At 60.7% G+C, this 52,966-nt stretch carries 65 protein-coding genes and 1 tRNA gene (2 of these 66 running past the window's edge); 36 read left to right on the top strand and 30 right to left on the bottom strand.

The annotated features are described in order from the left end of the window. The 5 genes from NKJ00_RS18135 to NKJ00_RS18155 all read left to right on the top strand — a co-directional run. Positions 1 to 236 carry the final stretch of an anti-sigma factor family protein gene (locus NKJ00_RS18135; protein WP_127294473.1) on the top strand. 556 nt of this gene lie to the left of the window's left edge, so 236 of the gene's 792 nt are visible here — the last part of the coding sequence; the start codon falls outside the window, past its left edge; its stop codon occupies positions 234 to 236. Between the two features lie 23 nt (positions 237 to 259). Continuing rightward, positions 260 to 976, top strand: a complete 717-nt coding sequence (locus tag NKJ00_RS18140) for a Bax inhibitor-1/YccA family protein (protein WP_023812012.1) — start codon at positions 260 to 262, stop codon at positions 974 to 976. A gap of 175 nt (positions 977 to 1,151) precedes the next feature. Beyond that, positions 1,152 to 2,024: an aldose 1-epimerase family protein gene (locus NKJ00_RS18145; protein WP_352630639.1), complete on the top strand. Its 873-nt coding sequence runs from the start codon at positions 1,152 to 1,154 to the stop codon at positions 2,022 to 2,024. 40 nt (positions 2,025 to 2,064) lie between these two features. Continuing rightward, a complete protein-coding gene (locus NKJ00_RS18150; protein ID WP_352630641.1) occupies positions 2,065 to 2,727 on the top strand; it encodes a glutathione S-transferase family protein in 663 nt (220 codons plus the stop codon). A gap of 64 nt (positions 2,728 to 2,791) precedes the next feature. After that, entirely contained in the window at positions 2,792 to 3,448 is a 657-nt protein-coding gene (locus NKJ00_RS18155) for an imm11 family protein (protein WP_352630643.1), read from the top strand. A gap of 2 nt (positions 3,449 to 3,450) precedes the next feature. On the opposite strand, the gene NKJ00_RS18160 is transcribed toward NKJ00_RS18155, so the two are convergent. Continuing rightward, positions 3,451 to 4,362 (bottom strand): agmatinase, encoded by a 912-nt coding sequence (locus NKJ00_RS18160; RefSeq protein WP_352630645.1) that lies wholly within the window; start codon positions 4,360 to 4,362, stop codon positions 3,451 to 3,453. 367 nt (positions 4,363 to 4,729) lie between these two features. Between NKJ00_RS18160 and NKJ00_RS18165 the strand changes: the two genes are divergently transcribed. Then, positions 4,730 to 5,539, top strand: a complete 810-nt coding sequence (locus NKJ00_RS18165) for a nucleotidyltransferase family protein (protein WP_023812007.1) — start codon at positions 4,730 to 4,732, stop codon at positions 5,537 to 5,539. Continuing rightward, positions 5,532 to 6,281: a metallophosphoesterase family protein gene (locus NKJ00_RS18170; protein WP_023812006.1), complete on the top strand. Its 750-nt coding sequence runs from the start codon at positions 5,532 to 5,534 to the stop codon at positions 6,279 to 6,281. The genes NKJ00_RS18165 and NKJ00_RS18170 overlap by 8 nt, the downstream gene beginning before the upstream one ends. 38 nt (positions 6,282 to 6,319) lie before the next feature. Here NKJ00_RS18170 and NKJ00_RS18175 read toward each other — a convergent pair whose 3' ends face one another. Continuing rightward, positions 6,320 to 6,505, bottom strand: coding sequence for a hypothetical protein (locus NKJ00_RS18175; RefSeq protein ID WP_023812005.1), 186 nt, complete (start codon positions 6,503 to 6,505; stop codon positions 6,320 to 6,322). A gap of 453 nt (positions 6,506 to 6,958) precedes the next feature. Further along, a complete protein-coding gene (locus tag NKJ00_RS18180; RefSeq protein ID WP_023812004.1) occupies positions 6,959 to 7,354 on the bottom strand; it encodes a hypothetical protein in 396 nt (131 codons plus the stop codon). Positions 7,355 to 7,605: 251 nt separating this feature from the next. Here NKJ00_RS18180 and NKJ00_RS18185 point away from each other — a divergent pair, with 251 nt between their 5' ends. Next, the gene (locus NKJ00_RS18185; protein WP_023812003.1) at positions 7,606 to 7,833 is read left to right on the top strand and encodes a hypothetical protein; all 228 of its coding nucleotides are present in this window, start codon (positions 7,606 to 7,608) and stop codon (positions 7,831 to 7,833) included. Positions 7,834 to 7,983: 150 nt separating this feature from the next. After that, positions 7,984 to 8,142, top strand: coding sequence for a hypothetical protein (locus NKJ00_RS18190; protein ID WP_023812002.1), 159 nt, complete (start codon positions 7,984 to 7,986; stop codon positions 8,140 to 8,142). A 55-nt stretch (positions 8,143 to 8,197) separates the two neighbouring features. On the opposite strand, the gene NKJ00_RS18195 is transcribed toward NKJ00_RS18190, so the two are convergent. Next, positions 8,198 to 10,099, bottom strand: a complete 1,902-nt coding sequence (locus NKJ00_RS18195; protein ID WP_023812001.1) for a multicopper oxidase domain-containing protein — start codon at positions 10,097 to 10,099, stop codon at positions 8,198 to 8,200. Between the two features lie 191 nt (positions 10,100 to 10,290). On the opposite strand from NKJ00_RS18195, the gene NKJ00_RS18200 reads away from it, so the two are divergent. After that, positions 10,291 to 10,719: a hypothetical protein gene (locus tag NKJ00_RS18200; RefSeq protein WP_023812000.1), complete on the top strand. Its 429-nt coding sequence runs from the start codon at positions 10,291 to 10,293 to the stop codon at positions 10,717 to 10,719. Between the two features lie 110 nt (positions 10,720 to 10,829). Here the strand turns inward: NKJ00_RS18200 and NKJ00_RS18205 are convergent, their stop codons facing one another. The 4 genes from NKJ00_RS18205 to NKJ00_RS18220 form a co-directional block, all read right to left on the bottom strand. Beyond that, positions 10,830 to 10,988 (bottom strand): hypothetical protein, encoded by a 159-nt coding sequence (locus NKJ00_RS18205; protein WP_128304463.1) that lies wholly within the window; start codon positions 10,986 to 10,988, stop codon positions 10,830 to 10,832. Between the two features lie 84 nt (positions 10,989 to 11,072). Next, positions 11,073 to 11,543, bottom strand: coding sequence for a YbhB/YbcL family Raf kinase inhibitor-like protein (locus NKJ00_RS18210; protein ID WP_127268875.1), 471 nt, complete (start codon positions 11,541 to 11,543; stop codon positions 11,073 to 11,075). Positions 11,544 to 11,588: 45 nt separating this feature from the next. After that, complete coding sequence (locus NKJ00_RS18215) at positions 11,589 to 11,795, bottom strand: hypothetical protein (protein ID WP_013531530.1); 207 nt, start codon at positions 11,793 to 11,795, stop codon at positions 11,589 to 11,591. Between the two features lie 101 nt (positions 11,796 to 11,896). Next, the gene (locus tag NKJ00_RS18220; RefSeq protein ID WP_352630648.1) at positions 11,897 to 13,888 is read right to left on the bottom strand and encodes a protein-L-isoaspartate(D-aspartate) O-methyltransferase; all 1,992 of its coding nucleotides are present in this window, start codon (positions 13,886 to 13,888) and stop codon (positions 11,897 to 11,899) included. Positions 13,889 to 14,150: 262 nt separating this feature from the next. Here NKJ00_RS18220 and NKJ00_RS18225 point away from each other — a divergent pair, with 262 nt between their 5' ends. The 4 genes from NKJ00_RS18225 to NKJ00_RS18240 are packed head-to-tail and all read left to right on the top strand — an operon-like array spanning position 14,151 to position 18,486. After that, positions 14,151 to 16,562 carry a phosphoketolase family protein gene (locus tag NKJ00_RS18225; protein ID WP_352630649.1) on the top strand — a complete coding sequence of 804 codons (2,412 nt, stop codon included), beginning with the start codon at positions 14,151 to 14,153 and terminating at the stop codon, positions 16,560 to 16,562. Further along, complete coding sequence (locus NKJ00_RS18230; RefSeq protein ID WP_352630651.1) at positions 16,559 to 17,737, top strand: acetate/propionate family kinase; 1,179 nt, start codon at positions 16,559 to 16,561, stop codon at positions 17,735 to 17,737. Before NKJ00_RS18225 ends, NKJ00_RS18230 begins: the two co-directional genes overlap by 4 nt. 10 nt (positions 17,738 to 17,747) lie before the next feature. Further along, positions 17,748 to 18,185 (top strand): hypothetical protein, encoded by a 438-nt coding sequence (locus NKJ00_RS18235; RefSeq protein ID WP_352630653.1) that lies wholly within the window; start codon positions 17,748 to 17,750, stop codon positions 18,183 to 18,185. A 46-nt stretch (positions 18,186 to 18,231) separates the two neighbouring features. Then, positions 18,232 to 18,486 (top strand): DUF6894 family protein, encoded by a 255-nt coding sequence (locus NKJ00_RS18240; RefSeq protein WP_502895869.1) that lies wholly within the window; start codon positions 18,232 to 18,234, stop codon positions 18,484 to 18,486. A gap of 61 nt (positions 18,487 to 18,547) precedes the next feature. Here the strand turns inward: NKJ00_RS18240 and NKJ00_RS18245 are convergent, their stop codons facing one another. From NKJ00_RS18245 to NKJ00_RS18260, 4 genes are all read right to left on the bottom strand, one after another. Beyond that, positions 18,548 to 18,712, bottom strand: a complete 165-nt coding sequence (locus NKJ00_RS18245) for a hypothetical protein (protein WP_081738679.1) — start codon at positions 18,710 to 18,712, stop codon at positions 18,548 to 18,550. 152 nt (positions 18,713 to 18,864) lie between these two features. Then, positions 18,865 to 19,065, bottom strand: a complete 201-nt coding sequence (locus tag NKJ00_RS18250) for a KTSC domain-containing protein (protein ID WP_352630657.1) — start codon at positions 19,063 to 19,065, stop codon at positions 18,865 to 18,867. 80 nt (positions 19,066 to 19,145) lie between these two features. Further along, complete coding sequence (locus tag NKJ00_RS18255; RefSeq protein ID WP_352630659.1) at positions 19,146 to 19,580, bottom strand: GFA family protein; 435 nt, start codon at positions 19,578 to 19,580, stop codon at positions 19,146 to 19,148. A gap of 80 nt (positions 19,581 to 19,660) precedes the next feature. After that, the gene (locus NKJ00_RS18260; RefSeq protein ID WP_013531539.1) at positions 19,661 to 19,960 is read right to left on the bottom strand and encodes a PRC-barrel domain-containing protein; all 300 of its coding nucleotides are present in this window, start codon (positions 19,958 to 19,960) and stop codon (positions 19,661 to 19,663) included. Between the two features lie 571 nt (positions 19,961 to 20,531). Here NKJ00_RS18260 and NKJ00_RS18265 point away from each other — a divergent pair. From NKJ00_RS18265 to NKJ00_RS18280, 4 genes are all read left to right on the top strand, one after another. Further along, complete coding sequence (locus NKJ00_RS18265; RefSeq protein ID WP_352630661.1) at positions 20,532 to 21,281, top strand: Crp/Fnr family transcriptional regulator; 750 nt, start codon at positions 20,532 to 20,534, stop codon at positions 21,279 to 21,281. Between the two features lie 387 nt (positions 21,282 to 21,668). Then, positions 21,669 to 22,280, top strand: a complete 612-nt coding sequence (locus NKJ00_RS18270) for an alpha-ketoglutarate-dependent dioxygenase AlkB (RefSeq protein WP_352630663.1) — start codon at positions 21,669 to 21,671, stop codon at positions 22,278 to 22,280. A gap of 548 nt (positions 22,281 to 22,828) precedes the next feature. Beyond that, on the top strand, positions 22,829 to 23,446 hold the full coding sequence (locus tag NKJ00_RS18275) for a flavodoxin family protein (RefSeq protein WP_128304473.1): 618 nt from the start codon (positions 22,829 to 22,831) through the stop codon (positions 23,444 to 23,446). Between the two features lie 144 nt (positions 23,447 to 23,590). Next, entirely contained in the window at positions 23,591 to 23,755 is a 165-nt protein-coding gene (locus NKJ00_RS18280) for a DUF3309 family protein (RefSeq protein WP_023811982.1), read from the top strand. 127 nt (positions 23,756 to 23,882) lie between these two features. Here NKJ00_RS18280 and NKJ00_RS18285 read toward each other — a convergent pair whose 3' ends face one another. After that, positions 23,883 to 24,764, bottom strand: coding sequence for a DUF1236 domain-containing protein (locus NKJ00_RS18285; RefSeq protein WP_352630665.1), 882 nt, complete (start codon positions 24,762 to 24,764; stop codon positions 23,883 to 23,885). A 196-nt stretch (positions 24,765 to 24,960) separates the two neighbouring features. On the opposite strand from NKJ00_RS18285, the gene NKJ00_RS18290 reads away from it, so the two are divergent. Next, positions 24,961 to 25,413 carry a hypothetical protein gene (locus NKJ00_RS18290; protein WP_352630667.1) on the top strand — a complete coding sequence of 151 codons (453 nt, stop codon included), beginning with the start codon at positions 24,961 to 24,963 and terminating at the stop codon, positions 25,411 to 25,413. 95 nt (positions 25,414 to 25,508) lie between these two features. Further along, entirely contained in the window at positions 25,509 to 25,745 is a 237-nt protein-coding gene (locus NKJ00_RS18295; RefSeq protein WP_023811979.1) for a DUF6894 family protein, read from the top strand. Between the two features lie 10 nt (positions 25,746 to 25,755). On the opposite strand, the gene NKJ00_RS18300 is transcribed toward NKJ00_RS18295, so the two are convergent. Further along, on the bottom strand, positions 25,756 to 26,013 hold the full coding sequence (locus tag NKJ00_RS18300; protein ID WP_023811978.1) for a hypothetical protein: 258 nt from the start codon (positions 26,011 to 26,013) through the stop codon (positions 25,756 to 25,758). A 320-nt stretch (positions 26,014 to 26,333) separates the two neighbouring features. Here NKJ00_RS18300 and NKJ00_RS18305 point away from each other — a divergent pair, with 320 nt between their 5' ends. From NKJ00_RS18305 to NKJ00_RS18320, 4 genes are all read left to right on the top strand, one after another. Further along, complete coding sequence (locus tag NKJ00_RS18305) at positions 26,334 to 26,528, top strand: DUF2934 domain-containing protein (RefSeq protein ID WP_352441512.1); 195 nt, start codon at positions 26,334 to 26,336, stop codon at positions 26,526 to 26,528. Positions 26,529 to 26,616: 88 nt separating this feature from the next. Continuing rightward, on the top strand, positions 26,617 to 26,802 hold the full coding sequence (locus NKJ00_RS18310; RefSeq protein WP_023811976.1) for a hypothetical protein: 186 nt from the start codon (positions 26,617 to 26,619) through the stop codon (positions 26,800 to 26,802). Next, positions 26,799 to 27,695 (top strand): alpha/beta fold hydrolase, encoded by an 897-nt coding sequence (locus NKJ00_RS18315; RefSeq protein ID WP_352630669.1) that lies wholly within the window; start codon positions 26,799 to 26,801, stop codon positions 27,693 to 27,695. The genes NKJ00_RS18310 and NKJ00_RS18315 overlap by 4 nt, the downstream gene beginning before the upstream one ends. Before the next feature lie 124 nt (positions 27,696 to 27,819). Continuing rightward, a complete protein-coding gene (locus tag NKJ00_RS18320; protein WP_023811973.1) occupies positions 27,820 to 28,230 on the top strand; it encodes a DUF427 domain-containing protein in 411 nt (136 codons plus the stop codon). Positions 28,231 to 28,260: 30 nt separating this feature from the next. Here the strand turns inward: NKJ00_RS18320 and NKJ00_RS18325 are convergent, their stop codons facing one another. Continuing rightward, the gene (locus NKJ00_RS18325; RefSeq protein ID WP_023811972.1) at positions 28,261 to 28,692 is read right to left on the bottom strand and encodes an HD domain-containing protein; all 432 of its coding nucleotides are present in this window, start codon (positions 28,690 to 28,692) and stop codon (positions 28,261 to 28,263) included. A 24-nt stretch (positions 28,693 to 28,716) separates the two neighbouring features. Further along, on the bottom strand, positions 28,717 to 29,112 hold the full coding sequence (locus NKJ00_RS18330) for a GFA family protein (RefSeq protein WP_352630753.1): 396 nt from the start codon (positions 29,110 to 29,112) through the stop codon (positions 28,717 to 28,719). A 202-nt stretch (positions 29,113 to 29,314) separates the two neighbouring features. Between NKJ00_RS18330 and NKJ00_RS18335 the strand changes: the two genes are divergently transcribed. Further along, on the top strand, positions 29,315 to 29,923 hold the full coding sequence (locus tag NKJ00_RS18335; protein ID WP_127294539.1) for a cysteine hydrolase family protein: 609 nt from the start codon (positions 29,315 to 29,317) through the stop codon (positions 29,921 to 29,923). 101 nt (positions 29,924 to 30,024) lie between these two features. Further along, positions 30,025 to 31,299, top strand: a complete 1,275-nt coding sequence (locus NKJ00_RS18340) for a DUF763 domain-containing protein (protein ID WP_352630671.1) — start codon at positions 30,025 to 30,027, stop codon at positions 31,297 to 31,299. A 22-nt stretch (positions 31,300 to 31,321) separates the two neighbouring features. Here NKJ00_RS18340 and NKJ00_RS18345 read toward each other — a convergent pair whose 3' ends face one another. The 3 genes from NKJ00_RS18345 to NKJ00_RS18355 form a co-directional block, all read right to left on the bottom strand. After that, entirely contained in the window at positions 31,322 to 31,765 is a 444-nt protein-coding gene (locus NKJ00_RS18345) for a PPC domain-containing DNA-binding protein (protein WP_023811968.1), read from the bottom strand. A 40-nt stretch (positions 31,766 to 31,805) separates the two neighbouring features. Beyond that, positions 31,806 to 32,123 carry a hypothetical protein gene (locus NKJ00_RS18350; protein WP_013531559.1) on the bottom strand — a complete coding sequence of 106 codons (318 nt, stop codon included), beginning with the start codon at positions 32,121 to 32,123 and terminating at the stop codon, positions 31,806 to 31,808. A gap of 163 nt (positions 32,124 to 32,286) precedes the next feature. Next, complete coding sequence (locus tag NKJ00_RS18355) at positions 32,287 to 32,463, bottom strand: hypothetical protein (RefSeq protein ID WP_352630673.1); 177 nt, start codon at positions 32,461 to 32,463, stop codon at positions 32,287 to 32,289. A gap of 164 nt (positions 32,464 to 32,627) precedes the next feature. On the opposite strand from NKJ00_RS18355, the gene NKJ00_RS18360 reads away from it, so the two are divergent. From NKJ00_RS18360 to NKJ00_RS18375, 4 genes are read left to right on the top strand one after another with little or no spacing between them, the layout of a single operon-like run. Then, on the top strand, positions 32,628 to 33,245 hold the full coding sequence (locus NKJ00_RS18360; RefSeq protein WP_352552104.1) for a (2Fe-2S)-binding protein: 618 nt from the start codon (positions 32,628 to 32,630) through the stop codon (positions 33,243 to 33,245). A 1-nt stretch (position 33,246) separates the two neighbouring features. Then, on the top strand, positions 33,247 to 34,269 hold the full coding sequence (locus NKJ00_RS18365) for an FAD binding domain-containing protein (RefSeq protein WP_352630675.1): 1,023 nt from the start codon (positions 33,247 to 33,249) through the stop codon (positions 34,267 to 34,269). A 3-nt stretch (positions 34,270 to 34,272) separates the two neighbouring features. Further along, positions 34,273 to 36,552, top strand: a complete 2,280-nt coding sequence (locus NKJ00_RS18370) for a xanthine dehydrogenase family protein molybdopterin-binding subunit (protein ID WP_352630677.1) — start codon at positions 34,273 to 34,275, stop codon at positions 36,550 to 36,552. A 23-nt stretch (positions 36,553 to 36,575) separates the two neighbouring features. Next, a complete protein-coding gene (locus NKJ00_RS18375; protein ID WP_352630679.1) occupies positions 36,576 to 37,037 on the top strand; it encodes a RidA family protein in 462 nt (153 codons plus the stop codon). Positions 37,038 to 37,085: 48 nt separating this feature from the next. Here NKJ00_RS18375 and NKJ00_RS18380 read toward each other — a convergent pair whose 3' ends face one another. After that, the gene (locus NKJ00_RS18380; RefSeq protein ID WP_023811962.1) at positions 37,086 to 38,795 is read right to left on the bottom strand and encodes an HAD family hydrolase; all 1,710 of its coding nucleotides are present in this window, start codon (positions 38,793 to 38,795) and stop codon (positions 37,086 to 37,088) included. A gap of 230 nt (positions 38,796 to 39,025) precedes the next feature. On the opposite strand from NKJ00_RS18380, the gene NKJ00_RS18385 reads away from it, so the two are divergent. Next, entirely contained in the window at positions 39,026 to 39,532 is a 507-nt protein-coding gene (locus tag NKJ00_RS18385) for a YciE/YciF ferroxidase family protein (RefSeq protein ID WP_023811961.1), read from the top strand. A gap of 60 nt (positions 39,533 to 39,592) precedes the next feature. Here the strand turns inward: NKJ00_RS18385 and NKJ00_RS18390 are convergent, their stop codons facing one another. The 3 genes from NKJ00_RS18390 to NKJ00_RS18400 form a co-directional block, all read right to left on the bottom strand. After that, positions 39,593 to 39,742, bottom strand: coding sequence for a hypothetical protein (locus NKJ00_RS18390; RefSeq protein WP_023811960.1), 150 nt, complete (start codon positions 39,740 to 39,742; stop codon positions 39,593 to 39,595). A gap of 39 nt (positions 39,743 to 39,781) precedes the next feature. Next, the gene (locus NKJ00_RS18395) at positions 39,782 to 40,753 is read right to left on the bottom strand and encodes an SDR family oxidoreductase (RefSeq protein WP_352630681.1); all 972 of its coding nucleotides are present in this window, start codon (positions 40,751 to 40,753) and stop codon (positions 39,782 to 39,784) included. Between the two features lie 307 nt (positions 40,754 to 41,060). Then, positions 41,061 to 41,747 (bottom strand): TetR/AcrR family transcriptional regulator C-terminal domain-containing protein, encoded by a 687-nt coding sequence (locus NKJ00_RS18400; protein ID WP_352630683.1) that lies wholly within the window; start codon positions 41,745 to 41,747, stop codon positions 41,061 to 41,063. A 189-nt stretch (positions 41,748 to 41,936) separates the two neighbouring features. On the opposite strand from NKJ00_RS18400, the gene NKJ00_RS18405 reads away from it, so the two are divergent. Both NKJ00_RS18405 and NKJ00_RS18410 read left to right on the top strand, forming a co-directional pair. Continuing rightward, positions 41,937 to 42,419, top strand: coding sequence for a RidA family protein (locus NKJ00_RS18405; RefSeq protein WP_023811957.1), 483 nt, complete (start codon positions 41,937 to 41,939; stop codon positions 42,417 to 42,419). A 381-nt stretch (positions 42,420 to 42,800) separates the two neighbouring features. Then, positions 42,801 to 43,454: a GNAT family N-acetyltransferase gene (locus tag NKJ00_RS18410; RefSeq protein WP_352630685.1), complete on the top strand. Its 654-nt coding sequence runs from the start codon at positions 42,801 to 42,803 to the stop codon at positions 43,452 to 43,454. 13 nt (positions 43,455 to 43,467) lie between these two features. Here NKJ00_RS18410 and NKJ00_RS18415 read toward each other — a convergent pair whose 3' ends face one another. The 7 genes from NKJ00_RS18415 to NKJ00_RS18445 form a co-directional block, all read right to left on the bottom strand. Then, entirely contained in the window at positions 43,468 to 44,286 is an 819-nt protein-coding gene (locus tag NKJ00_RS18415; protein WP_023811955.1) for an MBL fold metallo-hydrolase, read from the bottom strand. A 3-nt stretch (positions 44,287 to 44,289) separates the two neighbouring features. Further along, positions 44,290 to 45,084, bottom strand: a complete 795-nt coding sequence (locus tag NKJ00_RS18420; protein WP_352630687.1) for a TatD family hydrolase — start codon at positions 45,082 to 45,084, stop codon at positions 44,290 to 44,292. After that, on the bottom strand, positions 45,084 to 46,634 hold the full coding sequence (metG, locus tag NKJ00_RS18425; RefSeq protein ID WP_352611757.1) for a methionine--tRNA ligase: 1,551 nt from the start codon (positions 46,632 to 46,634) through the stop codon (positions 45,084 to 45,086). The genes NKJ00_RS18420 and metG overlap by 1 nt, the downstream gene beginning before the upstream one ends. Positions 46,635 to 46,724: 90 nt before the next feature. Further along, positions 46,725 to 47,780 carry a DNA polymerase III subunit delta' gene (locus NKJ00_RS18430; RefSeq protein ID WP_023811952.1) on the bottom strand — a complete coding sequence of 352 codons (1,056 nt, stop codon included), beginning with the start codon at positions 47,778 to 47,780 and terminating at the stop codon, positions 46,725 to 46,727. Next, a complete protein-coding gene (gene tmk / locus NKJ00_RS18435) occupies positions 47,777 to 48,451 on the bottom strand; it encodes a dTMP kinase (protein ID WP_023811951.1) in 675 nt (224 codons plus the stop codon). The genes NKJ00_RS18430 and tmk overlap by 4 nt, the downstream gene beginning before the upstream one ends. A 137-nt stretch (positions 48,452 to 48,588) precedes the next feature. Further along, entirely contained in the window at positions 48,589 to 49,752 is a 1,164-nt protein-coding gene (locus NKJ00_RS18440; RefSeq protein WP_164892962.1) for a D-alanyl-D-alanine carboxypeptidase family protein, read from the bottom strand. A gap of 103 nt (positions 49,753 to 49,855) precedes the next feature. Further along, positions 49,856 to 51,088, bottom strand: coding sequence for a septal ring lytic transglycosylase RlpA family protein (locus NKJ00_RS18445; RefSeq protein ID WP_128304491.1), 1,233 nt, complete (start codon positions 51,086 to 51,088; stop codon positions 49,856 to 49,858). A gap of 376 nt (positions 51,089 to 51,464) precedes the next feature. On the opposite strand from NKJ00_RS18445, the gene NKJ00_RS18450 reads away from it, so the two are divergent. The 3 genes from NKJ00_RS18450 to NKJ00_RS18460 all read left to right on the top strand — a co-directional run. Further along, positions 51,465 to 51,800: a hypothetical protein gene (locus NKJ00_RS18450; protein WP_128304492.1), complete on the top strand. Its 336-nt coding sequence runs from the start codon at positions 51,465 to 51,467 to the stop codon at positions 51,798 to 51,800. Positions 51,801 to 52,268: 468 nt separating this feature from the next. Beyond that, positions 52,269 to 52,358 (top strand) — tRNA-Ser (locus tag NKJ00_RS18455). After that, positions 52,318 to 52,966, top strand: partial view of an integrase gene (locus NKJ00_RS18460; RefSeq protein ID WP_352630689.1) — the start only. Its footprint extends 719 nt past the window's final position; 649 of the gene's 1,368 nt are visible here — the first part of the coding sequence; the start codon lies at positions 52,318 to 52,320; the stop codon falls past the right edge of the window. Before NKJ00_RS18455 ends, NKJ00_RS18460 begins: the two co-directional genes overlap by 41 nt.

Genomic DNA, 52,966 nt, shown 5'->3' on the forward strand with positions numbered 1-52,966 from the left:
CGTCGCGCTTTGGGCCGAGCGTCGAGATGGCGGTCGAGACGAAAGACATGGGGCTGGTGTCGCTGTTTGCGATCCGGCCCGGAACCTTCGACGTCGTCAAGCCGACGATAGCGCCCTCGGGCGACATTTCGTCGGCCTATTTCCAGATCGGCGATGTCGCCTATGCGGTGGTCGGACGAAGCGAGGTCCACGACCTCGACCGCGCCGCCGAGACGCTTGCCAAGACGCTTTACTGATCGATCCACAAAGGAGAACGCAAATGAACACCCCCAATCTGGGATATCGCGTCGGCGCCGGCGCCCAAACCGGAGCCATCTTCGACGAGGGCCTGCGCCAGCATATGCTGCGCGTCTACAACTACATGGGGGTCGGCCTTGTGGTCACCGGTCTCGTCGCCTTCATGATCTCATCGACGCCGGCGCTCTACGTGCCGATCTTCTCCAGCCCGCTGAAATGGGTGGTGATGCTGGCACCGCTCGCCTTCGTCATGTTGTTCTCGTTCAAAATGCAGACCATGTCGGCGGCGAGTGCCCAGGCGATGTTCTGGGCCTTCTGCGCGGTCATGGGCCTGTCGCTCGCCTCCGTGTTCCTGGTCTTCACCGGAACCAGCATCGCGCGCACCTTCTTCATCGCCGCCACCATGTTCGGCGCCACCAGTCTCTACGGCTACACGACAAAGCGCGACCTGACCCAGTTCTCGTCGTTCCTGATCATGGGCCTGATCGGCGTGGTGATCGCCAGCATCGTCAACATCTTCCTCGGCTCGACCGCGCTGCAGTTCGCCATCTCGGTGATAGGCATCGCCGTGTTCATCGGCCTGACCGCCTGGGATACGCAGACGATCAAAGAACAGTATGCCGAGAATTTCGACGCGGAATCGCGCCAGAAACTTGCCGTCTTCGGCGCCTTCTCGCTCTATCTGAATTTCATCAACATCTTCCAGCTGCTGCTGAATTTTACCGGCGAACGCGAATAACAACTATCCGCTGTGGGCAACAGCGAGGGTTATTGCTCTTGATGCGGAGAGGTGGCCGGAGGGAGATCCTCCGGCCACAATTCGTTCCTGCAGAACCAGGCTACACCTTGAGTCCCCAAGAGCTTTTGCTAGTCTGCCCACCGCGCCGGCCTTCAACAACGACCCGCGAGGAAATGTGGCACAGGACAGCCAAAGGCTTCATGGCGACGGCATCTCGGCGACCATTGTCGCGCAGGGTGCCGAACTGATTTCGCTGCAAGACGCGCACGGATCTGAATTCCTGTGGCAGGCGGGGCCAGAATGGCGGCGGCACTCGCCGGTGCTGTTCCCGATCGTGGGGCGGCTGGCGGGCGATCATCTGCGCCATCGCGGCCGGACCTATCCAATGACGCAGCACGGGTTTGCGCGCGACAAGCCGTTTGCCTGGACGCAGAAGGGGGCGCGATCCTGCACGCTGGTGCTCACTGACGACGCCGACACCTGGGCGCGCTATCCATTCGCCTTTCGGCTTGAAGTGACCTATACGCTGGTCCGCCAGCAGCTTGATGTGACTTTCGACATCACCAACACCGGTGATGAGTTCCTGCCGGCATCGATCGGGGCGCACCCGGCGTTCAATTGGCCCTTGCAGCCGGATTTGGCCAAGACGGATTACCGGCTGATCTTTGCCGATGATGAGCCGGCGCCGATCCGCCGCCTTAAGGACGGACTGCTGCTGAAAACGCCACAGCCGACGCCTGTCGAAGGCAACATACTCCCGCTCTCTGAGCGGTTGTTCGACGAGGACGCCGTGATTATGGACCAGATCGCCAGCTCCAGCGTGCGTTATGCCGCCGAGCGTGGCCTGGCTCTGGAGATGTCCTGGCAAGGGGTTCGGGAGTTGGGCGTCTGGTCAAAGCCGGGCGGCGCGCCATTCCTTTGCATCGAACCCTGGCACGGCATTGCAAGCCCGGTCGACTTCGATGGTGATTTTGTCGACAAACCAGGCCTGATGGTGATCGCGCCGGGGGCAAAGCGCGTGATGAGCTATCAGATACGGCTGCTATGACGTTCCTGATCGGCAGATCCAGTCACGCCGGGAGTGCCCTATGAAGCTGCATTTCAGCCGCAATCCCAATCCTCGATTGGCGGTCGCGGCGGCACTCCATCTCGACGCGAAAGTCGAATTTGAATTCGCCTCGCCCTTCGCTCCGGGGCAGGCGGAGAAATATCGGCCGTTAAATCCCAATCTCTCACTGCCCATCCTTGTGGATGATGAGGGAAAGAGCCTCTGGGAGGCAGACGCCATAGCCTGCAGGCTCTCGCGCGACGCGCATTCGGATTTCTGGCGCACCGGCGATGACGAACCCGAGATGATCCGCTGGCTGAGCTGGGGCAAGGAGCACTTCGCACTCGCGTGCGACACGGTGCATTTCGAACGTGGGACCAAACAGCGGTACGGCATCGGCCCGATCGATCAGAAGCGGGTGGAGGAGGGCCTAAACCAATTCCATACGGCCGCGGCAATACTCGACGCCGTGCTTGCCGAGCGGCAGTGGCTGGTCGGGAATTCGGTTTCCTATGCCGATTTTCGAATGGCGACCTTTCTGCCGTTCAACGATGCCGCCAGATTGCCGCTCGACGATTATTCCTCTGTCAGCCGCTGGTACCGTCGGCTTGAAGACATCGGCGCCTGGCGTGACCCTTTCAAGGGGATGGATGCACCCGAATTGCCGCCGGTGCCGCAAACGGCTGTCGCGGACCAGCGGTGAGAACGCGCGCGAAGAGCCGCGCAGCAGGCCGAGTCTACCAAGGCAATGATGTGCGGGGGATCGGATGAATATCTATGTCCTGAGTGTGGTCGAAGGACAGGAATGGGTCCTTCCTCGACAGGCGGACGACTACCAGCTGTTTTCGACGCTCTGCGGCCGGAAGCAGACACAATGGCATCCGCCCGGGATGGAGATCCTGCGCGAACACGACGACGGTACGTTCCGGCAATATTCAGATTTTCCATGGCTTGGCGAGCATGTGCTCATCCTGCGGGCGAGGGCGTTGAAGTTGCTTCGGCCAACCCTCGAACCGTACGGTGAATTCCTGCCGCTTCGTGCTGACGAGCCAATATCGCTCTGCAATGTCACCACCGTGATCGATGCGCTGGACGAGGAACGTTCAAAGATCGTTCGCTTTGACGATGGCGGCGTAATGGTGATCGAAAGCCTCGTCCTTCGAGCGGACGCAATCGGCGGTACCGAGATATTCAAGCTGCCCGAGCGTGCGGACGGGGTGCGAATATCCGATATCTATCTGCAGGAGACGATCGTACGCCGGATCGGGGAGCTTGGGCTCAAGGGCATTGCTTTCAACTTGGTCTGGAGCGACGGGCCGGTCGGACAAGGCAGGATCGAATACCCAGGTGTGGAAAAGGGCAGTTCAACCGCAAGCTCGCTCACGCGCTTTTGGGCAGGTCTGCGGCGGAGAGCAGGATTTTGACGTCAAACCTGCCGGACGACGGTGCCGACCACATTGACGAGAAGGCGCGCGGCGGTCAGCGCTGACAGGTCGTCAATGTCAGCCGGAGGATAGAACTCGACAAGGTCGAACCCTGCGATCCGGGCCCGTCTGCCGAGGCCGGCGATCAGGTCGATCACCTCCATGTAGGTGAGGCCGCCGGGTGTACGCGCCGCCACGCCCGGCATGATGCTTGGATCAAGGCTGTCGCAGTCGAGGGTGACGACAACCCGCGCGCCTTCCGGAATATGCCGGAGCGCGGCTTCGACGCCCTGAGCGTGAACCTCGCGGGCGGTCACGAAGCGGCTGCCATAGCGCCGTGCCGCTTCGATCTCGGTGATGCGTGCGCTGCCGACGCTGCGCAGGCCGACTTGCACCATGCCTGCGACATGCGGCATCTCGCTCGCCCTGCGCATCGGGCTCGAATAGCCGTAGCGTTCGCCCTGAACCTCGTCGCGCCAGTCGATATGGGCGTCGATCTGCAGGACCCAGACCGGCCCGTGCTCCGCAAAGCCGGAGAGGAAGGGAATGGTCATGGAACAGTCGCCGCCGATCAGGATCGGCACGGCCGGCAATACCAGGATTTCGCGCGTTTTTGCCTCGATCCTGACCCTGTTGCCGGCATTGTCATGCATGGTGGTCAAGATATCGCCGGCGTCGATGCAAGAGGCCGGCTTGCCGTCGAACAGCGGGCCGCCGAGATCGAAATCCCAGTGCTCGACGAGCGCGGCATCGTCCTGGCTCGCAGTTCGGATGGCATCCGCCGCCAAGGCATGGCCGCGGCTGTCCTTGCCGGGATAAGTGCTGCCGTGACCGGCTCCGAAGATCACTGCGCGGGGCATGTGGCCATCTGTCAGGCGATCGGGAAAGCCGAGAAAGGGAGGCGAGGGTGTCATGGCTTGATGGATCCTGATGATGGCTTAGCGCACGCCGATCGGGTGCGTTTAAGTCAAGCGCCTCGGCTTCAGCTTTGTGTGCCGATTGGGTAAGCCCAATAAACTCTAAAAACAATCGAGATCGATCACCCCACCTGGTGTTTCAAATTTGGGCCAATGGGACATTGGCGGTGGCATGGGCCGATCTCGAGGCGACATTGCGCTGCCGACGAGGACGTTGGCGTTTGGATCGGCAGGCGCGATCCCGAAATTTCCAGTGCGTGACGAGAATGAACCTTGGCTGGTCGCCTGATAGCGGAACCAGGCGAGGTTCACGTTGTTACCACAGCGGGCGACTACCGGTTGCCGGATTCGGAGTCATCGTTTCATGACCAATGGTCCATTGCCTGAAAACGTTCTGGTCTCGCTTCCCAAGATCGATGCAAAAGCGGCGCCGACGCTCAAAAATGCCGAGGCGGAGGTATTTTACACGGAAGCAATCCGCGAGCTTACCGCCACCGACATACCCTTTCTGGTCGCCGGGACTTACGCGGTAAGCGCTTATACGGGTGTCACCCGCCAGACCAAGGACCTCGATATTTTCTGCAAGGCAGGCGATTACGCGCGGATCCTCGCCCATTTCAAGCAGCTTGGATATGCCGTCGAAATCGAGGATGACCGGTGGCTCGGCAAGGTGTTCAAGGGCACGCATTTCTTCGACGTCATATTCGGCTCGGCCAACGGCACGGTGCCTGTTGGCGACCTGTGGCTGGAACACGCCCGCCAAACAGAGCTGTTGGGTAGCAGGGTGCGGATCATCGGCCCGACCGAACTCATCTGGTCCAAATGCTTTATCCAGGACAGAGGGCGACACGATGGCGCCGATATCGCTCATACGATTCTCAAGGCGGGCGATCAGATCGATTGGCACCGGCTGCTTTCTTATCTGGAGGTTCATTGGGAGGTTCTGTTGATGCAGCTTATCAATTTCAGATGGATCTATCCGAGCGAGCGCGATCATATCCCGGCGTGGCTGCTCGATGAATTGCTCGACCGCCTCGCCAAGCAACGGCAGTTGCCGTCTCCAAGGATGAAGATCTGCCGTGGGCGGCTGCTTTCGCAAACCGATTACGAAATCGACGTCAAGGAATGGGGCTTCGCCGGCGTCGGTGGTGTGGGAGAATTCCGTGATGGCTGATCCCGTCAAGAGCAGCGGGCCCAAGGACGGCGCACGCGCGCTCAAAGTTGCCGCGGTCGGGGATCTCCATGTGCGGGAAGATGCGCAAACCTCGTATCGAAACCTCTTCGGCGAAATTTCGAGCGAAGCGGACATTCTCGTTCTCACGGGAGATCTGACCAATCTCGGCAAGCCTCGTGAAGCGGAGATGCTGGCCGAGGATCTGCGCAACTGTTCGATCCCGGTCGTGGCGGTGCTCGGCAATCATGACTACGAGTCTGGTGCGGTGGAAGACGTCACGAACATCCTGCGCCAGGCGCATGTTCATCTCCTCGACGGGCAGGCAGTCGAAATCGAAGAGGTGGGTTTTGTCGGCGTGAAGGGATTCATAGGCGGCTTCGGGTCACGCATGCTCGGCTCATTCGGTGAACCGGCCATCAAGACGATGGTCGCCGAAAGCGTGAACGAGGCAATGCGACTTGAAAACGCGATGCGCCAAGTGCGGGCGAAGCGCACGCTGGTGATCCTCCACTATGCGCCGATTGCCGACACAGTCGCGGGAGAACCGCCGGAGATATTTCCATTTTTGGGCTCTTCACGCCTGGCGGAGACGATCGATCGATTCCAGGTTAGTGCTGTCGTGCACGGTCATGCACATCGCGGTTCTTACGAAGGTCAAACGCCTGGCGGAGCCAAGGTCTACAACGTCGCCATGCATGTGACCAAGCCAAGCGGCCGCCCCTACGCCTTGCTCGAAATCTGACGCCAGCGGCATGCGCCGTGGTGCCCATTGGCCTGAACTCAATTGGTGGCGTTGATCGACTTCGCCAACTCTTCCAGCTTCCGGGGATCGTTGCCGTGACGGCGCACCAGTTCGCGAGCCTGCCTGGACGGCAAATCGGTCGTGGCCGCCAGTTGTCGCACCTGCTGATCGTCGATGGCGACCTGCGGCAATGTATGGTCGATATTTCCTTGCTTGTCCTTCATCGCGCTTCTCCTTGATCCCTGTCGATGACAACGGCTCGAAAATCCGACCGGTTCCGAACGATCTGCAAACTTTTGGGCCGGCACCTGGGCGGACCAACATGCGCGTGCCCTGAGGGCGTAACGATCTCGATGGCTGGATTCTGCCAGGAACCATGCCACGGCGCACGAGTTGTTCCGACTGAACGGAGATAGTTAGATGCCACAGCCAAGACAGCCAGACCCAAATCGCGATGTGCCCGTGCCGCCTCCAACATGGAAGCCCCAGCCGATCGAGGAACCCGAACCGGAAAGGCTCCCGGACGAGACGCCGCTGCCCAATCCCGACGAGAATGAAGAGCCTCCCGTCCACGCATAGACGAAGGGGAGCTTCTTTATCGCGGGGCAAGTGCGCAACCTCGAGACAGAAAGCCCATCGCCTGCAGATCGGCAAAGTTGAATGGTTGCTTCGGCGCCTCAAGTCGTCGTCTGGATGATCAGGGTCAGCGTGCCATCGCCATCTATGTTTGCAGCGACAACCTGCGAGGAATTGAGCCCATTTGCCCTCAAAGCCGATGTCGCCTGAGGCGAAGCATCGACTGAGTTTTGCAGGCGAAGCAAATCTTCGGCGCTGGTTTGATTGATCACGGCATCCGCCTGCGCCTTGATTTCGTCAGGCAAATCCTCGACGGCGATAATGGCAACGCCGGTGAAATTCAAATCAGCAGAGCCTGGATCTGGCAGCGCCAGCTCCGGTTGCACTTCGCCCTGCGGTGGCGTCACCTGGGGAGGCTGCGGTCCAACAGTTTGGGCGTAGACGGGCTGAATGATGACCGCCCCGGAAAGTGCGAGAGCTATCGTCAACATGCGCATGGTCGCTCCTTGCATCCTCGAGGAGATTTTGAAGAAACCCCCATGCTGAGCGATGGTTCCCGCGGGGCTGGTCCCGCCGGGCGATTTCGTCCCAACTCACCCCAGAGAGACGCCGAAAACCTTGGCCAGGGCGTCCGTCACACGGCTGTCTCCCAACCGGTTGGGCGGTTTCGTACGGAATCGTACCATCGATTGATCTGCACCTTGGACAGGATCAAAATCAAGCAGAGGTGACCATGGGAGGGAGCCGCATGAGCATCGCCAGATGGGCAATAAGACCTGTCGGTACCGCCAAGGCGTTTCTGGCAGAGGAGCTTCGAAGTGCGCGATACGGCGACATTGTTTCGGTCAAAGCGGCGATAGAGGCCGCTCGCAGGGACGCGCCTTATTTGCAGGACACAGACGATGAGTTGATGGAGACGATCGTCGAGCTGGCACGGGAACTGGGGCTGGCCGTCCTTTTTGACTCTCGCGATTGACCGATGAGCCATGGCTGGAGGACTCACCGGCGGTTGAAGCGATTTGGTACGAAATCGACAATTGGCTCATGGCCGAAAATGCGCAATCATTGGGAAATGGGACGACGGTTGGACGACAAACTCGATTGCAAGGCTTGTGGGACTATCCAAATGGACATTCCCGACAACGCGGAGGAATCGACGCCAATTCATTGCAGCAATTGCGGCGCCTTTCTCGGCGAGTGGGGCGAATTGCAGGACGATTTCTACCGTCAGGCTCGCGGTACCGAAGCATTCGACTTGCGCAACGGAACCATTATCAAGAAGTAGCGCGCAACGACGCGGCCTCCGAATAACATCGGTAAATCCACAGGGGTTGGCAGATCTAGCCGACGTCGATGACGACCATCAACCCGCCGCCGCCCTTCTCCTCGACATTGTTGTTCGTCGTGTGATGCGGGATGTGGCAGTGAATGAGCCACTTGCCGGGACGCAGCGCCTTCCACACGACGTCATAGCGCTGTCCCGGTCCGACATTGATGGTATCGGCCAGGAAGCGTGCCGAGGGAGAAAGCGTCTCACCGTCACGGGCGACGACCTCGAAGGGTCCGCCATGGATATGCATTGGATGGACGAAGCCGTTGTTGGTGCCGATGAAACGCACCTTCAGCGTCTCGCCCACCTTCATAGGAATGGTGTCGGTTGCGGGATAGGCCTTACCGTTGATGGTGAAGAAGTTCGGCATGCCGCCTTCCATTGGCATTGAGGGGTAGGTCAGCCCATCACGCACCAGCCATTCCTGAAGTTCGATGACATAGTCGTGGTCAGCCGGAACCTCGTCGGCAGGATTGGCGGGATCGATGATCAGCGCCCCATAAAGCCCCAGCGCCTGGGTGCGGTCCGGCTTGGCATGCGGATGATAGAAATAGGTCCCGTGCTGGGTCGCGGTGAATGCATAGGAATAGGATTGTCCAGGTTCGATCGGCGGCTGGGTGATCTCGGCAGGCCCATCCATCTGGTTCGGCAGAATCATGCCGTGCCAATGCACCGTGGTTTCTTCGGGCAGGTCGTTGGTGACGTCGATGCGAACCTTATCGCCCTGGCGAATGTGGATGCGCGGACCGGGAATCTGGCCATTGTAGGCATAGGCGTCGACCGCGACGTTGGGCAGGATCTGCCAGCGGACCACCGATGGTCTGAGCTCGAACACCTTGACGCCGTTCTCCAGGCGGAATGGCAGTTCCTGGTCGCCCTTGGCGGCAAGAGCATAGGACGAGGTAACGCGACGCGGATCGGTTGCAGCCATGTCACGCATGGCCTCCGCCGGCGTGTCGCGACCCATGATCATGCCTTGCGGCATGATCGCGCCGCCGACGTCACGCGCCGAAAGCGTCAGGTTCAGCCAGTTGGCCGGCGCGGCCATGCCGATCGCCAGCGCCAACACCGACACAATACCGAGGGCCGCAATCTGCGGCGTGGTAGCGTCCGTCTCCATCTGGTGGCCGCTGCGTTTGGACTTATGGGAGGTGTTGCGGCTTCGTCGGCCGTCGCCGGCGTTGGGGTGATGCATAGCATGCTGTTGGTGGGCGGTCGGCTCTCCACTGCTCGTTTCGTTCGCCTGCGGGCGCTGCGTCATCAATCCGTGCTTCAGCCCGCGCGCGACCAGCCAGACATTGGCCGGATAGGCGAGCGTGAAGCCAGCGATGACGCCGATCGACATCACGCCCCAGAACAAAAGCTCGTTCGGCTCCATGGCGCGCATGTCGCGCCCCATCATCAGAAAGCTCATGACGGGTGCCATGCCGGCCATCATGAAATTCATCGAGATGAACTCGGGCAGGAAGCTCTTGCGCACGTTCTCCCAGTAGGTGCCGCCCATCATCGATTTCATGAACAGCGATTGGAAGATGAACAGGCCGAAGGCAAAGCCCGCCAGATATTCGACGATGAGGTCGAGCCACATCGGCAAGCCAAGCGTTGCCGTGATGACTGCGGCGAGAATGATGCCGGTCGCATCGCCGGCAACGCAGTGGATGGTCGAACCGACCCCCTGTTTCCACAGCGGCCTGGTAAAGTCTTCATGCTCGCCCGGCCGTGGCTCCTTGTCTGCAAGCACATAAAGCAGCAGCCCCAATGGACCCATATAGAGGGTCACCAGGATGAAACCCCATTTCATCACCACCGGTTCGGGATTGTTGCGGTATTGATCGAAGCCGACATAAAGCGTCGAGGCGGCGGCAAGAGCGAACCAGACGGCAAGGAAATAGTCGATTGGCTGGATGAACATGGATGCATCCCGTCGCGGATCAGTGGCTTGTCACAAGCAGCCCCGTCGATGAACGCAGCCGGCGTGTTTATGATCCCGCCGGCCCAATCCGGTTGTGTCGAATTCTCCAGCCTGGCGCTCTTGTCGAAGCATTAACGCGCGGTAATTCCCTTGAAGGCGTGGGCGCTTCGCTGCCTCAACAGGAGCTGGCCATGAAACATCAAACACTCGACCAACTGCATGCCGTCGCCAAGATTGAATCGTCGGCTGCCTATTCCGCAATGACACGAAATCAGCGCGTAGAGCGCTGGGCTGAACTGCTGGAGCGTAATCCCGAGCGATGCCTTGGGGCCTTTGCAGGCACTGAACATTTGCACCCTGAAGCACGTGCGATGATGCGGGGCGAGGGTACGGCAATTTCGGTTGCCTTCGAAGATCCAGTGCTGCGCGCATCGGGTTTGAAAGACGACACATATGGTGAGGCAAAGCGCTTTTTCGAGTTGAACGACTGGCAGTTGCACGACATCGTCTGCGATTGCCACGTCGGCTCAACCATGAAAGCGCGCTGGGCTGCGACGCGGGTCCGCTCAGCCATCAGCGGCAGGTTCTTTGCGTGGTTGCGGCAAAGGATAATGCGCTGACCGTAGTTGGGGATCGTCGTCGCTTCGGTGCGGCATACGATCCCCTGTCTTGCCGATTGGATGTCTTGCCGATTGGATGTCTTGCCAATCGGAGGTCTCGCCGATGCGGATCAACGCTTGTCCTGGTATAGCCGGTCGGTCGCTCGGTCGCTCTCCCTTCGTTCGGCGGGTCCACGCCGACGGCGTGCGATAACGGCATAGGCCATCAGCACGATCAGCAGCAATGGGCCGCCGGCAACGACGACCAACCACATGATATCTCCAAACATGGCGGCATCTCCTTTCCCAGACAACCGGCGAGGAGGAGAACCGTTCCGCGCAGCAGGCCACCTCGGTCGCCCCTGGTCATTAACTTACGAATTGCGCTCGTAGGTTCCGATGAGTTCAGCCTGCTCAAGCGAATGTTTCTGCGCCTCCCGCCAGATGCGCTCGATGCCCACGCTGGCTGGAATGGCAAGGCTCGGGGTGTCGAGCGCGGCCAGCCGGAAATGGTAATGGTGAACGCCATGTCCGACCGGCGGCTCAGGGCCGTCGTAATAGGCGTTGCCAAAATCATTCGTTGCTTGCCTGAGGGCGCCCGGACCCGGCTTGCCGCTTTCGGCCTCGGGAAGTTCCCTTGTGTCCGGGGAGATGTTGAACACCGCCCAATGACCAAACGTTCCGCTCGGCGCGTCAGGATCCTGAACGACGAGAACGAGGCTCTTTGCTTCATCTGGCACTCCAGACCATTTCAGCGGCGGCGATACGTTTTTGCCGTCTCGTGTGTATCTTTCGGGAATTTGTCCGCCTTCGGCAAAGGCGGCACTGCTAAGGGCAAGTGGCATGGTTCACTCCTCCGGCGAAGTTGATCCCAGCGACGCGCAGGGCAGCTATTTGTTGGTCCGCATCTTTTGTCTTGGATCGATCCCGCCAGCGGCGGTCGTGTCGTTTTCGACGTCACCTTCGACCGTGTTCTCGCCCTCAAGCTCGAACTCTTCGCCTTCCTTGATCGTTCCCTTGGAAGTCCCGATACCAGGATTGTTCGCCAAGTCGGCATCGCTCGGTTTCTTCCATTTCGGATGTTTGGTTCCGGTCATGAGAAAACTCCTTCGACGGGGATTGCAGTTTTGAAATCGCAGACCGGATAGTTCGTTCCGGTTCCACGCCTCAGCTTCTTCATTGGTTCGCCGCGCGCCGGCTAAAGCCCGAACGGGTAGGTGTCGGGAACGCCGGTTCTTGCATGCTCCGGGCCAAGCGGCGTCACTGCCGCGGTTTTGTCGAACCATAGGAACGCGTCGAACTGCCGGGGCAGGGAAGCGTCCGCATAGTGGCTGCCCAACTCGGTTTCCGGCCGGTAGATCACCCCGATGAATCGCTCCAGCCTGCGTTCCATCAGCCGGTCACGCAGCGTTGTGTCGCGCCCGAGGTCGAGCAGGAACCGCGACACAAGGGAATCGTGGCAAAGCCGTTCGTAGCTGTCGGCGTGCGACGCGCGGATTTGCTTCACCTCCATTTTGCCGTCCCAGTCGCTGGCGGCCGCTACTGTCCCGGAATGCGTGCCCATACCGATCAGCGCTGCCTCATCCCCGAAACGCTGCCGGCAGAGCTGGCCGATGTTCAGTTCGTCCCTAACGACGCCCATCTCGGTAAAGCGGGCATCGCCGATATGGGAATTGTGCGCCCACACCACGGCCTTGGCGTTGGGGCCGCCGGCATGCAGCAAATGTTCCAACGTTTCGAACATGTGCGTGTCGCGCAGGTTCCAGGACTCCGCGCCGCCATAGTACATGATCCGGTAATAGTGTTCGGCGGACGCGATCAGCCGGGCATTCTGACTGGCGTCGAGAAAGTCGGTGCCGTCCCTTTTTGCATATTCGAGCTGTTTGGCGAGCAAGTCCCGGCATTGTTCCAGCACCGCTTTTTCGCATTTTTGATAGCCGGCGGTGAGCACCGCGCGGCCGTAGGTGGACGGTTCGTGTTGCCAGGGCGTCAGGCAGCCATAGCGTTCGCGCGCGATCTTGGCTGCCTGGGGATCGACCCGGTCGAGATAATCGAGGACCGCGCCGATGGAACCGCTCATATTGTAGATGTCGAGGCCGTAGAACCCTGCTTGCGCCGAAGGCTCTAGCTTCTCGTTGTGACGGCGCATCCAGTCGGTGAAGGCCGCGACATCGGTGTTGCGCCACATCCAGGTCGGAAATCGCTGGAATGGCGCGCCAGTGCCGGTTCGCGGCCGACGATGGCGAACATAGCGGTCGATCGCCGCCGCGTCGGGCCAGTCCGCCTCGACCGCGACGATGGTGAAGCCGTGGCGTTCGATGAGCCTGCGGGTGATCGCCGCGCGCGCCCTGTAGAATTCGGACGTGCCATGGCTTGCCTCGCCAAGCAGAACAATGCGCCGGTCGGCGAACCGATCGAACAATGCGCCGAAGGCCGGATCGTCGAAATCGGGCAGGGGTTCGGCCGCGGCCGCGATCATATCAGGCAGGCTGATCGGATGGGGATGTCGAAGCGGACGACCAACGTCGGTGGCCGTGCCGTTTTCCGACCAACCCTGCTCGCCGATCAGAGGGACGAAGCGCACGCCGCCGAAATCCTCCTCGCTATAGGTTGCGGCGCCTGTCCGGGTGACTTTGAGCAGACGTTGCAAATCCGGGTCGTCGCCGACCGGAATGACGAGCCTGCCGCCGACATCGAGTTGCTCCTGAAGGGCGAGCGGTGCGCCGGGACCACTGGCTGTCACCACGATGGCGTCGAACGGCGCCGCCTGCGGCCAGCCCTTGGTGCCATCGCCTGTCCGAACCTCGATGTTTTGGTAGCCGAGTTTTTCAAACCGCCGCTTCGCCGTTTCGGCCAAACCGGGATGACGCTCTATCGTGTAGACCTGTTCGACGATCCGGCTCATCACCGCGGCCGCGTATCCCGAGCCGGTGCCAATTTCGAGCACATGGTCACCCGGTTTGACATCCGCCATCTCGATCATGAACGCGACAATGTAGGGTTGCGATATGGTCTGGCCATCGGCGATCGGCAGCGGCGTGTCTTCGTAAGCAAATTCCTCAAAACCGGGTTCGACGAAGGCCTCGCGCGGAACTTCGCGCATTGCCTGCAGAATCTCACGGTCATGAATGCCACGCCGGCCGACATGGATATTGACCATTCGATCACGGGCACGAGGAAGATCGAGCATCTTTTAGCTCCCTTTGGTGCAACGCTTCGAGGCTATCCTTCGCGGTACCTGCCTTGAGCCTGGCCTTCGCGATTCCAGTTTCTAACCGCCGGAGGACTTCAAGGTTCCCGCCTATTTGCGGACAGGGCCGCAAACCCGGCCGAGATGGCGTCCGGTCTCTCGGCCGCGTGGGTCGTGACGCCGACCCGAACGCGGCAGTCGGGGGTTGCTCAAGCGCAAAGATGCCCCAGTTATCACCAGCGAACCGAAGCTGGAGATGTCGATGAACGACAAGGCTGCCGCGACGCCGCAGGCTATCGGCCACGAACGGATCGACCTCATGGACCGCTACTGGCGCGCCGCGAATTACATCTCGGTCGGCCAGATCTACCTGCTCGACAATCCGCTGTTGCGCGAACCGTTGAAGGCCGAACACGTCAAGCCGCGGCTGCTTGGCCATTGGGGCACGACGCCGGGGCTGAACTTTCTCTACGTGCATCTGAACCGCGTCATACGCGAACGCGACCTCGATGCTCTGTTTATCTGCGGGCCGGGCCATGGCGGCCCCGCAATGGTCGCCAACACCTGGCTCGAGGGCACCTATAGCGAGGTCTATCCCGATATCGGGCAGGGCGAAGACGGCCTCAGGAAACTGTTCCGACAGTTTTCCTTCCCCGGCGGCGTGCCAAGCCATGCCGCGCCCGAGACGCCAGGCTCCATCCATGAGGGTGGTGAATTGGGATATGCGTTGGTTCACGCCTTTGGTGCGGCCTTCGACAACCCGGATCTGGTGGTTGCCTGCGTCGTTGGTGACGGTGAAGCCGAGACCGGTCCGCTCGCGGCGGCCTGGCATTCCAACAAGTTCCTGAACCCAGCCTCGGACGGCGCCGTCCTGCCGATCCTGCATCTCAACGGCTACAAGATCGCCAATCCAACGATCCTCGGCCGCATGGACGATCAGGAGTTGCGAAATCTCTTCGCCGGCTATGGCTACCAACCGTTCTTCGTCGAAGGCCACGAGCCGCTTGCCATGCACCAGTCGATGGCCGCGACACTCGACACGGTGCTCGATCGCATCCGGTCCATTCAGGAACAGGCACGGGCTCCGGGATGGCATGGTCAACGCCCGCAATGGCCGATGATCGTGCTGCGCAGCCCCAAGGGATGGACAGGTCCCAAGGAGGTCGATGGCGAGAAGGTCGAGGGTTTCTGGCGCTCGCATCAAGTGCCGGTGTCGAACGCACGCGGAAATGAGGGCCACCGCAAGATCCTCGAAAACTGGATGCGAAGCTACGAACCGGGAGAGCTGTTCGATGAAGGCGGGCACCTGTTACCAGAGCTCGCGGCACTTGCCCCAACAGGGACAAAGCGCATGGGCGCAAGCCCGTACGCGAATGGCGGACTGTTGAAGCGCGATCTTGTGCTTCCCGACTGGAAAAGCCTGGCGCTGGAAGTGCCTCGTCCGGGAGGCGTCATCGCTGAAGCGACGCGGATTTGCGGAAGCTATCTTCGCGAGGTGTTCCGCCTCAATGCCGAGGCGCGGAATTTTCGCCTGATGGGGCCGGACGAGACGTCATCCAACCGCCTCGACAAGGTGTTCGAAGTTACCGATCGGCTCTGGATGCAGCGCATTGAACCCTACGACGTCCATCTTTCCCGTGACGGACGTGTCATGGAGGTGCTCAGCGAGCACCTCTGCCAGGGCTGGCTTGAAGGCTATCTGCTCACCGGCCGCCACGGCCTGTTCTCCTGCTATGAGGCCTTCATCCACATTGTCGATTCGATGGTCAACCAGCATGCCAAATGGCTGAAGACCTCCGGCGAGCTTGCCTGGCGCAAGCCGATCGCCTCGCTCAATTACCTTTTGACCTCGCATGTCTGGCGGCAGGATCACAATGGTTTCAGCCATCAGGATCCGGGCTTTGCCGATCTGGTCGCCAACAAGAAGGCTGATACGGTAAGGCTCTATTTTCCGCCGGATGCCAACACCCTGCTGTGGATCACCGATCATTGCCTGAGAACCTATAACCGCATCAATGTCATTACCGCCGGCAAGCAGCCGGCACCGCAATGGCTGTCCATTGAAGAAGCCGAAGCGCATTGCAAGGCGGGGGCGGGCATCTGGGAATGGGCCGGTACGGTTGCTCAGGGCGAGGAGCCCGACGTGGTCATGGCCTGCGCCGGCGACGTGCCGACCCTGGAAACGCTGGCCGCGACCGACATCCTGCGCTCTGCGATCCCCGACCTGAAAATCCGTGTCGTCAATGTTGTCGACCTGATGACGCTGCAGTCCAACACGGAGCATCCGCACGGGCTCGCCGATGGAGACTTCGATGCGTTGTTCACGAAGACACGGCCTGTCATCTTCGCCTATCATGGCTATCCCTATCTCATTCATCGCCTGACCTACCGTCGCGCCAACCATGACAACATGCATGTGCATGGCTTCCGAGAGGAGGGCACCACGACGACGCCGTTCGACATGGTGGTGCTCAACGAACTCGATCGCTACCACCTCGCGCTTGCCGCCATCGAACGCGTGCCGCGACTGGCCGAAAGGGCTGAAGGGCTTGCCGGCGAACTCCACGGCCGGTTGGTGAAGCACAGGGCTTATGTCCGCGAGCACGGCGAGGATATGCCCGAAATCCAGAAATGGAGCTGGCCCGACAAAGGCGCGGCAAAGGCGCGCCAATGATGCGCCAATCGATCTTGGCATTGAATGCCGGTTCGTCCAGCATCAAGTTCGCGCTTTACGATCTTGTCTCGTCGCAGGCTCTGCAGCTCGTTTCGCGCGGCACGTTGGACCTGGGCGACACCCCCACCCTCCGCGCAAAAGCGGCCGACGGAACGGTGCAGTGCGATCGGCAGCTCGCCACCGACGGGCCGCGTGACGCAGCCATAGGCGAGATGCTGAATTGGGTGCAGGGCGAAATTGGCGAAAGGAACCTGCTCTGCGCCGGCCATCGCATCGTGCATGGAGGAAGCGAGTTCATCGAACCTGTCCGTCTGACCCTAGACATCATCGACGCCGTCGATAGACTGACGCCGCTCGCTCCGCTGCATCAGCCTCGCATTCTCGCGCCGGTCCGCGCGATAGCCGCCTTGCAACCGGACCTGCCACAGGTCGGATGTTTCGACACCGCTTTCCACCAGACGATCGATCCGCTCGTGCGGCGCTTCGCCCTTCCGCGCCAGTATGAAGGGCAAGGCCTGCGCCGCTACGGGTTTCACGGTCTCTCCTATGAATACATCGCCGGGCGGCTCAGCGGGATATCGCCAACTCTTGCGGCGAAACGCACCATCGTCGCCCATCTCGGCAATGGTGCCAGCCTTTGCGCTTTGCGCGAGGGCAAGAGCATCGACACGACGATGGGGTTTTCGGCTCTGGATGGCCTCGTCATGGGCACGCGGTGCGGCGCCATCGATCCCGGCGTGCTGTTGTACTTCCTGCTGGAAAGAGGCATCGGGGCGGAGGAGTTGCAGACGATGCTCTACGAGAAGTCGGGACTGCTCGGCGTATCCGGTATTTCGGGCGACATGAGGACGCTGGAAGGGAGCAACGATCCTCGCGCCCAAGAGGCGATGGCGCTTTTTGCCTTCCGCGCGGCGAGGGAAGCAGCAGCGCTTGCAAATACGATGGGTGGTCTTGAATGCCTCGTGTTCACCGCCGGCATCGGCGAACGGTCCGCGTCCATCCGCAAGGCCATATGCGAAAAATTGACCTGGCTTGGCGTGGTGCTTGAAGAACGCGCCAACGACATCCACGCCGAAATCATCAGTCGTCCCGAGAGCAAGGTGGAGGTGCGCGTGATTGCGACCGATGAGGAAAGTGTCGTTGCACGTCACAGCCGCAAGGTGATGCAAGCCTGAAGGCTCGCCATTGGCATCGGAAACCCGGCGTCGGTTCGGCTCGGTAAAAGCGCGGGCAAGGGCATTCCCTGTACGAAAATTACCAAGCAAGCGGTCGGGGGAACCAACTGCCCATGGAAATATTGTGCGAGCAATCTCGGCTAACCCCGAGACCGTCGGCACGATGATCACGCCGACAGCCATACTTCAGGCATTGGCTGAGGAATCCATGTTTACGGACGATGTTGCGGTGAGGCGCCTGAAAATCCTGGTCCAGCAATATGTCGAGACACGCAAGAAACGCCACGATGTGATCTCTACCGCCAAGGCCGGAACCGCAATTCGGGAGGTGATGCCAAGTTGCCCGCTTTCGGGAAAGGCCTTCGATGATCTGATTGCAGCCTGCGCCATCGAGCATGGCCTGGCTGTGCTCTTCGACAATCCGGGTACATCAGGCATCGAAATCTGAGGCTGGCGCTTCCGATTCCATCATCGCAAAGAGGAGTTCAGTCGGTATGTCCAGGTACTTTTTCGACCTTCGAGATGAGAGCGGAAGCTTGCAGGAGGATCCCGAGGGCCAGGAATTTTCTGATCTCGCGAGCGCCGAGGAAAACGCGATGGCGTCGGCGAAGGAAATCCTCGCCGAAGAACTGCTGCATGGCAAGCCGCTGCGTACCGGATTGGCCTTCGAGATTTTTGACGAGAACCGCAACCTGATGCTGCGCTTCCCCTTTGCGCTCGCGGCCGAAAAGGCCGGCGAGCCCCCTTAATCCCGAATTGCCTGGCGGCCGATCCCCTGCAGGGGTCATGCAAGCCGGGCCTCAATGCGTCCTATCCTTCCGCCTTGAAGTTTCTGGCTTCTTTCTCGACCTTGGGGCTGTCCTTGCCATGCTTTTGCATAAGCTCCTTGGCCTGCTTGGGTGAGACGTCGGTGGTCTCTGCCAAGCGCAGCGCCTTCTTGTCCTTGCTTTCGGTCTTCTGCTTCTTGGCCGTCATGGCTCTTGAACTCCCTTGAAGCCTGTTCCGATCGATCTTTGCCGGTCCCGAGCATATCCAGATGAATTGTCATTGCCTGGTTTGCTTCGACGAGACGTCAACGAGACGATGCGGGTCAGGTTCCGTGCATCGTCTGCTCATGTCCGAACTTGTCACGCCACGCGGCGATACCGATGGCGATCTCGGATGAATTCATTGAAGAAGCGGCCTTTTGAGGAAGCTTTGGTGAAAGCGGCATAAGTTACCGGAGCAACATCCTCATAGTCGTAACGTTTGCCGCTCGGAACAAACCAGACCGAGAGGATCCTGGTAGCGGGATCGTATTGTGTGTTTTGGATCACGGTCGATGGCATAGTGGCACCCGACGGGTCTGCCCGAATAACCCGCTAGCAATAGTCAGGTTCCGCCGATGTCCTCGCGGCTCGCACCGCGACTACCGGTCGCGCGGGTTGCCGAACGTCGGGTCGCGCTTCCTCGAATATCGGTCGATGCGTGGCAGGCTGTCATCAAACTCGATGCACGGTAGCCTCAGGTCCCAATAGGCATGGGCTTGCGGCCGAAAACCTTCAGGTTTGTCGAGGAAGCCGATCGTCACATAGAACTCGTCCGGCAGGCCTTCGTCGCGATAGCCTATCGAGCTTCCACAGTCTGGGCAGAACGTGCGAGTGACGCCTGGCGTTTTGGAAAAGGCCTTCGGAGTTCCCCTAAGAAGCTGAAATTGCTTCGGCCGGTAACCGACCCAGATCGTCAGCGGACTTCCGATGGCCCGGCGGCAATCGTCGTCGTGATCGTAGCATATCCAGACAGGCTCTCCATCCATGGCTGCCGCGATCCGTCCGCAGAAGCAGGCTCCGGTCTCGCGCCGCATCGCCTGTCCACCTGTCGCGCCCAAGGGACGTTCAGAGAGCGGCCGAACGGCCGCTCCCATTCAAGGTGAAGTCGTTGAAATCATGCATCGTGATGCTCGGGCATGCTCTTGAGCTGATCCTTGGTCCAGTTCGTCACCGCGTGAACGTCGCCGTCTTCATCGCGCATGAATTCCAACTGGCTCGCGGGAACGGCCACTGGCTTGGCGCCGATGCCGAGGAAGCCGCCGACATCGATGACGACCTGACTGGCGGCTCCAGAGCCGTGGACATGCGAGACGCTGCCGACCTTGTTGTCGTCCGCGTCGTAAATCGTGGCGTCTTCGAGAATGTCGGGCGTCAGTTCGGTGCTTGTGAGGCGTACGTGGTTGGTGTGATCCATCGTTCGAGACTCCTGTGGGGTGGAATATTTGAACCTCTCAGCCGAGCAATCGTTCCGAACAATTTCGGGGGCGAGGGGCGGACGACGCAAGGACGCAAGAACCCTCAAAATCAGCCTCGGCCCGAATTGACTCGCAAAGCTCCGTACGGAAGCGTACAAAGTGAAATCGTCAGCAGCACAGTTGGGCGTTGACGCTTGGGAGTGACCATCGCTCTTGCCCATCACGAGGCATGGCGTTTGCATGGCGAGGAGCCCGAGCATCCCGGTCTGCCACTAGACGCGATAACCGCGCTGGCGCGGGATACAGGCGCCACTGAACAGCAGATACGTGAAATCATATCGCTCCTCGGGTTCGATCGCGCCTCTATCCTGCGGGAGGCTCGTTTGCTGGCGAAAGATGGTCAGCCAGCAAGGCCTTCGAGTCTTCAGCAGTAACTGTCGGTTTCATACCAACACGCCGGCCCGTCTAGTGCTGCGCGAGACGAGGTCTATGGTTCGTTACCGTCCGCTCGTTAGACGGGCGCGGCCGGCTAAGAGATCCCAGTGCTCTTGCCCAAGGGAAAAGAGTCTCGTGGATTACCAGATACTGCAAGCCAAGAGCGAATTGCTTCGCCGCATGAGCGCGGACGACTTCGCGCGGTTAAGGCCGCATCTGGCGAGCGTTTTCCTGGACTTGCGCGCGCCACTGGAGACTGCGGGGCAGAAGATCGAAGCTGTCTATTTTCTGGAAAGCGGACTGGCATCGGTGGTGGCCAGGACTTCGGCGGCGACCGAAGCGGAAGTCGGAATCATCGGGTTCGAAGGAATGACCGGTTCGGCCCTGATCATGGGGGACGACCAGGCGAACTTTGATTGCTACGTCCAGTCGACATGCGAGGCCCTCCGGGTAGAGGCTGCCCCATTCGTCGAAGCCCTGGAGAACAGCCCTACGTTGCGGTCGTTCCTGTTGCGCTATGTCCAATATTTCCACGTTCAGACAAGCTACACGGCATCGATCAACGCACGGCAGAGCCTGGAAGTCCGGCTGGCGAGATGGCTTTTGATGTGCAGCGACCGCACTGTCGGAGACAGGCTTATGATAACCCATGAATTTCTGTCCATCATGCTTGGTGTCAGGCGTCCGGGGGTTACCGTGGGTCTGCAGATGATCGAGAGTTATGGTTATATCCGAGCGCGCCGCGGAGAGATCACGATCCGCGATCGAGACGGTCTCGTGACGTTGGCGCGAGGCTCTTACGGTCCACCTGAAACCCAGTACCGCCGGCTGATCGGAGATTTGGGCTCGAAGCATGCCGCGAGGCAGGAGCGGCCTCTCGCTTGAGCGCCGGGGCCAACAGAGGCTTCTCCACCACTGAACCGCCAGGAAGACATTTTCGAGTGGCCGACGCGATGATGCCGGTGAGACACCGTTGCCTAGCCCGCGCCGGCCACCGCGGCATTTTTTGGGGATGCCGCGGTGCCAATCTAGTTGCTGACAAGCAACTGGCAACGAAGGCTCACGGTTTGGTAAGAACCGTACGCACATGCACGCAACCTCCCTCGGTCGGGTTCAAGGCATGCTCGCGGAATCCTAGGTTGAATATAGCACCCCGATAAACTCCGGATTGGCAGGCGTTGTCAGATGCGGTGATGTCCGCTGGGTGGGGTGCAGATTTGCTGGCCAGGTTCCGATATTGCCAGGCGGGCTGGCCTTCACCATCTAGCTGGGATGGCGACACCCACATCGAAAACACTCGACTCATCCAGGCTCCAGCACGATCTCTTTGGTGCTGCCGACGACCTGCCGGAAGGTTTCCTCTACCAGCCCGAACTGATCGCGGCGCAAGAAGAAACGGAACTCGCCCGGCATCTCGAAGACCTACCCTTCGAGGCGTTCGATTTCCATGGCCATCTGGCAAACCGGCGCGTCGTAGGCTTTGGCCTGCGTTACGACTATGACAGGCGTCAGGTCGTCGAGGCGCCGCCGATCCCTGACTTCCTGTTGGCCCTGCGCGACAAGATCGCGGCGTTGGCAGGCAGGCCCGCCGAGGCCTTCGCGCAAGTGTTGATCAATGAATACCGGCCCGGCGCCGGCATTGGCTGGCATCGAGACAAGCCTCATTTCGAAGACGTTGCGGGTGTTTCGTTGCTGGCGCCTTGCAGTTTTCGGCTCCGGCGGAAGAATGGCACCAAGTGGGATCGCCGCACCATCGTCGTCGAACCAAGGTCGGCGTATCTCATGACCGGACCATCGCGCACGGAATGGGAGCATAGCATTCCGCCAGTTGACCTGCATCGATACTCGATCACCTTGCGGACATTGCGCGCCAACTCCGCATGAGCATAAGAACCTTCTTTTCCGCCGACGGCGGCGTGCCACGCGATTCACCGATCCGGAAGATCGAAAGCCAGCGTAAAGCATCGTGCGCCGAGTTCATCGATCACACCCTCATAGATTTTCCGGGAATGGGGCCAGCCGTGCAGAAGGATCAAGGCCGGTCGGCCCGGATCGCCGGCCATGGATACCGCCAGCCGCATATTGCCTGCTTCGAGGGTCCGGACGAGCATCGTCTATCCATTCTCGGGAACTCAGGAGAAAACGATGAGCGAACGAATAGGTTGCCCGACCGGTTCCGCCGGCGTCGCTGCTCACCGCCGCCCGTTCTCCAGCAGTGGCCAGTGCTCAAAGAACCCAGCCTGCTCGCTCAGCCGGCTGGACCGTCACCCGGCGGGAGGAGGGGGCCACTCTCGCCACCGGCCTGTTGATCCGCTTGGCGGAACAAGCATTTAATCCTGACGTTAAAATGCCGAGCGGTCCCGCAACGGGCGAATGGGCTGTCGCGAAGTCGTCGCGGCGATTTGCAATTAGGACAATGCAGGGAGATCCAGATGCCGCTTACGGCCTTCGCACTCAATTGCTCGCTCAAAGCTTCGAACGACAGGGAAAAATCCTCCACCGATCGGTTGCTCGCCGATGTCCTGGCGGCGCTGATGCAATACGAGGTGAAGGGCGAGATCGTGCGTGCGCTCAGCCACGATATCAAGCCCGGCGTGCTCTCCGACATGGGCGAGGGCGACGATTGGCCGAAACTCAGGAAGAAAATACTGGCGGCCGACATTTTCGTGCTCGGGCTCCCGATCTGGCTTGGCCAGCCCTCGAGTGTGGCCAAGCGCGTCCTGGAGCGGATGGATGCGTTTCTCGATGAGACCGATGACAGAGGGCGCATGCCGGCAGCAGGAAAGGTGGCCTTGGTAGCCATCGTCGGCAATGAGGACGGTGCGCATCACTGCCACGCGGAATGCTTTCAGGCACTGAACGATGTTGGCTTCACCATCCCGGCCAATGGCGGGGTCTATTGGGTTGGCGAGGCCATGCAGGAGGTTAACTACGTCGACCTGCCGGCAACTCCGGAAAAAGTCTCGGGTGCGATCGAAATGGCAGCTTCAAACGCCGCCCATCTCGCTGGATTGCTGAAAGAGCGGGACTACTCGGGCGTCTCGGGGTGACCTTTGTTCACCTAAACACTACCTTGGCAGCGTCGATGAGGTCTCAGTCGGGAACAGGAAGGCTTGTAGCGAGTTCATATTCTCATCAGCCGGCGACCGCCGCTCCGTCTATACGGCGCGAAGCCGCAAACAGGAGAGCAAGTCATGGGTCTCGGCACGATTCTTATCATTATTCTGGTCATTGCATTGCTTGGCGGTTTTAGTGGTCTTGGCGGCGGGCCTTTCTACGGCACCGGTTACTATGGCGGCGGCGGCCTCGGTCTGCTGCTGCTTGTAGTCATTATCCTGGTCGTGCTCGGGCGTCTCTAGCCGAGTCCGCGATGCGGGTGGCAGAATGTATCACCTGCCGCTTGCGGTCCTTCTGGGTTGCTTTGAATCCATAGCAGTCCAGCAATGACGGTCCGCCCTCTAGAGGGCGGACCACTCGTTGGAGATGTTAGGTCAAAATCAGGACGATCTTGAACGTATCCGGATCAACGATGACGATCCGGCCGTCCGCAAGCACGAAATACTCGTAACTTTCGTAAGCGGGAACGATCTTGACGATACGAGCCGGCAAACGATGCAGCCTGACCTTCTGCCGTGGGACTTCGACGCCGACGGTGATGTCAAAATCGACATTGGAAGCAGGCTCGACCTTCGTCTCCCGGATGATCTGAGTGACCTCGGTTTTCTGCTCCACCGTCACGTTGTTGATGGAACCGGTCGACGTCGTATCCTGTGTCGAGGCCTTGCCCTGAGCCTGCTCGTCGGTCTGCATCTTGGTCTTGTCCTGAGCCTGCTGGTCGGTGGTGGTGCCAGCCTTGCCCTGAGCCTGCTCGTCGGTCTGCATCTTGGTCTTGTCCTGAGCCTGCTGGTCGGTGGGGGTGCCGGCCTTGCCCTGCGCCTGCTCGTCGGTCTTCAGCTTGGTCTTGTCCTGCGCCTGCTTCAGCTTGGTCTTGTCCTGAGCCTGCTGGTCGGTGGTGCCGGCCTTGCCCTGCGCCTGCTCGTCGGTCTTCAGCTTGGTCTTGTCCTGAGCCTGTTGGTCGGTGGAGGTGCCGGCCTTGCCCTGCGCCTGCTCGTCGGTCTTCAGTTTGGCCTTGCCCTGCGCCTGTTGGTCGGTGGAGGTGCCGACCTTGCCCTGAGCCTGCTCGTCGGTCTTCAGCTTGGCTTTGCCCTGGGCCTGCTCGCCCATCTTGGAACCGCCCTGGCAGTCGGCCTGCCCGGAAGCGCAATTGGCGTCTGCGCCAGATTGGCTTTCGGGCTGTTGTGTCTGAGCCATTGCCGTTCCACAGCCGAGCCCGATCGCCAGCATGCTGGTAATGAGAACATGTTTCATGGGGAAATCTCCCTGGGTAAGGTTCGTCCCTTCAGTGCGTAGAACCAGAACCCAAAAAAAATGTTCCGAGATAGTTGAGTGAGGTCTAAAAAAATGACCTCACTCAGGACCATATGATCGCGGGCGGAAGCCGTCGTTAAAATGACCTTTTCAACCTTGCCGATTGCCCTAGCTCTCTCCTGAGAGGAGGCCGGATATGGCAATTTATAGTCTGAGGGTGGTCAGCTTCATTTTCGTGGCACTGGCTTTCGTTCCGGCCGCTGCGCATTTCTTCGCGATGTTCAACAAGATGAAGCTCGACGGGCCAAACTATCTGGCTGCGCAGCGCGCCTATGATGGATGGAGCCTGTTCGGAATCGTGGTGCTGGGAGCATTGCTCTCTACGGCCGCCCTGGCGATCCTGCTCTACCGAGCGAGTGCATCTTTCGGCTTGGTTGTCGTCGCCTTTCTCAGCATCGGCGCCACGCAATTTGCCTTCTGGACGCTGACCTACCCAATCAATCAGGCGACCCGGAACTGGACTGTCCTGCCTGAAAACTGGGAGCTGCTGCGGCGCCAATGGGAGTATTCACATGCCATCGCCGCCGGCCTCAATGCCTTGGCGTTGCTTGTGCTTTTCCTATGGGCGCTTCGCGCTGCGGTGCGTTGAACGACCACGTCTTCACCAGCACGGCCGCCGAGCGGGCAGGAACCCCAATGAAGCGAAATCACTGACCCGCCCGATGTTTCCAGCGTGGCCCGAAAATGAAGCGGTACTATTTCGATCTTCAAAACGGTGACGGCGCGGTACCCGACGATGACGGGCAGCTGTTCGAATCCCGGGAACAAGCCAGAGCGGAAGCAATTCGTATTTTGCAGGATGTTGCCCAAGACGAAATGCCCGACTGCGATTTCGTCAAGGTAACCGTCAAAGTACGCGATGAGATCGGTGCGCAGATGTTTGAGGCATCGCTTGTTCTGACCTCCGGATGGAGCGTGTGATGCCGCAGTGCTAGCGGCGATACCGCACCGGGATTTGCACGACGTTCTCCGATCCAGGCAGATCAAAGGCCATGGCCAGTTGACGTACGGAGGCCATCTCCACGATCAGTTCTTCGATCGAAAAATCCGGCAGGCCGGTCTTCACCCTCTGCCTCACCTTGGCCGCAAGTTCATGAACCCGCACCGGGACGAAAAGCGGGCTGTCGTCCAGCAGCTTGCTGATTTCGATGACCACATCGGCGTCGATGTCTTTCGGCAATTCCCGCATGGGCGTCACCTCCTCTCGAAGCAACAGCCCGTCATGTCGATGCGACGGGCGATCAGGCGTTGAGCGCCGGGCAAGAGGATCGGAGAGGGACGTGCTCGGCGCTGGCCGATAGCCAGATTCATAAAGCTGCGGGCCTCGGTGTGTCACGAAAAAATATCGGTACGAAAATTACCAAGCGGCTCATCCCACGCAATCCACAAGCGCCTTCCCCGAAATCGCGACTCCGGCAGCGCTGTTCCCGACAGAGGAGGAACAAAAAATATGGGGAGGAACAAAAAATATGGCCCGGAATTGAGACTGACGAATCGGAGGATCTAGCCATGGACAGCAAGGAAGAAAAGATCAAACGGCGAGCCCATGAAATCTGGGAGCAGGAGGGCCGGCCGGCTGGCCGCGAGCAGGAGCACTGGGACCAGGCCGTGCAGGAGATCGAGGCTGAGGGTTCGGAGACTGAACGTGGCCCGGTTTTGCCTGATCCGACAGTTGCAGCCGATTCCAATAGCTCAAAGCGTTGATCGTCAAATCCATGGCGTCTTGAGAGTACGATCAGGCAACCAAATTGGTGGAACCTCGTTTGCCGGACAGCAACCAGAGGAGGTTTCGATGAAGAGGTTCTTTTTACTCCTGGTCCTGGCCGCCGTCCTTGCGCTCGGCGCCTGCGACAACAATATCGAGCCGATGAAAGCCAACACCGGCACCATCAACAAGAACCCACAGATTGACCAGGCCGCCAGACCAGAGTCCACGACTGGTGGTGATCAGCCAGCCACTGTGCCTCAGGGCAAATGAACTCGGTCTCACATTGCGACACACCTCTGCTGCGCGTCGCCTATCTCGATGGTGGACTGCGAGACGGCGCCCCGGTTATCCTGCTGCATGGCTGGCCCGACGACGCGACGACATACGCTCGCATTTCGCCAGCCCTTCATGAAGCTGGCTTTCGGACGTTTTCGCCTTGGCTGCGAGGCTTTGGGCCGACATCGTTCCTGTCAGAAGAAACCATGCGCTCGGGCGAGATTGCCGCGATGGCGCAGGATGTGCTGGATTTTGCCGATGCGCTTGGCCTCAGCCGCTTTGCGGTTGTCGGACACGATTGGGGCGCCCGGATATCCTATCTGCTCGCGTCGGTTTTCCCGGACCGCATCAAGTGCTGTGCTGCGCTGTCGCTCGGCTGGCAACCAGGCAAACCAGCAACGCCGGCGCCCGGACAAGCGAAAGCATTTTGGTATCAATGGTTCATGGCGACGGCACGGGGCGCTGAGTTCGTACGAAACAATGGCAAGAAATTCGCCAGATACCAGTGGGATAGCTGGGGCCCATTAGGCTGGTTCGACGACGCTATTTTCGATGGTGTCGCGAGTTCGTTCGAAAATCCTGACTGGGCGGATGTGACGTTGCATTCCTATCGGGTCAGATGGGAAGAGGCCGAGCCCGATCCACGCTATGCCGAACTCGCCCGCCGGCAAGCAGCGGTCAAGATCATCACGGTGCCAATCCTGACGCTTCATGGTGGCGACGACCGCGTTGTGTTTGCCCAGTCCTCAGAGGGGTTCGAAAAGCATTTCACCGCGTTCTACAGGCGGGTGGTGCTGGATGGCATCGGACACTTCCCGACGCGTGAGGCTTCTGATCAGGTTTCGCGATTGTTGGCTGCGTTTCTCGATAGCCATGGCAAGCGCTGAAGTGGGGTCGTCATTCGACCTCATAGTACAGACCGGAACCTGACGCATCGCCGTGCATTTCGTCTCCATGCATGACGAACCGAAATGCGGTCTCGCAATCAATCGGCAGCCAGGGAGAATTTGAATGCAAGCTTCAGGCGCAATCTCAACACACCATGCTGGCCAACTGGCCATAGAACCGTTTGCCGGCACGGTGACGGTACGATTTTCCGACGCCATAGTCGCTGCCACGGAACGGGCGAAAGTGCTTCAGGAAGAAGGACATGAGCCCGTGTTCTACATCCCTTTCGAAGACATCTATTTCGACCTTTTCGAAAAGACGAACACCACCAGCCGCTCCCCTTTGAAAGGCACCGCGAGCTACTGGCGCGTCCATGCGGTGGGCAGCTCGGCTGACGATGTCATGTGGGCATACGAGACGCCTGAAACCGCGGCGCGGCCCATTGCACGTCATGGTGCATTCGATCCGGAAAAGGCGCGCATCGATGCCGAGCCCGCGGAGGACAGACGGCACACGCCCCACGTCCCGGAGTAGATTGCCCGTTCGCAGCGGGGCGATCTGAATTCAAGGCTGGTGCTGACGGCGCGGAAACTCGTCATCAAGGATGCATAGTGCCTCCTCATATTTGACAGTCGATGCCCCGACCTGTCGTGCCTGCCAGATATTGTCCGCCAGATCCGCGCGCTTCACCGGCAGCGCCAATGGATTCGATGCCGCTCGTCGCACAAACGCGAAGTAATCCTCACCGGACCTGCGCGACATGGCGTCGACGGCCGAAGCGATCGTCGGGCCAAAACCGGCCTCTTCCAACTTGGTCCGGTCCCAGCCTTCGCCCTTTTCGAGGACGTCATGGAGATAGGCGACGACCTTCTGGTCCTTGGTTTCGACCGCGTCAACGATACGGCGGCAGTGCTCGATATACGGTCGCCCGGTCTTGTCGCGCTGTGCTGCGTGGACCTCTTCGGCAATCTTGGCCGCCCGGTAAAACATGCTCATCTGGCTTGTCCTTCAGACATGGTTTCACCATCGCTCCTCAGTATCGTGGTGCGGCAGGTCTATTCCGCAGCAAACCCAGCCAAGTCGCTGCCTCGATCCATAATTGTAGCGCGGTTCCAGCCGAGCCGGATCGTCGAACGTTCCGATATGCAGCGCGATCTCTCCGGGCGATGCGTCATAGGCAAGGCTGAGCGGCGATCCGCAGGCGGAGCAGAACCCCCTACGGGCAATCGGCGAAGACCTGCGATAGGTCGGCGTCGCATTGGTCCAGGTCACGCTTTGGGAAGGCACCCAGGCCAGAACCGCGAACGCACTGCCGGTCGCCCGCCGGCACATATCACAATGGCAGTAATGCACTCTCGGTTCGCTTCCAACGCGGAAGCGGATCGTGCCGCAGAGACATCCTCCGCTCAGTTCCATTTTGGCGCCCCGGCTGACTTGCCGCTCCAACGCCTCTCGCGCGGTCTCATGCGAGCACCTCCATTCATCTCAGCGGAAACGCCAGCCATTTACGTCGGTTCCTGTGGCTATCTCAGGAACCAGTGCTTGCGCGCGGCGTTGCGTGTCTTTGCCGACAACGGGAGGAACCAGGGAAAATGCATCGCCGGTTGGAGAAGCGCTGATGTCGATGCCGGGGCTGGCATACGGTCCTCTCGGCGATCGATGCATGCATATCTGCGTGGATATGCAGCGGCTGTTTGCAGAGCCGTCCGAATGGGCAACACCCTGGATCACCCGGGTTCTCCCGCAGATCGAGAGGCTGGTCGAAAGACGCGCGCCACAGACGGTCTTTACACGCTTCCTGCCCGCCGGGAAGCCGGGGCAGGGCGTCGGCACATGGAAGCGCTATTATGAGCGCTGGGCTTCCCTGACGATCGAGACGATCGGGCCCGAAATGACCGAACTGTTGCCGTCTTTAGCCGGCTACTGTCCGCCAGCGGCGATCGTCGACAAGCACATCTACTCGCCCTGGTTCGAAGGGCGTCTCAGAGCGCTCCTGGTGGAGCGCGGCATCGATACGCTGGTCATCACCGGCGGCGAAACGGATGTTTGCGTTCTGGCCACGGTGCTCGGGGCCATCGATTTCGGCTATCGCGTGGTTCTCGTCACGGACGCGCTGTGCAGTTCTTCCGACGCAACCCATGACGCACTGCTGACGGTTTACCACCAACGTTTCGCGCAGCAGGTCGAGACGGTTGAGATGGAAACGGTTCTCTCGAACTGGACTTGACGTCCGCTAACCCGGCCCGGGTGGGAGCGTCCATGCTTCCTTGCGCGGTTGGGCTGCCTATCTGTTAAGAGAATGACGGACACCAGAACAGGTAGCAGGACGTGACGCAACGATCGGGAAGTGCTGATCTTCCACTCCATGGCGGGCGCGTGCCAAAATGGCTCGGCGACCGCATGACGCGTCTTGGCGCCGTGATGTGCGAGGCGATCATTCATCACTATGGTCGAGACGAGCTGCTGCGGCGGCTGGCGCATCCATTCTGGTTCCAGTCCTTTGGTGCTGTTATGGGCATGGACTGGCACTCGTCAGGAATAACGACCAGCGTCGTGGGCGCTTTGAAGCGTGGCCTCACGCCGCTTTCCGGCGAGCTCGGCATCCATGTCTGCGGTGGTCGCGGCGCGCATTCGCGCAAAACCCCGCATGAGCTGGAAGCCATCGGCCAACGCGTCGGCTTCGACGGAGCGGGCCTGGCAACCGCCAGCCGGCTGGTCGCCAAGGTCGACAGCGCCGCCGTCCAGGACGGTTTCGATCTCTATCTGCATGGCTTTATCGTCGCCGATGACGGTCACTGGGTTGTGGTGCAGCAAGGTATGAACGGCGACAGCAAGGTGGCGCGCCGCTACCATTGGCTTTCCGAGGGCCTCAAGAGTTTTGTCGACCAGCCGCATGCCGCCATCGAGGGCGCCCATCAAGGTGAGATCGTCAACCTGACCGACCGGCGTGCCGAGGCGTCCCGCCTAGGGCAACTTGACCTTTTGCAGGATCTCGGACCGGATCGCATCCTGGGCGAGCTGGCGGCATTGGAGCGTGGCGCGGAGCCGACGCGCCGGCAGGAGCCGGAACAACCGCTGCTGCCGCATTTGGTCATGCCGGCCCACCATGACGTTCGCGAAAGCGATGTCGTCATGCATCGCCTACACGGCAATATCGCAGCCGCCGCGGACCGCGGTCCCACCGATTTCGCCGAGCTCCTTCTGGTCCCCGGCGTCGGCGCACGCACAGTGCGCGCGCTGGCCCTCGTTGCCGAGGTGGTGCATGGCGCTCCTTGCCGTTTTTCCGATCCCGGCCGCTTCTCGCTGGCGCATGGCGGCAAGGACAGGCATCCATTTCCGGTACCGCTGAAGGTCTATGACGAGACGATCGGGGTTCTGAAGTCGGCCGTGCAGAAGGCAAAGCTCGGTCGCGATGAAGAAATCGGCGCCTTGAGGCGGCTCGACGATCAGTCGCGGCAAGTCGAGCGATACGTGACCGGCCCCAGCCTGAAGGAAATTGTCGCGGGAGAATTCGACCAGTCGCATCTGCTTGGCGGGCGCAGCGTGTTCGGGTGGGAAGCTGCGCCGGACACAGCACCTGCCGAGCGGAGCAAGAAAGCGTGAGAACGAGACAGAGGGCTGTAGATCAGTCGGCCAGATCGATCAGCGCGACACCGAGGTCCGGACGCTTGCTGCGGCGCAGATGACCGGGCGCTTCCACCAGGGTGATTTCGAGCGTTGGTCGAACGATGCCGTCAAGCAGATGTCCACCCCGGGTGGTGCCGTCGCTCAATCCAAGCACCGCATGGACGTGCAGGCTGGGCTTGTCATCATCACCCAGTGCAACATCGCCGATCGCGCTCAGAACCTCGCACTGTTCGCCGATAGGGATTTTGCGGTAGGTCTTCGCGGTCGGATCAAACCAGCCCACGGTGGCTTTTTCGAAAGCCCCTATGGCGGTCAATGACGCACTGCCGATCTCCTGGTCGACCGCGAAGGCGGTCAGTGCCGCGAACGCTTCTTCGCCTGGGTCGAGCACCACGACGAATGTCCGTTGTCCGCCGATCTCATTGACGAGCTGAGATTTCATCCCTGTGCTTCCATCGTTCGGCCCAAGGCCCTCGCCGAGATCAATGGGCGCGGTGTTCCGCATTGCGCTTGCGGGTCGCTGCAGCTTTCTTTGCCGATTCGGATCGGCTTGCGGCAGACCGTGATGCCGATGCCTTGCCGCCGCTTTTGCCGCCTTTGTGCGCCGCGGGATGGCCCGTGTGTTTGCCGCGGCCCGAACCGCCTTCCTTCTTGCCACCGCCATCGTCCTTGTTGACGGTAGCCCATGCACGCCGCTCTGCTTCCTTGTCCGAAACCCCGCGCTTCTCGTAGCCCTCGGCAATGTGGTCGGCTTTACGCTCCTGCTTGTCAGTGTATTTCGATTTGTCGCCTCGTGGCATGGCCTGCTCCTATTGAATAAGGGCTGAACGTCGATTTGACGCGCTGGTTCCAACAGAAGTTCGCGTAGCCAATGCCGCATCGCGCGGCATGGCCAAACACCGTCGCGCGGCGCAAGCTAACGCTTTTCGGGGAGAGCGCAGCAGCAAGGCGAGGGGAATTGGTTCAGCCGATTGCCAATCTCACGACGAGGGCCAGGATCACGACACCGACCAAGCCGGCTATGAAGATGACCCGACGGGTGCGCGTTCGCAGGATGATCTCGCCTTGTCTCGCCTGCTCCGCAGAGAATACAGGTCCATTGTCATCGTCACCGTCGTTGCCATGCCGACCATCGCTCATGATCGCCTCCTTCCGGCTCTTGGCACACAACCATCGCTTGACCGGGGAGGTTCCGATTGCATCGATCCGGCCAGCAGAAAAAGGATCACAGGCCCGTGAGGAGGGAACTTTGCCCTCCGCGAGTGGTTTGGGCCGCTTAAGACCCAGCCAGCCCGGAGCCAGCCATGTCCGATGCCAAAATTTCCAGCGGCTTGAGCAGACGCATGTTCATGACGGCCTCTGTTTCGGCGGCGGCGGCGATGCCGCTTGTGAATTCGCCAACGAGAGCTGCCCAGCCCGCGTCTGCAAAACCGGCCGAACCGCGCGATTTGTCGGCGGTTTCGATGCGTATCAACAAGCAGACCTACAACCTCGCGCTCGACAATCGAACCAGCCTGCTTGACGCGCTGCGCGACCATGTCGGCCTGACCGGCACCAAGAAAGGTTGCGATCACGGTCAGTGTGGTGCCTGCACGGTGCTGATCGACGGAAAGCGGGTACTGTCCTGCTTGAGCTTTGCCGTCATGAACCAGGGCCGGGAGATCACAACGGTGGAAGGCCTGGCTTCGGCGGACGGGGAACTGCATCCGGTCCAGCAGGCCTTCGTCGACCACGATGCCTTTCAATGCGGCTATTGCACACCGGGTCAGATCATGTCCGCCATCGGTTGCATCAACGAAGGCCATGCTGGGTCGGAAGATGATATTCGCGAATATATGAGCGGCAATCTATGTCGCTGCGCGGCCTATCCCAACATCGTTGCGGCGATCGTTCAGGCACGCGACGAGACCAGGAGGGCTTAGGATGCGCCCGTTCGTATATGAAAGACCAACCAGCGTCTCCACGGCAATCGCCATGGCGTCCCGTCCCCATGCCGTGCATGTTCCGCCAACCGGCGCCGACACGCAGGTCATCGCCGGCGGCACCAATCTGGCCGACTACATGAAGCTCGGTGTCGCGCGGCCGGAGCGACTGCTCGACCTCAACACTCTTACCGAGCCGGCCTTGCGGCAGATCAGGATAGACGATGATAAGATCCGGTTTGGTGCGCTGGTCCGTATGGGTGAAGCAGCCGACAACAATGATGTCCGGCGCCGTTGCCCGGTCCTCGCCGACAGCTTGAAATTCGCTGCCAGCGGTCAGCTTCGCAACATGGCGAGCCTGGGCGGCAATGTGCTGCAACGTACGCGCTGCGAGTATTTTCGAGAGATATCTTGGCCGTGCAACAAGCGCGAACCGGGCTCCGGCTGCGCTGCGATGGAAGGGTCCAATCGCCAGCATGCCGTGCTGGGTACGAGCGATGCCTGCATTGCCACGTATCACGGCGATTTCGCGCAGGCGCTGGTTGCGCTGGACGCCACCGTCGATGTCGAAGGCCCGCGGGGAAGGCGCACGCTTGCTTTTGCCAAGCTGCATAAACGGCCGGGCGAAACGCCCGACATCGAGACGGATCTGGCCGCCGACGAGCTCATTACCGCCATCGAAGTGCCGCTCGCACGGTGGAGCAGCCGGTCGCGCTATCTGAAGATACGCGATCGCGAATCCTACGCGTTTGCGCTGGCGTCCGCGGCTGTCGCGCTCGACATGGATGGCGAGACGGTAAGGAGTGCGCGCATTGCGCTTGGCGGAGTGGCGACGGTGCCGTGGCGTGCGCGCGAAGCAGAGGACGCGCTACAGGGCAAAGTGCTTGACGAAGCCACGGCGCAGGAGGCCGCCGAGGCTGCTTTCGCCGATGCCAGACCGCGCGAGCATAACGCATTCAAGATACCGCTCGGCAAGCGCACGCTGGTGCGGGCGCTGCTCGAAACCCGGGATATGAAGGGCTGAGCCATGAACCAAGCTGCACCCGCTCCAAGGGAAAACCAGGGCGATCCCGTTGTTCGCATTGACGCCCGGCTAAAAGTTACCGGACAGGCCGGCTATCCCGCCGACATCGTTACGGCCAACGTCGCCTACGGTGCCCTTGCCACCAGCAGCATTGCCCGGGGCAAGGTTTCCGAACTTCACACGAAAGACGCCAAGGCCGTACCCGGTGTGCTGGACATCGTCACCTATGGCGATCTGGACAGGACCGACATGCCGAAATTCGGCAACACCGGTGCAAGTTCGATTGGGCCCTTGCACGACAAGACGGTTTTTCACGATGGTCAGATCATCGCTCTGGTGGTCGCTGAAACCTTCGAGGCGGCGGAGGAGGCAGCGATGTTGGTCCGCGCCGACTATGAGGACGAACGGCCCAGCGCCAGCTTTGATTCCAAGGGCGTGAAGATGGAACCGGCTGCCGGCAAAAGCCCGATGTTCAAGGAGGATGCGAAGGCCGGTGACTTCGACGCCGCTTGGGCGGATGCGACGGTGAAGATCGACGAAAAATATTCGACGCCGACCCAGCATCATAATCCGATCGAGCTGTTTTCGACCACCGCCATATGGCAGGGCGACCAGTTGACGATACACGAACCCAGTCAAAACGTTACGGGCTGGAAGGTGGAACTGGCACGCCAACTGAAGCTCGATCCGGCCAATGTGCGGATCGTCAGTCCCTATATCGGCGGCGCCTTCGGCTCCAAGGGGCCGATGACGGCACGCACTGCTATCGTTGCCGTCGCGGCGCGGCGCATCGGCCGGCCGGTTCGCTGCGTCGTCAATCGCATGCAAGCCTTCGGTACGCAGACCTATCGCGCCGAAACGCGGCATCGGATCCGCATGGGCGCCGGCAAGGACGGCCGCATCACGGCGTTCGGACATGAGGCCTGGGAGGTGACGTCACGCCCTGACCCTTATGTCGTCGGCGGCACGTCCGCCACCGCGCGCATGTACGATTACGGCTCCGTTCTGACGCATGTTTCGCTGGTTCATGCCGACCGCAACACGCCTGGCTACATGCGATCGCCGCCGGAGACGCCTTATGTCTACGCGCTGGAAAACGCCATGGACGAAATGGCCGTGGCCCTCGGTATGGATCCTGTCGAGTTTCGTCGCATCAATGAACCGGAGAAGGAGCCGATCGGAGGCAAGCCATTTTCCAGCCGCTCACTCATCAAGTGCTACGACCAGGCGTCCGAGGCCTTTGGCTGGTCGAAGCGCGATCCCAGGGTCGGCTCGATGCGCGACGGCGATTGGCTGGTCGGAATGGGCTGTGCGACGGCAATCTATCCGACTGCCGCCGCACCTTGCGCGGCCCGGGTTCGTCTCACCGCCGATGGCGAGGTTCGGGTCCAGTGCGGCTCCCATGAAATCGGCACCGGCGTTCGCACCATCGCCGGCCAAATGGCGGCCGAAAGGCTGGGGGTCGGCATGGACAAGATCAGCGTGGAGATGGGCGACAGTGCCTTGCCGCCGGCTCCCGTGTCGGGCGGATCGATCTCGACCGCCAGCGTCTGCTCCGCGGTCATGAAAGCCTGCGACGCGATACGCGAAAAACTGTTTGCCGCCGCTGCGGGCAAGGGGGCTCCGCTGGCAGGTTCGCCCAATGCGAAGCTGGATTTGAAGGGCGAAGAGGTCGTCACCGAGACCGGCAAGTCCGCCAAGCTGGCCGATGTCTTCAAGGCCATGCAAGTCGGCGCCATCGAAGAATATGCCGAGTTTGCGCCGAAGGGTTCTTCGCCTGAAGCCCTGAGGAAACTCTATGCCGGACAATCGGAGTTTCATGGTGGAGAGAACGACGCAGATTCGGTCAAATATGCGTTTGGCGCCGAGTTCGTCGAAGTGCGCATCAACAGCTATACACGCGAAATCCGGGTGCCGCGCATTGTTGGAGCCTTCGCTGCCGGGCGCATCATGAACACGCGCACCGCGCGCAGCCAGCTGATGGGTGGCATGATCTGGGGCATTGGCCAAGCGTTGCACGAGGCCACCGAAATCGATCAGCGACACGCGCGCTACGTGAATCGCGACCTGCAGGACTATCTCGTGCCGGTCAACGCCGACATCAAACAGGTCGACGTTATCCTGGTCCCCGAAATCGACCACCAGGTCAATCCTGCCGGCGTCAAGGGCTTGGGCGAACTCGGCAATGTCGGAACGGCTGCTGCCGTGGCGAGTGCCGTCTATCATGCCACCGGCAAGCGCATTCGCGATCTGCCGATCAGAATAGATGATTTGATAGGCTGACGATCAAGAGCTCTGGACGGAGCATGGAACTCGTAACCCATAGGAAATTCAAAAACGGCAGGTTGATGCCGTGGGGAAAAGGCACGGTCATCACCGGAGCAAAGGGATTTGTCTACCTCTGCGGCAATACGGCAACCGCCGAAAATTACGATCCTGCCGGAAAGAGAGGAGGGGGCTTCCCTGGCGATGCGGCGGCACAGTGGCGCGCAATTTTGGCGAACATCAAATCATATCTGGAAGAACTCGGCAGCGCGCTCGACTATCTCATCCGGCTGACCTTCTTCATCAAGGGGCCATTTCCCGATGGCGGCGTTCTAAGTTCACCCAATTTTCGTCTCGACGTACTGGACGAGTTCTTTGCCGAGCATTGCCCGGAGCACTGCAGCTATAACAACCCGCCGCCCTCCGAGGTGATCGGGATTGCAGCGCTTGCGCAAGCCGACATCGTCGTTGAAATTGTCGCGGTGGCGGCGTTGCCTGACTGAAAAAGTTTTCGCGTGCAGCGATAGCTTAGTTGCCTTGGCTCTCGAGTGTCACTCCGGGGCTGTGGCCGGAGCCGTGTAACGTCGGCGCACAGCGTCAAGCACCCGCTTGCGGCTCTCCTGCGCCGACAGGGTCTTGTCCTCTTCCGCCTCGGCGGTTTCGCGCGCCAGGTCCTTGTCCCTGATCTGATGTCGAAACCATTTGGAATAGTCGCCGGTGCGCAAGTGAAACTCCCAAGTCTTGTCGTCTATGCCCTCGGCGATCTGAGCGAAGATCATCAGATTGTGAGCCCTGAGGTTCATCGCATTGTCAGGGCCATGGAAATAGAAGCTGCCGGCTTCGTCGAGCTGGCCTTCGGCATATTTCCGGCTGTGCCGCTTGAGTGACTGACGTGGTTCCACCACCTTGACCGTCTTGACTTTCTTGCCCGCCTGCGGCCGCCAGAACAGCACGCGCGCGCCCTTGGGGCTGGGGATGTCCTTTGGCGGCTCAATGCCAGTCTCCTTGCAGAAGACCTTCACCACGTCCTTCGCCTTGGGGCCAAGCGCAATGATGGCTGTCACAAGGCGCAAGGCGTCTGTCGAGATCGCCTCGGGGTGAACGGTGATCAAGATTGTGCCCGGCAATTCCAATGAAAGGACCGCCCGCGTATCGTCGCGCCGCTTGGGCAGAAGATGGTGCGCTTCATCGATGACGAGCCAGTGCGGTCTCGCGGTGCGCCGGCGGAAACTGCTCAGGCCAGGCAGCAGGTCGGCAAAGAAATCCGGCCTCTCGTCGACGCGCAGGGCCAATCCGTTGACGACAATGTTGCTGTCGGCCTTGGCGATCAGATCCAGCACCTGCGCCTTTGTCGGCGCGCTTGAGCCGTCTCCCAGGCGAACGGCGCCTTCGAGGCCGTCATAGTCGCCTTCGGGATCGAAGACGCAGAACTGAAAACCACTTTCGACGAAGCGTTCCGTCAGCGCGGTGGCCAAGGTGGATTTACCAATGCCGGAACTCCCGGCAATGAGGATCGTGTCGCTCGGCGACAGGTAGACATCATCGCCGCCAGACGACCCAAGAACGATGCCGTCATGGCGCTTCGGCACTATCGCGTGATCACGCTTTATCAGCTTTGCGATCAATTGCTCCACGCCCTTGCCGCGGGCGCCACGCATGACCAGGTTGGCTGTATCCTTGACCGCCGGAATTGCATTGTCGACGGCGGCGCTGCAGCCACAGGCTTGCAGGAACGCGTGGTCGTTCTCGGCGTCGCCGACGCCGACGACGTTGTGCGGCGAAAGTCGAAGGTCCTGAAGGGCCGCAGCGAGCCCGGTGGCTTTGTTGATGCCGCTCGGCAGGATCATCACCGCGCCCTTGTTGAAGATGATTTCCAGTTCGAGACCCATCTTCTTGATGATATCGAGCACGGTCGCCTGATGGGGTTCCCAGGTCGCGACGATCGATCGCCCGACCGAAAGCGGCTTGACGCCCTGCCGCTTCAATCTGGCGACGAATTTGGGCTCGGGCGATGGGGCGATCACCCGCTCTTCCTCGCTGGCCGGCGTGTAGATCATCGCGCCATTCTCAGCGACGACCTTGTCGAAGAGGCTAAGCTCGGGAAAGACGCGCTTGAGATCGGGCAGTTCACGCCCGGTGACGAGAACCAGCTTGCGGCCGCTTTTCTTGAACCGCTCAAGCGCGGCGAGCGTCTTCTTGGCGACGATCCCATCATGAGCCAGCGTGCCGTCATAGTCTGCCGCCAATGCAATGAAATACATTCCGCCGACCCTTCTCGTTCCGGTTGCCCTGTGGCTAGAACGTGTGATCGAGACAAAGGCTCCCCACCGACCGGATCGTAGGTGGAGGAGGGGCGGTTCGCCCTCGGAAATCAGGAACTCCTTCGGTGCCGGTACGTTGACCAGACAAGCCGGGAACCGTCCCGGTCTTTGCTGGCGGCGTGCAAACCCCGTCGCCGAAATCCACACCAAGCGCAATGAAAGGTAAGGCCATGGGCTTCTTTTCGAAGGACATCAAGACACTCGACGATCTCTTCGTGCACACGCTGCGCGACATCTATTACGCCGAAAAGCAGATCGAGAAGGCGCTGCCGAAGATGATCGACAAGGCAACCGACCCGCAATTGAAAGCCGGATTTGAAAAACACCTCGACCAGACGAGAGGCCATATCGAGCGCGTCGAACAGGTGTTTGAGTTGCATGGCGTCAAGGCCAAGGAGGTCAACTGTCCGGCAATCGACGGTATTCTCGAGGAGGCCGACGATGTGAGCGGTGACGTCGATGACAAGGAGGTTCTCGACGCGGCGCTGATTGCTTCGGCGCAGGCCGTCGAACACTATGAGATGACCCGCTACGGGACGCTCATCGCCTGGGCCAAGCAACTCGGCCGCACCGACTGCGCCAATGTGCTGGCCAAGAACCTGAGGGAAGAACAGGCGACAGATCGCAAGCTCACCGAAATGGCGGAAAGCAAGATCAACCTGCAGGCAGCCGAATAGGGCTGCAATCCGGCCGGCTGGTAACTCGGCCGGCCGGATTGCTGGCAGGTTTCCACTCCGTCAGCGAGACGGGTCGACGCCCAAGGCCGTTGATTGCTTGCGCAGCGCCTCATCGTCATCCTGCGGCGCATGCCGAGCAGATCCTGCGATTTCCGTGTAGATGCGGTACGCTACACAAGTGAGCGCCACCATGAAAAGCAGACGGCCCATCCATCCTACTCCTTGCTCATGGATTCATTCCGGCCATCCTCAGTACCCTCCGACGACCGGCAAGATTTCGCCGGTGATGTAGCTCGAGCAATGCGGCGAAGCGAGGAACACATAGGCCGGCGCGAGTTCTTCCGGTTGCGCGGGTCGTTTCATTGGCGTGTCCGCGCCGAATTTCGAGACGTCGTCGGCTTCCTTGTCCGACGGATTGAGCGGCGTCCACACCGGACCCGGTGCGACCGCATTCACCCTTATGCCCTTGCCGATGAGATTGCCCGACAGGGCCCGCGTGAAGGCATGGATGCCGCCTTTGGTCATCGAATAGTCGACCAGTTGTTTTGAACCGTCGATACCGGTTACCGAACCGGTGTTGATGATCGCCGAACCTGGCTTCATGTGCGGCACCGCTTCCTGCGCCATATGAAAATAGCCGTAAAGATTGGTCTTCAGCGTCGTGTCGAAATGTTCTTCGGTCAGCTCGCCGAAATCGCTGGAATGGATCTGGAACGCAGCGTTGTTGACCAGCACGTCGATGCGACCGAATTTTTCAACGGTCTCCATGACCGCCTTGTGGCAGTGGCTGCGTTCGCTGACATCGGCCTTGACCAGGATGCAGCGTCGTCCCTCCTTTTCCACCGCTGATTTGGTCTCTTCAGCATCCTTGTCCTCGGCCAGATAGACGATCGCGACGTCGGCGCCCTCGCGGGCGAACAACACCGCCACCGAGCGGCCGATGCCGGAATCGCCGCCCGTGATGAGTGCTACCTTTTGGTCGAGTTTTTTCGATCCGAGATAGTACGGCGCATCGTACAGCGGCTCCGGCTCTAGCGCCCATTCGTGCCCCGGTTTGGGCTGATGTTGCTCGGGGAAGGGGGGCTCGGGATATTCACGGGCGCCAGCCTGCATGGCGCCTTGCTGCTTCCCACCGCCATTCGATTTGTCCTTGGCATCGACGCCACGTTGGATATGGCGCTGCTTGGCCGCTTCACCGGCTATTTCTGACTTCATCTGCATGATCGTCTCCTTGGCTTGGAGAGGAAACAACGCATGTCAGGCAAAAAGGTTTGCGCAAAAGATCGACTTGCCGAGAGGATTCCGGCCAGCGTTTGGCAACGCGTAACGACGACATCGCCAGCTGCACCAATTCAGCTGCAATGCAGCCGCGCCAGCCACCGCCGCGATGGGATCGAGCACCGGGGCTTGCCCGCTGCCTGCGCCGCCTTGGCGGCGAGCCAAACGTGATGATGTGGATTGGGAAGCTATTGCGTCAAACTGGCAAAGCAGCGCCATCCGGTCTACTCCGGGCGTAGCCGCCGGAATTCTATCTTGGCGACAGCCCATCGAGCAGGAAGTCGAGGCCTTTTCGGAAGGCGCCATCCCAATCGTTGTCCAACAGCAGACGAGAGCGTTCGATTGTCGGGTAGTGTTCGCTGAGGTGTGTAAGACGCTGCTGTGCGGCTGCCCTGTCTTCTTCCGAGAGGTCGAAGCTTGCCCGGGTGAGGGTGGCGCCCATCACATAATTCCAGAGCGACCATATCGCGGCGTTCAGATTCGCGTCGGCAACACCGGCTCTGGACAAGGTCTTGCTCAACATTTCCAGGCGGCTGAGAATGTTCGGGCCGAGCGCCCGGCGCGGCAACAGCGATGCCGACCAAGGATGGCGCAACATTCTGGCGCGCCAGTCTTCGAGCATATGAACGACGTCTCCACGCCAGTCCGGAGACTCACCTGTTTCAGGCGATCTGCGATGTTCGAGCACCGAATCGAGTGCTAGATCAAAGACATCCTCCTTGTTGTCAACGTGCCAATACAGGCTCATCACACCCGAGCCGAGGCGATCGGCCAGCCGACGCATTGTCAATCCGTCTATGCCCTGGGCGTCCAGCAGTTCCACGGCGATCGCCACGATACGCTCTCGAGACAGCGGCGGCTCGCTGCTCGCCTCCTGGATGGGTTGAAGCTTTGTCCGTTGCGATCGTTTGCTGGCACTGCGGGGTTTGGCTGCCATCTGTCTTCCTTGCTGGCCGAACGTCGATTTTGGCAGGCACCGTCAGGAATGTCGACGCTGATCGCTTGACTAGTACGATGTACCATACGATGACTCGTACATCGCAGGATTCATCGTATGAGCGATCTGGTTTAAAGTTCATGCCGGCGGCGAGTGCGTTATTCGCAGTCAGCAGAGCCAGGAGAAATCATGTCACGCGCAATCAAGCATCTGCTTATCGGAGGGCTAATCATCATGACCATTGCAGTTCCCACTGCGTCGCCGGCGAACGAGTTCAAGCTGACCATCATCAATCCACAGACGCTCTACGACCCGTCGCCGAATGGCTACAGCACCGCCGTGATCGCACCGCGCGGAGCTCGGATTGCCTACATTTCCGGGCAGGGCGGCCAAGACAGCACAGGAGCCTTGTCACCCGATTTCGCCGTCCAGGTTAAGCAGGCCTACGCAAATTTGCATGCGGCGCTCGGGGGCATCGGCGCCAAGCCGGATCAGGTGGCGAAGCTCACGGTCTTCGTGGTCGACCACGACATGTCCAAGCTCGATGTGTTAACCAGGAACGTCAAGGACATGTTCGGCGAGGCGTTGCCGGCGCAGACACTGGTTCCCGTTCCCAAGCTTGCAATCGACCCCATGCTTTTCGAGGTGGAAGCCACCGTTATTCTGGAATAGGGAGCCTGATCGCCCCAACTGACATGGGGTCGAGCACGCCGCCGACAGCCGCGCGTTGGAACCACCAATTCATTTTGGCTCCCACGAAGCAAAGCCGTCACGACGCATACACTCTATTGCTATTGCCGCCGCATCCAAAAGTCGCATAAGATAGATTATGGAACTAACGCATCGGTCAAGAACTGGAAATTGCCGCTGATTCTCATAGGCTTGAGCCGATTGTGCCGTATTGCCTTGAGCGGATGGCCAACGCTAGGCTGTCGAATGAAGATGGCAAACAGCGAGATCGAAGCGGCGATCGAAGTGTTCGTGCATGGCTTCAGCGCCGACAGAAGCCGCACCTTTCCTTACGAGGCCAGCCGCGTTGGACGCTTGTGGCTGATGCGCGATGCCGAGCGCAAGAATCTTCGTGACTACCGCGGCGAAGAATGGGTCGTCCATGACGTCGCCGCTCAAGAAGCCGATGCCGTCGTGCGGCAGCATGCACGGCCGGGCTTTGCCATTTCCGTTGTGATCGCGAACGAGGATCCGGACGGGCCGACACGAACCGCCTACAAAGCTCTCGGCTACCGGCTGCTTCGGACCGAAGGTTTTTTCGTCCACCGGTTGCGCCGGATTCCGAGCCCGCCAGCGGTTGCGGTTGCTTCGGTCGAACGCGTGCAGACAGCCGAACGGGCGGCGGCGCAGTTGGGAAAGATCATCCGCAGACAGCCGATCCCGGATCATTTGCTCGGCGACAGCGCGCCGTTGCGCCAGTATGTGGCAGTCGATGGCGCCGATATCGTTGGGCGCGTGCGCAGCTTGGATGCCGTGGAAGCCACGTGGTGTTCGAGCATGTATGTCGAGCCTTCGCACCGGCGTCGCGGCATTGGCCAGGCTTTGATGTCGAAAATGTTGCACGACGATCGGGCGCGTGGGTCGAGGTGCTCGGTGCTGGCTGCAACCCACGCCGGGGCTCTGCTTTATCCCCGGATGGGCTACGAACGGATCGGAACGCTGCTGATATTCGCACCAATGAACCGAAAGCCTGTATGAAAGTCTATTCGCATCACGCTGATTCGTAAGGGATTTCAATCGCCATCCCATCATAGGCCGGCTCGACGTTGGCGGGTGTCTCGGCCATCACCGTGGCGTAGTCGAGCGGCACGTGCATATGTGTCAACACCGCATGTATCGGCGCCAGCCGCTCGATCCATTCAAGCGCTTCGCCAAGGGACAGGTGACTGGGATGCGTCCGGTACTGCAGCGCGTCGATGATCAGCACGTCGAGGTCGCGCAGCCGTTCGGCGGTGGGTTCCGGAAAGTCGCTGATGTCGGGACAATAGGCGAGACCGCCAATGCGGAAACCGAGCGATACGATGTCGCCGTGGATCTGCGGCAGCGGCTCAAGGGTGAGGGTACCCCCCTCTCCTTCGATGACCACCGGCCTGGTGTGGTCGATGAGATGCGGCCTGACGATCGGCGGATAGGAACTGCCTTGCGGCGTCTCGAAACAGTATCCGAACGCTTCCCGCAACCGAAGCATCGTCGCCCTGTCGGCATGGACGTCGATCAGTTGGCGCTGATCGAGAACGAAACCGCGCAGATCGTCGATGCCATGGATGTGGTCGGCATGCGGGTGGGTATAGACGACCGCATCGACACGTTTAACGCCGGCCAGCAGCATCTGCTGCCGAAAATCCGGCCCCGTGTCGATGACGACAGTCGTGCGGCTGCCGTTCGCCGCGATCCGCTCGACGAGTGCGGCGGCACGCGTGCGCCGGTTCTTGGGGTTGTCGGGGTCGCAATTGCCCCAGTCGCCGGTGATGCGCGGCGTACCTGGGGACGAGCCGCAGCCGAGAATGGTGAGGCGCAGCCGGTCGGTCATCGTTCAGGCACTTTGCTCTACAGGCCGCGGCATCTTGCCGAACAGCCGGAAGAAATTATCCGTCGTCAAATCAGCGATTTCAGCTTCGCTGACGCCGATGGTTTCGGCCAGCACCTTGGCCGTGTGCGCGACATAGGCGGGCTCGTTGCGTTTGCCGCGAAACGGCACGGGCGCCAGATAGGGCGCGTCGGTTTCGACCAGCAGCCGGTCATGCGGCACATCGGCGGCAATGGCGCGCAACTCAGCTGAATTCTTGAAGGTGAGGATACCCGAGAACGACATGTAGCCGCCGAGAGCGACGCCAATTTCGGCGAGCCGATGTCCGGAAGAAAAGCAATGCAGGATGAAGGGGAAGGCGCCCTTCCCCGTTTCGGCCTTGAGGATCGCTGCCATGTCGTCGTCGGCGTCGCGCGAATGGATGACCAGCGGTAGGCCGGTCTCGCGCGCGGCTGATATGTGGGTGCGAAAGCCTTGCGCCTGCGCATCGCGGGGCGCTTTGTCGTAGAAGTAGTCCAGCCCGGCCTCGCCGATGGCCACCACTTTCGGGTGCGCGGATAGCCGCACAAGCTCCTCGACCGTGATATCCAGCTCTTCGGCCGCATTGTGCGGATGAGTGCCGACAGAGCAATAGACTTCGTCGAAAGTTTCAGCGATCTCAAGTACTTGCGGAAACCGCCTCACGCGTGTCGAGATCGTCACCATACGGTCGATTCCGGCGGCTAACGCGCGGGCGACGATGGCCGCCCGCTCCTCGGCGAAGTCGGGAAAGTCGAGATGGCAGTGACTGTCGACGAGCATCAGACGTTCGCGTCCGGCTGTTCGACATAACGTGGAAAAACCCCTTCCGGCACGGGTAACGCGGTGCCCGGCACCAGCGCATGGTCCGCGTGGACATGCACGAAGTCGCGGCTGTCCGCCGGAACCGCCAGCAGATCGAGCAGTTTCGCGGCTGATCCCGGAGTGAAGGGCTGACACAGCACCGCCACCCGGCGCACGACTTCGGCGGTCGTCCACAGCACCGTTTCCATTCGTTCCGGATTAGTCTTCTTCAGCGCCCATGGTGCCTCGCCGGCGAAGTAGCGATCGGCTTCCGCCACCACGCCGGAGATCGCCGCCAGCGCCAGATGGATGCCCTGCTCGGCCATCGCCTTGCGCGCGATGTCGAGAGCGGCGACGGCCTGATCCAGGATTGCTCTGTCTGCATCCGTCAGGTCGCCGCGCTGCGGCACCACGCCGCCGCAGTTCTTGGCGATCATCGACAGCGAGCGCTGCGCAAGGTTGCCGAGGCCATTGGCGAGATCGGCATTGGTGCGGTTGACGATCGCGTCATGGCTGTAGCTGCCGTCGTTGCCGAAGGGCACCTCGCGCAGGAAGAAGTAGCGCACCTGGTCGAGGCCGTAGTGCTCGACCATCGCGAACGGATCGACGACGTTGCCAACCGATTTCGACATCTTTTCGCCGCGGTTGAACAGGAAGCCATGCGCGAAAACGCGGCTCGGCAACTCAATGCCCGCCGACATCAGAAATGCCGGCCAATAGACCGCATGGAAGCGGACAATGTCCTTGCCGATGATGTGCGTGGCCGGCCAATAGCGCCATTGCTCGGCCTTTGTGTCGGGATAGCCGGCGGCGGTGATGTAGTTGGTCAACGCGTCGACCCAGACATACATCACATGTTTGTCGTCGCCGGGCACCGGCACGCCCCATTTGAAGGTGGTGCGCGAGATCGACAGATCCTTCAGCCCGGACTTGACGAAGCTGAGCACCTCGTTGCGGCGCTCGGTGGGACCGATAAAGTCTGGCTGGCTCTCATAAAGGGCCAGCAATTTTTCCTGATAGGCGGAAAGCCGAAAGAAATAGCTTTCTTCCTCGTTCCATTCGACGGGCGAGCCGAGCGGTTCGCGACGCACGCCATCCTCGCCGAGCGTCGTCTCGCTCTCGTCGAAATAGGCTTCCTGGCGCACCGAATACCAACCGCTATAACGGTCGAGATAGATGTCGCCATTGGCGGCCATCGCCTTCCAGATCGCCTGACAGGATTCGTAGTGGCGCGGTTCCGTCGTGCGGATGTAGTCGTCGTTCGAGCCACCCATCGCCTCGGTCATCGCGCGGAAAATCGCCGAATTGCGGTCGGCCAGCGCCAGCGGCGTTATGCCTTCCTTCTCGGCCGTTTGCTGCATCTTCAGGCCGTGTTCGTCGGTACCGGTCAGGAAGAAGACGTCCTTGCCGTCCAGGCGCTGGAAGCGTGCCAGGGCGTCGGTTGCAATGACCGTATAGGCGTGGCCGATATGCGGCTTGCCGTTCGGATAAAAGATCGGGGTGGTGATGTAGAACTTGTCGCGTGACATGAAGGAACCGTCATGAATGTCTGAATGGAAAGGCGTGGCGGTGGATATCGTATCGAGGCAGCATTTGCCATCCCGATCCAGGAAACCCAGTCACATTCGCATTGCAGAATTCAGGCGGTCGATCATGATCAGGGCGTGCTGCTTCTTGTCGAGATTGTAGGTATCGGTCTCAGATATAGCGTCCAGCGCCTCATGCCAAGTGTCGGACAACGTTTTGGCCCGTGCGAGATCGCCCGCCAGTGCTGCCTGACTTGCCGCGTCCGACAACAGGTCCAGCGCCCGGCGGTTGAAGATATCGAACTGGATCGCCTGATCGCGGCCAGCCACGGCTTCGGCGAGGCGAAACGCGCCGCCGACATCGCTCTTTCTGCCGGTGACCAGAGCGTCGAGCGTGGAGGCGATCTCCAGCCCGCCATACTGCGTCAACAGGATCGCGTTCCGGGCGCTGCCCCCTGCCCGCCCGACCAGTGCCGCGCGAGCCGCCGGATCGTCAGGCGGCGCGGGCTCGGTCGTTTCCAGCACCGTCATCAGGTCGTTGGCGTCGAGCGGGTTCAATCGCACCACCTGACAGCGCGACCGGATCGTCGGCAGCAGGCTGCCCGGCGCGTGGACAATCAGGATGAACAGAGTCCGTGCCGGCGGCTCTTCAAGATTTTTCAGCAACGCATTGGCCGCATTGGTGTTCATGTCATCGGCGGGGTCGACGATGACGACCCGATAGCTGCCGTCGTGCGAGGTCAGCGACAGGAAGCGGCTGACCTTGCGTATCTCATCGACGGTGACGACTGTCTTGAAACTCTTGGTCTTGTCGTTCAGCGGCCGGGTCAGATGCAGCACGGAAGGATGCGCCCCGGTGGCGATCTGGCGAAACAGCGACGAAGCCGGATCGGCAGTGGCAAGGCTTTCCGGCGCCTGCGCAAAATCCGGGTGCTTCAGCAGATGATGCGCAAGGTGGAAGGCGAGCGTCGCCTTGCCGATGCCGACTGGCCCGGAGAAGATCAGCGCATGCGGCAGCTTGCCCGCACGATAAGCGGCGGTGAGCACGCCTGCAGCTTGGCTATGCCCGACCAGAACGGGCGTTTCGGAGGGCTCCGGCACGCCGTCGAGCGTGTCGTGCTGCTCGGGTGCGATGCGTTCGAAGATCATGCCGGCGTTGCCTGCCTGTCGCGTGCCGGCGTTCTCGCCGCCAGTGCCGCGAACACCGCCGCGGTGACGACGTTCTCGACCGCGTCGGGCTCGGCGGCTGCGTCGACGACGATGCAGCGCTCCGGCTCGGCCTTGGCGATCGCCAGAAACGCCTCGCGGCGGGCCTGATGGATCGCCAGCGTCTCCTTTTCGAAGCGGTCGGCGACTGCCTCGGTGCCGCGCCGCAGCGTTGCGCGCCTCAGGCCTTCCGCCGGATCGATGTCGAAGATCAGCGTCATGTCCGGCATCATGCCGTTGATGGCGACCTGCTCCAGCGCATCCATGAACGCCGAATCGATGCCGCCGGTGACGCCCTGGTAGACGCGCGAGGAATCGAGGAAGCGGTCGCAAAGCACGATGGAACCACGCTCGACCGCCGGCCGGATGAGCTGCTCGACATGATCGGATCGCGCGGCGGCGAAAAGCAGCGCTTCCATCTTCGGTCCGAACGGTTCGGCCGCGCCCGAAAGCAGCACATGCCTGACGGCTTCGGCGCCCGGCGAGCCGCCGGGTTCGCGGGTAAGCAGCACATCGTATTTCTTGGCGCGCATCTTCCTGGCCAGCCGCTCGATCTGCGTCGACTTGCCTGCCCCCTCGCCGCCTTCGAAGGTGATGAAAAAACCGCGTGCCAACCGAGAGGCCTTCTTGTCCATGGCTGAATGGGATTGTAGCGCTCTAGATAGTCCGCGTTCGGCCAAACGTCCATGCCGTCAATTTTTGCCCTTGTGCAGTCGCCCCCAAAACCATGGCTGGTTTTGAGTGATATGCGTTATCGCAGCCAGCCGACCGCCAGTTCCTTGACGGCATCGAGTGCGCGCTGCGGCAGCGTGCCGACGCCGATCGATTCGGCGGCGAAAAGCGGTGTCTCCTGGCTGAGCGTATCGCCGATCCAGACGCGCAGCGCACCCACCGGCTGCCCCTCCTCCACCGGTGCAGCAACCGGGCCGTTGTAGACGATCCTGGCCGTCAGCTTGTCGCGGTTGGTGATCGGCAGGAAAATGTCGATCGGACCCTTGGCCTTCAGCGTCACCCCGGATTTCGCTCCGCCGAAAACCTGGGCTTCTCCAACCACCTCGTCCTTGGCGAAAATTTCAGTCTTCTCGAACGAGCGGACACCCCAGTCGAGCAGCTTTCGCGCTTCCTCGGCGCGCTCCTTGTCCGAGGCCAGCCCGCTCATCGCCGCGATCACGCGGGTACCATTGTGGCTGAGCGAACCGACGATGCCGAAACCGGCTGCCTCGCTCGCACCGACCGCCAGGCCGTCGGCGCCGATGTCCATCGCCAGCAGCGGATTGCGGTTCCTCTGTGAGATCTTGTTCCAGGTGAAATCCTTCTGGCTGTAATAGCGATAGAGATCCGGATAATCGCGCCACAGGTGCAGGGCGAGCTGCGCCAGCTCGCGCATGGTCGTCTGTTGGCCATCCGCCGGCAGGCCGGTCGAATTGACGAAAGTCGACGTCTTGAGGCCGATCTGGCGGGCCCGTTCGGTCATCTGCGCGGCAAAATTGTCCTCGGATCCCGACATGCCTTCGGCGATGACGATGCAGCCGTCATTGGCCGCCTGCACGGTCACGCCCTGAATCAGGTCTTCGAGCCGGATCGACGACTTGAGCTTGGCGAACATTGTCGATGTTCCCGAAGGCGCGCCACCCTTGCGCCAGGCGTTTTCGCTGACAACGAACGTATCGTCGAGCTTCAGGCGACCGGACTTGATGGCGTTGAAAACCACTTCCATGGTCATCAGCTTGGCCATCGAGGCCGGCGGTATCGGCTTGTCGGCATCCTTGGAAAACAGCACCGTCCCGGTCTCGGCGTCGATCATGAAGGCCTGTGCGGCCTTGGTCTCGAACAGCTGCGCACCGGCCGGAGCCTGGAAAAACAGCAGCAGGCCAAAAACCAGAAGCCCGGCGAGCGGGAGCAAGCGCAATTGCATGATGTTCGACCCGTTGGCCGGCACCGCCGGCAAGCCCGCAAAAAGTATCGGGCTTTTTGCACGGCGGATCAACCGCGTAGCGGAAATCCAGCCTGGCTTGTGCTCAGTTGCGCACAGCCAGCGCATCGGGAGCGCCATGCGACCAGGCAGCCTGCAGCAAATCATCCAGGTTGTGATGGCCATCGGGATAGAGATTGACCGAATACCAATCCTCGCCGTCGAGTTCCGAACGCTGGATCTCGATCTTGCCGAAGGCGGCAAGCTGAGCGGCAATACGCTTGGCTTCTCCGGCATCCTCGAACGAACCGGCAGCAACGTAGTCGGTGGACGGACCGGCCGGTGGCGGCTGCCGCTTCCACGATTGGAGCACGTCGGCCGGCGACATGCCGTCGCCACCCATTGCGGCGAAGGCATTTGAGGCGCGTTCGACCCGCTCGTCGGCATAGGACAGCGAGGCCACGGCAAACGGTGATTGCGGCGGCAGATTGATCTGCGGGCGCTCCGGCACGATCGGGCCGAAATCCGGAAGCGCCAGATCGCCATAGGCCGAGGACTGCGTCGACATGACCGGCTGGACAGCGCCGGAATCGGTCAACTGGCCCGGAAACGGCACGGCGGCGGCGCCCGCAGGCAGGCTTGGCGACGGCCCGTTCATGGCGACCATGACGCCGGTCGGCAGTCCATCCGACGGGTCTGGCGCCCTGTTGCCGGGATGGTAGGAAGCCATCAGATACTGGTCGTCATCGCCGTCGAGCGGCGCGCGGCCGACATATTCGACCTTCACCTGAGCGGTGCCGGTGTTGGCATAGTCAAGCATCTGGGCAGCGCGCTCCGAGACATCGATGATGCGGCCTTCGTGATATGGGCCGCGATCGTTGACGCGAACGATGACCGAACTGCCGGTCTTGAGATTGGTGACGCGGGCATAGCTCGGCAGCGGCATGGTCGGGTGCGCCGCCGTTAGATGGGTCATGTCGTAGACTTCGCCATTGGCGGTAAGCCGGCCATGGAAGGCGTCGCCATACCAGGAGGCCAGGCCGACCTTGGCGTAGCGCTTGTCTTCCCGGGGGTAATACCACTTGCCGCGGACCTGATAGGGTTTGCCGAGCTGATCCCTGCCGCCGCCACGTTGGATGCGCCCATTCTGGGAGATCACACGCGGGCTTGCCTTCACGCCATATTCGGATTCGGCGAAATATTCTTTGGAGCGGGTCTTCTTGTAGACCATCGCTTTCGGCTCGGGCTGCGACGCACAAGCCGCCAGCAAGGCGGCCGACATGGCGAACAACGCGACTGCAGCAGCGCGACGAAGACGCGGTTGCGTCACAGCCTGCATTTTCCTGATGTCCCCTTCAGTCTTGACCTAGACGTCGTGTCCAACCGTCGAAGAAGCCGAAACACTCACCCGACCAATACAACGACGCCTTTGAACCCCGATCCTTTGTGCGCAGGAATTGCTTATCACGGTATTAACCGATTGTGGCTGCAACCGGGCAAGATTGTGGCGTCTCCACCGTGAAAGCCTTCTGAAAAGTAACGGTTTTCGTGCTTCCACGCGAGAGATGTGATGCCCTCTGCCACAAAGAGCCTGGCTTCGCTCCTGCCGCCCATGCCTGCCGTTGACCAAGCTTTGACGGGCAGCGGACCGACCGTCGGAACAAAGAAATGCGCCGCTAGTTTCTTCCGCAGGGCACTCGAACAGAAGGACGAGCATGATGAAAATGGCTTCATTGACAATCGCGATCGCAATGTCACTTTCTGCCGGGTCTGCGATCGCCGCATGCCCGGACAAGTCGGCTTCCAACGCAGGGACGGATTCCGAACAGACCGCCGGTATTTCGAAAGATGGAACTCATGCGCCTTTAGAGACCCCAAAAGCGTCGGACAGCACGGGCAAGCCAGCCGCCAAGGATGGCGCCACGATGCCGTTGGCGGGCGCCGAAGGCGGCGGCGACAAGAATCTTGCAACCTCGCAGCAGGACATTGAGGCGCAGCAGCATGGTGATAAGGCCGCGGCGGCAAAGGCGGACGAAAGCTGCAAAGACTGAGGAACACGCAGGCCGGAGCCGATTTGCAGCTTCGGCCTTCCTCACGAGCAGCTGTTCCCTTGGCGAACTGAATTTTTTGGGGAAATGCCGCAGCTCTCCCAAGAGGTTGACCTATAGGGATTAACCCGCCCCGCCCGGTTGCAAGGATGGTTCTGGCGATAGCTGGACTGCGCCCTTGCCTGGGGCGCTGCATGGAAGCACTGCAGCGCCTCACAATCTCGGGCAACGCCCGCGGCGGGCTTCTTCTTCATGCACCATTGGACCGCGATGGTCCCGGTGCTCGATCCCGACAAGCTCAGAGTCTGCCCAGGACAGCAGGAAGCGACGCAGCGGTGGTTGACGCAGCCCTCAATGCCGCTTTACAGGAATGAGGCGTGAACCAGCCGGGAGCGCCTTCGGTGCCAATCCGGTGCCAACAGGCCAAACGGGTTGGCCCCCGCGCTACCCAAGTGGTTGAAAAATCACGATGGAGGAATGGCCGAGCGGTTTAAGGCACCGGTCTTGAAAACCGGCGTGGGTGCAAGCTCACCGTGGGTTCGAATCCCACTTCCTCCGCCAACTGGCGCCCCTGCAAGATCCGCCAAAGGCGCATAAGCGCGACGGCACCTGGTACCTCGTTCGCCGTGTTCCGAAGGAATTCGCCGAGCTCGATCGCCGCGTCCTGGTCCGCATCAGCACCGACATTCCGATCGTAAACGATCCCCGTGGCATTCGTGCCAAGGAAGTAGTGCAGCGCCTCCACGTCGAGCTCGATGCGTATTGGGGAGGGCTTCGCGACGGTCAATCTGGCGAAGCTCGCTTGCGTTTCGAGGCGGCCCAGCAGCGGGCGAAAGCCCTGAGGCTGGTCTATCAGACGAATGCCGAGCTCGCTGAAGGCGCGCGCGATGATATTGTCGACCGCATTAGACTGCTCCTCGACAGGAACGTCATTGAGGACGAGCGGGAGGTGGCGGCCGCCCTGGGTGGTGAGGAGCGGCCGGCGATCCGCCTCACGGGGCTGGTTGCAGAATTCGAGAAGATCGAGGCCCAAAGCCTCAATGCCATGTCCCCGAACCAGCTCCGAAAGTGGCGCAATCCGAAAAAGCGCGCCGTTGGCAACCTTATCGAGGTTGTGGGCGACATGAACATAGCCGCCCTCACCCGGAGCCACGCCATACAATTTCGCG

This window comes from Mesorhizobium sp. M0227 (assembly GCF_040321855.1).
Lineage (GTDB): Bacteria > Pseudomonadota > Alphaproteobacteria > Rhizobiales > Rhizobiaceae > Mesorhizobium.

What these genes read in the sequence shown, in the direction of transcription:
- NKJ00_RS18420 (WP_352630687.1), bottom strand. Translation starts at nt 45,084, where the DNA reads ATGCTCGTCGACAGTCACTGCCATCTCGACTTTCCCGACTTCGCCGAG.
- NKJ00_RS18165 (WP_023812007.1), top strand. Translation starts at nt 4,730, where the DNA reads ATGACCAATGGTCCATTGCCTGAAAACGTTCTGGTCTCGCTTCCCAAG.
- NKJ00_RS18255 (WP_352630659.1), bottom strand. Translation starts at nt 19,580, where the DNA reads ATGCGGCGCGAGACCGGAGCCTGCTTCTGCGGACGGATCGCGGCAGCC.
- NKJ00_RS18395 (WP_352630681.1), bottom strand. Translation starts at nt 40,753, where the DNA reads ATGCAGATGAAGTCAGAAATAGCCGGTGAAGCGGCCAAGCAGCGCCAT.
- NKJ00_RS18210 (WP_127268875.1), bottom strand. Translation starts at nt 11,543, where the DNA reads ATGCCACTTGCCCTTAGCAGTGCCGCCTTTGCCGAAGGCGGACAAATT.
- NKJ00_RS18445 (WP_128304491.1), bottom strand. Translation starts at nt 51,088, where the DNA reads ATGCAGGCTGTGACGCAACCGCGTCTTCGTCGCGCTGCTGCAGTCGCG.
- NKJ00_RS18400 (WP_352630683.1), bottom strand. Translation starts at nt 41,747, where the DNA reads ATGGCAGCCAAACCCCGCAGTGCCAGCAAACGATCGCAACGGACAAAG.
- NKJ00_RS18405 (WP_023811957.1), top strand. Translation starts at nt 41,937, where the DNA reads ATGTCACGCGCAATCAAGCATCTGCTTATCGGAGGGCTAATCATCATG.
- NKJ00_RS18430 (WP_023811952.1), bottom strand. Translation starts at nt 47,780, where the DNA reads ATGATCTTCGAACGCATCGCACCCGAGCAGCACGACACGCTCGACGGC.
- NKJ00_RS18355 (WP_352630673.1), bottom strand. Translation starts at nt 32,463, where the DNA reads ATGAGCGATGGTCGGCATGGCAACGACGGTGACGATGACAATGGACCT.
- NKJ00_RS18285 (WP_352630665.1), bottom strand. Translation starts at nt 24,764, where the DNA reads ATGAAACATGTTCTCATTACCAGCATGCTGGCGATCGGGCTCGGCTGT.
- NKJ00_RS18150 (WP_352630641.1), top strand. Translation starts at nt 2,065, where the DNA reads ATGAAGCTGCATTTCAGCCGCAATCCCAATCCTCGATTGGCGGTCGCG.
- NKJ00_RS18205 (WP_128304463.1), bottom strand. Translation starts at nt 10,988, where the DNA reads ATGTTTGGAGATATCATGTGGTTGGTCGTCGTTGCCGGCGGCCCATTG.
- NKJ00_RS18280 (WP_023811982.1), top strand. Translation starts at nt 23,591, where the DNA reads ATGGGTCTCGGCACGATTCTTATCATTATTCTGGTCATTGCATTGCTT.
- NKJ00_RS18140 (WP_023812012.1), top strand. Translation starts at nt 260, where the DNA reads ATGAACACCCCCAATCTGGGATATCGCGTCGGCGCCGGCGCCCAAACC.
- NKJ00_RS18375 (WP_352630679.1), top strand. Translation starts at nt 36,576, where the DNA reads ATGGAACTCGTAACCCATAGGAAATTCAAAAACGGCAGGTTGATGCCG.
- NKJ00_RS18180 (WP_023812004.1), bottom strand. Translation starts at nt 7,354, where the DNA reads ATGCGCATGTTGACGATAGCTCTCGCACTTTCCGGGGCGGTCATCATT.
- NKJ00_RS18270 (WP_352630663.1), top strand. Translation starts at nt 21,669, where the DNA reads ATGGCGACACCCACATCGAAAACACTCGACTCATCCAGGCTCCAGCAC.
- NKJ00_RS18250 (WP_352630657.1), bottom strand. Translation starts at nt 19,065, where the DNA reads ATGCCATCGACCGTGATCCAAAACACACAATACGATCCCGCTACCAGG.
- NKJ00_RS18245 (WP_081738679.1), bottom strand. Translation starts at nt 18,712, where the DNA reads ATGACGGCCAAGAAGCAGAAGACCGAAAGCAAGGACAAGAAGGCGCTG.
- NKJ00_RS18380 (WP_023811962.1), bottom strand. Translation starts at nt 38,795, where the DNA reads ATGTATTTCATTGCATTGGCGGCAGACTATGACGGCACGCTGGCTCAT.
- NKJ00_RS18360 (WP_352552104.1), top strand. Translation starts at nt 32,628, where the DNA reads ATGTCCGATGCCAAAATTTCCAGCGGCTTGAGCAGACGCATGTTCATG.
- NKJ00_RS18295 (WP_023811979.1), top strand. Translation starts at nt 25,509, where the DNA reads ATGAAGCGGTACTATTTCGATCTTCAAAACGGTGACGGCGCGGTACCC.
- NKJ00_RS18300 (WP_023811978.1), bottom strand. Translation starts at nt 26,013, where the DNA reads ATGCGGGAATTGCCGAAAGACATCGACGCCGATGTGGTCATCGAAATC.
- NKJ00_RS18365 (WP_352630675.1), top strand. Translation starts at nt 33,247, where the DNA reads ATGCGCCCGTTCGTATATGAAAGACCAACCAGCGTCTCCACGGCAATC.
- NKJ00_RS18320 (WP_023811973.1), top strand. Translation starts at nt 27,820, where the DNA reads ATGCAAGCTTCAGGCGCAATCTCAACACACCATGCTGGCCAACTGGCC.
- NKJ00_RS18390 (WP_023811960.1), bottom strand. Translation starts at nt 39,742, where the DNA reads ATGGGCCGTCTGCTTTTCATGGTGGCGCTCACTTGTGTAGCGTACCGC.
- NKJ00_RS18230 (WP_352630651.1), top strand. Translation starts at nt 16,559, where the DNA reads ATGATGCGCCAATCGATCTTGGCATTGAATGCCGGTTCGTCCAGCATC.
- NKJ00_RS18185 (WP_023812003.1), top strand. Translation starts at nt 7,606, where the DNA reads ATGAGCATCGCCAGATGGGCAATAAGACCTGTCGGTACCGCCAAGGCG.
- NKJ00_RS18385 (WP_023811961.1), top strand. Translation starts at nt 39,026, where the DNA reads ATGGGCTTCTTTTCGAAGGACATCAAGACACTCGACGATCTCTTCGTG.
- NKJ00_RS18170 (WP_023812006.1), top strand. Translation starts at nt 5,532, where the DNA reads ATGGCTGATCCCGTCAAGAGCAGCGGGCCCAAGGACGGCGCACGCGCG.
- NKJ00_RS18335 (WP_127294539.1), top strand. Translation starts at nt 29,315, where the DNA reads ATGTCGATGCCGGGGCTGGCATACGGTCCTCTCGGCGATCGATGCATG.
- NKJ00_RS18330 (WP_352630753.1), bottom strand. Translation starts at nt 29,112, where the DNA reads ATGGAACTGAGCGGAGGATGTCTCTGCGGCACGATCCGCTTCCGCGTT.
- NKJ00_RS18415 (WP_023811955.1), bottom strand. Translation starts at nt 44,286, where the DNA reads ATGACCGACCGGCTGCGCCTCACCATTCTCGGCTGCGGCTCGTCCCCA.
- NKJ00_RS18195 (WP_023812001.1), bottom strand. Translation starts at nt 10,099, where the DNA reads ATGTTCATCCAGCCAATCGACTATTTCCTTGCCGTCTGGTTCGCTCTT.
- NKJ00_RS18155 (WP_352630643.1), top strand. Translation starts at nt 2,792, where the DNA reads ATGAATATCTATGTCCTGAGTGTGGTCGAAGGACAGGAATGGGTCCTT.
- NKJ00_RS18440 (WP_164892962.1), bottom strand. Translation starts at nt 49,752, where the DNA reads ATGCAATTGCGCTTGCTCCCGCTCGCCGGGCTTCTGGTTTTTGGCCTG.
- NKJ00_RS18190 (WP_023812002.1), top strand. Translation starts at nt 7,984, where the DNA reads ATGGACATTCCCGACAACGCGGAGGAATCGACGCCAATTCATTGCAGC.
- NKJ00_RS18315 (WP_352630669.1), top strand. Translation starts at nt 26,799, where the DNA reads ATGAACTCGGTCTCACATTGCGACACACCTCTGCTGCGCGTCGCCTAT.
- metG (WP_352611757.1), bottom strand. Translation starts at nt 46,634, where the DNA reads ATGTCACGCGACAAGTTCTACATCACCACCCCGATCTTTTATCCGAAC.
- NKJ00_RS18450 (WP_128304492.1), top strand. Translation starts at nt 51,465, where the DNA reads ATGATGAAAATGGCTTCATTGACAATCGCGATCGCAATGTCACTTTCT.
- NKJ00_RS18350 (WP_013531559.1), bottom strand. Translation starts at nt 32,123, where the DNA reads ATGCCACGAGGCGACAAATCGAAATACACTGACAAGCAGGAGCGTAAA.
- NKJ00_RS18305 (WP_352441512.1), top strand. Translation starts at nt 26,334, where the DNA reads ATGGACAGCAAGGAAGAAAAGATCAAACGGCGAGCCCATGAAATCTGG.
- NKJ00_RS18240 (WP_502895869.1), top strand. Translation starts at nt 18,232, where the DNA reads ATGTCCAGGTACTTTTTCGACCTTCGAGATGAGAGCGGAAGCTTGCAG.
- NKJ00_RS18275 (WP_128304473.1), top strand. Translation starts at nt 22,829, where the DNA reads ATGCCGCTTACGGCCTTCGCACTCAATTGCTCGCTCAAAGCTTCGAAC.
- NKJ00_RS18200 (WP_023812000.1), top strand. Translation starts at nt 10,291, where the DNA reads ATGAAACATCAAACACTCGACCAACTGCATGCCGTCGCCAAGATTGAA.
- NKJ00_RS18160 (WP_352630645.1), bottom strand. Translation starts at nt 4,362, where the DNA reads ATGACACCCTCGCCTCCCTTTCTCGGCTTTCCCGATCGCCTGACAGAT.
- NKJ00_RS18345 (WP_023811968.1), bottom strand. Translation starts at nt 31,765, where the DNA reads ATGAAATCTCAGCTCGTCAATGAGATCGGCGGACAACGGACATTCGTC.
- NKJ00_RS18225 (WP_352630649.1), top strand. Translation starts at nt 14,151, where the DNA reads ATGAACGACAAGGCTGCCGCGACGCCGCAGGCTATCGGCCACGAACGG.
- NKJ00_RS18220 (WP_352630648.1), bottom strand. Translation starts at nt 13,888, where the DNA reads ATGCTCGATCTTCCTCGTGCCCGTGATCGAATGGTCAATATCCATGTC.
- NKJ00_RS18215 (WP_013531530.1), bottom strand. Translation starts at nt 11,795, where the DNA reads ATGACCGGAACCAAACATCCGAAATGGAAGAAACCGAGCGATGCCGAC.
- NKJ00_RS18325 (WP_023811972.1), bottom strand. Translation starts at nt 28,692, where the DNA reads ATGAGCATGTTTTACCGGGCGGCCAAGATTGCCGAAGAGGTCCACGCA.
- NKJ00_RS18370 (WP_352630677.1), top strand. Translation starts at nt 34,273, where the DNA reads ATGAACCAAGCTGCACCCGCTCCAAGGGAAAACCAGGGCGATCCCGTT.
- NKJ00_RS18260 (WP_013531539.1), bottom strand. Translation starts at nt 19,960, where the DNA reads ATGGATCACACCAACCACGTACGCCTCACAAGCACCGAACTGACGCCC.
- NKJ00_RS18175 (WP_023812005.1), bottom strand. Translation starts at nt 6,505, where the DNA reads ATGAAGGACAAGCAAGGAAATATCGACCATACATTGCCGCAGGTCGCC.
- NKJ00_RS18290 (WP_352630667.1), top strand. Translation starts at nt 24,961, where the DNA reads ATGGCAATTTATAGTCTGAGGGTGGTCAGCTTCATTTTCGTGGCACTG.
- NKJ00_RS18410 (WP_352630685.1), top strand. Translation starts at nt 42,801, where the DNA reads ATGCGCGATGCCGAGCGCAAGAATCTTCGTGACTACCGCGGCGAAGAA.
- NKJ00_RS18310 (WP_023811976.1), top strand. Translation starts at nt 26,617, where the DNA reads ATGAAGAGGTTCTTTTTACTCCTGGTCCTGGCCGCCGTCCTTGCGCTC.